50 protein-coding genes (2 of these 50 cut by a window edge) are annotated in these 57,671 nt (G+C 61.8%); 31 read left to right on the top strand and 19 right to left on the bottom strand.

The window, feature by feature from the left end:
* On the top strand, positions 1–76 hold the final stretch of the coding sequence (gene argB, locus ACA047_RS00770) for an acetylglutamate kinase (RefSeq protein WP_123426174.1). It extends 830 nt beyond the left edge of the window; only the last 76 of its 906 coding nucleotides appear in the window; its start codon lies beyond the left edge, outside the window; the stop codon is at positions 74–76.
* A gap of 113 nt (positions 77–189) precedes the next feature.
* Here the strand turns inward: argB and pyrE are convergent, their stop codons facing one another.
* Positions 190–834, bottom strand: a complete 645-nt coding sequence (gene pyrE / locus ACA047_RS00765) for an orotate phosphoribosyltransferase (RefSeq protein WP_497355792.1) — start codon at positions 832–834, stop codon at positions 190–192.
* A gap of 82 nt (positions 835–916) precedes the next feature.
* Here pyrE and crc point away from each other — a divergent pair, with 82 nt between their 5' ends.
* Positions 917–1,696 (top strand): catabolite repression control protein Crc, encoded by a 780-nt coding sequence (gene crc, locus ACA047_RS00760; protein ID WP_013694557.1) that lies wholly within the window; start codon positions 917–919, stop codon positions 1,694–1,696.
* A 115-nt stretch (positions 1,697–1,811) separates the two neighbouring features.
* Here the strand turns inward: crc and ACA047_RS00755 are convergent, their stop codons facing one another.
* Positions 1,812–2,180, bottom strand: a complete 369-nt coding sequence (locus ACA047_RS00755) for a DUF4870 domain-containing protein (protein WP_013694558.1) — start codon at positions 2,178–2,180, stop codon at positions 1,812–1,814.
* Between the two features lie 30 nt (positions 2,181–2,210).
* A complete protein-coding gene (gene rph, locus ACA047_RS00750) occupies positions 2,211–2,933 on the bottom strand; it encodes a ribonuclease PH (RefSeq protein ID WP_060740056.1) in 723 nt (240 codons plus the stop codon).
* A 265-nt stretch (positions 2,934–3,198) separates the two neighbouring features.
* Between rph and ACA047_RS00745 the strand changes: the two genes are divergently transcribed.
* The 6 genes from ACA047_RS00745 to ACA047_RS00720 all read left to right on the top strand — a co-directional run bounded on the left by ACA047_RS00745 (position 3,199) and on the right by ACA047_RS00720 (position 8,505).
* On the top strand, positions 3,199–4,062 hold the full coding sequence (locus tag ACA047_RS00745; protein WP_497355789.1) for a YicC/YloC family endoribonuclease: 864 nt from the start codon (positions 3,199–3,201) through the stop codon (positions 4,060–4,062).
* Between the two features lie 12 nt (positions 4,063–4,074).
* Positions 4,075–4,695 (top strand): guanylate kinase, encoded by a 621-nt coding sequence (gene gmk / locus ACA047_RS00740; RefSeq protein ID WP_497355787.1) that lies wholly within the window; start codon positions 4,075–4,077, stop codon positions 4,693–4,695.
* A 167-nt stretch (positions 4,696–4,862) separates the two neighbouring features.
* Entirely contained in the window at positions 4,863–5,126 is a 264-nt protein-coding gene (gene rpoZ, locus ACA047_RS00735; RefSeq protein ID WP_003177259.1) for a DNA-directed RNA polymerase subunit omega, read from the top strand.
* A 60-nt stretch (positions 5,127–5,186) separates the two neighbouring features.
* On the top strand, positions 5,187–7,292 hold the full coding sequence (spoT, locus tag ACA047_RS00730) for a bifunctional GTP diphosphokinase/guanosine-3',5'-bis pyrophosphate 3'-pyrophosphohydrolase (RefSeq protein ID WP_497355784.1): 2,106 nt from the start codon (positions 5,187–5,189) through the stop codon (positions 7,290–7,292).
* Between the two features lie 37 nt (positions 7,293–7,329).
* The gene (locus tag ACA047_RS00725) at positions 7,330–7,710 is read left to right on the top strand and encodes a RidA family protein (protein ID WP_003206880.1); all 381 of its coding nucleotides are present in this window, start codon (positions 7,330–7,332) and stop codon (positions 7,708–7,710) included.
* A gap of 54 nt (positions 7,711–7,764) precedes the next feature.
* Positions 7,765–8,505, top strand: coding sequence for a hypothetical protein (locus ACA047_RS00720; protein WP_497355782.1), 741 nt, complete (start codon positions 7,765–7,767; stop codon positions 8,503–8,505).
* A 205-nt stretch (positions 8,506–8,710) separates the two neighbouring features.
* On the opposite strand, the gene wecB is transcribed toward ACA047_RS00720, so the two are convergent.
* On the bottom strand, positions 8,711–9,847 hold the full coding sequence (gene wecB / locus ACA047_RS00715; protein WP_497355780.1) for a non-hydrolyzing UDP-N-acetylglucosamine 2-epimerase: 1,137 nt from the start codon (positions 9,845–9,847) through the stop codon (positions 8,711–8,713).
* A 222-nt stretch (positions 9,848–10,069) separates the two neighbouring features.
* On the opposite strand from wecB, the gene ACA047_RS00710 reads away from it, so the two are divergent.
* The 5 genes from ACA047_RS00710 to ACA047_RS00690 are packed head-to-tail and all read left to right on the top strand — an operon-like array spanning position 10,070 to position 18,667.
* Entirely contained in the window at positions 10,070–11,356 is a 1,287-nt protein-coding gene (locus ACA047_RS00710) for an ABC transporter ATP-binding protein (protein ID WP_497355778.1), read from the top strand.
* Positions 11,353–12,681 (top strand): polysaccharide pyruvyl transferase family protein, encoded by a 1,329-nt coding sequence (locus ACA047_RS00705; RefSeq protein ID WP_497355776.1) that lies wholly within the window; start codon positions 11,353–11,355, stop codon positions 12,679–12,681. The genes ACA047_RS00710 and ACA047_RS00705 overlap by 4 nt, the downstream gene beginning before the upstream one ends.
* Positions 12,668–13,354: a 2OG-Fe(II) oxygenase gene (locus ACA047_RS00700; protein WP_497355774.1), complete on the top strand. Its 687-nt coding sequence runs from the start codon at positions 12,668–12,670 to the stop codon at positions 13,352–13,354. The genes ACA047_RS00705 and ACA047_RS00700 overlap by 14 nt, the downstream gene beginning before the upstream one ends.
* Positions 13,347–17,528, top strand: a complete 4,182-nt coding sequence (locus ACA047_RS00695) for a glycosyltransferase (RefSeq protein WP_497355772.1) — start codon at positions 13,347–13,349, stop codon at positions 17,526–17,528. Before ACA047_RS00700 ends, ACA047_RS00695 begins: the two co-directional genes overlap by 8 nt.
* Positions 17,501–18,667, top strand: a complete 1,167-nt coding sequence (locus tag ACA047_RS00690; protein WP_497355770.1) for a glycosyltransferase family protein — start codon at positions 17,501–17,503, stop codon at positions 18,665–18,667. Before ACA047_RS00695 ends, ACA047_RS00690 begins: the two co-directional genes overlap by 28 nt.
* Positions 18,668–18,755: 88 nt before the next feature.
* Here the strand turns inward: ACA047_RS00690 and ACA047_RS00685 are convergent, their stop codons facing one another.
* Positions 18,756–19,613 carry an SDR family oxidoreductase gene (locus tag ACA047_RS00685; RefSeq protein ID WP_497355768.1) on the bottom strand — a complete coding sequence of 286 codons (858 nt, stop codon included), beginning with the start codon at positions 19,611–19,613 and terminating at the stop codon, positions 18,756–18,758.
* 187 nt (positions 19,614–19,800) lie between these two features.
* On the opposite strand from ACA047_RS00685, the gene exbB reads away from it, so the two are divergent.
* From exbB to ACA047_RS00655, 6 genes are all read left to right on the top strand, one after another.
* Entirely contained in the window at positions 19,801–20,772 is a 972-nt protein-coding gene (gene exbB / locus ACA047_RS00680; protein WP_497355766.1) for a tonB-system energizer ExbB, read from the top strand.
* 6 nt (positions 20,773–20,778) lie between these two features.
* Positions 20,779–21,207, top strand: a complete 429-nt coding sequence (gene exbD, locus ACA047_RS00675) for a TonB system transport protein ExbD (protein ID WP_497355764.1) — start codon at positions 20,779–20,781, stop codon at positions 21,205–21,207.
* Positions 21,204–21,953 carry an energy transducer TonB family protein gene (locus tag ACA047_RS00670; protein ID WP_497355762.1) on the top strand — a complete coding sequence of 250 codons (750 nt, stop codon included), beginning with the start codon at positions 21,204–21,206 and terminating at the stop codon, positions 21,951–21,953. Before exbD ends, ACA047_RS00670 begins: the two co-directional genes overlap by 4 nt.
* 314 nt (positions 21,954–22,267) lie before the next feature.
* Positions 22,268–23,188, top strand: a complete 921-nt coding sequence (locus ACA047_RS00665) for a hydrogen peroxide-inducible genes activator (protein WP_497355760.1) — start codon at positions 22,268–22,270, stop codon at positions 23,186–23,188.
* Positions 23,189–23,197: 9 nt separating this feature from the next.
* The gene (gene recG, locus ACA047_RS00660; protein WP_497355758.1) at positions 23,198–25,273 is read left to right on the top strand and encodes an ATP-dependent DNA helicase RecG; all 2,076 of its coding nucleotides are present in this window, start codon (positions 23,198–23,200) and stop codon (positions 25,271–25,273) included.
* A 78-nt stretch (positions 25,274–25,351) separates the two neighbouring features.
* Complete coding sequence (locus tag ACA047_RS00655; protein WP_497355756.1) at positions 25,352–26,752, top strand: aminoacyl-tRNA deacylase and HDOD domain-containing protein; 1,401 nt, start codon at positions 25,352–25,354, stop codon at positions 26,750–26,752.
* A 194-nt stretch (positions 26,753–26,946) separates the two neighbouring features.
* On the opposite strand, the gene ACA047_RS00650 is transcribed toward ACA047_RS00655, so the two are convergent.
* Positions 26,947–27,324, bottom strand: a complete 378-nt coding sequence (locus ACA047_RS00650) for a helicase (RefSeq protein WP_497355754.1) — start codon at positions 27,322–27,324, stop codon at positions 26,947–26,949.
* 473 nt (positions 27,325–27,797) lie between these two features.
* Here ACA047_RS00650 and ACA047_RS00645 point away from each other — a divergent pair, with 473 nt between their 5' ends.
* Positions 27,798–28,181: a DUF6124 family protein gene (locus ACA047_RS00645; RefSeq protein WP_497355752.1), complete on the top strand. Its 384-nt coding sequence runs from the start codon at positions 27,798–27,800 to the stop codon at positions 28,179–28,181.
* A 177-nt stretch (positions 28,182–28,358) separates the two neighbouring features.
* On the opposite strand, the gene ACA047_RS00640 is transcribed toward ACA047_RS00645, so the two are convergent.
* From ACA047_RS00640 to tagH, 13 genes are all read right to left on the bottom strand, one after another.
* Positions 28,359–28,523: a hypothetical protein gene (locus ACA047_RS00640; RefSeq protein ID WP_497360612.1), complete on the bottom strand. Its 165-nt coding sequence runs from the start codon at positions 28,521–28,523 to the stop codon at positions 28,359–28,361.
* Positions 28,524–28,762: 239 nt separating this feature from the next.
* Positions 28,763–29,698: a type VI secretion system-associated lipoprotein TagQ gene (gene tagQ / locus ACA047_RS00635; RefSeq protein ID WP_497355750.1), complete on the bottom strand. Its 936-nt coding sequence runs from the start codon at positions 29,696–29,698 to the stop codon at positions 28,763–28,765.
* Between the two features lie 85 nt (positions 29,699–29,783).
* Entirely contained in the window at positions 29,784–31,511 is a 1,728-nt protein-coding gene (locus ACA047_RS00630; protein ID WP_497355748.1) for a formylglycine-generating enzyme family protein, read from the bottom strand.
* Complete coding sequence (locus ACA047_RS00625) at positions 31,504–32,700, bottom strand: ABC transporter permease (protein WP_497355746.1); 1,197 nt, start codon at positions 32,698–32,700, stop codon at positions 31,504–31,506. Before ACA047_RS00625 ends, ACA047_RS00630 begins: the two co-directional genes overlap by 8 nt.
* Entirely contained in the window at positions 32,700–33,416 is a 717-nt protein-coding gene (locus ACA047_RS00620; RefSeq protein WP_497360600.1) for an ABC transporter ATP-binding protein, read from the bottom strand. Before ACA047_RS00620 ends, ACA047_RS00625 begins: the two co-directional genes overlap by 1 nt.
* Positions 33,416–36,508 carry a serine/threonine-protein kinase gene (locus ACA047_RS00615; RefSeq protein ID WP_497355744.1) on the bottom strand — a complete coding sequence of 1,031 codons (3,093 nt, stop codon included), beginning with the start codon at positions 36,506–36,508 and terminating at the stop codon, positions 33,416–33,418. The genes ACA047_RS00620 and ACA047_RS00615 overlap by 1 nt, the downstream gene beginning before the upstream one ends.
* Positions 36,505–37,236, bottom strand: a complete 732-nt coding sequence (locus ACA047_RS00610) for a PP2C family protein-serine/threonine phosphatase (protein ID WP_497355742.1) — start codon at positions 37,234–37,236, stop codon at positions 36,505–36,507. Before ACA047_RS00610 ends, ACA047_RS00615 begins: the two co-directional genes overlap by 4 nt.
* The gene (gene tagF, locus ACA047_RS00605) at positions 37,237–37,890 is read right to left on the bottom strand and encodes a type VI secretion system-associated protein TagF (protein ID WP_497355740.1); all 654 of its coding nucleotides are present in this window, start codon (positions 37,888–37,890) and stop codon (positions 37,237–37,239) included.
* On the bottom strand, positions 37,887–41,387 hold the full coding sequence (gene tssM, locus ACA047_RS00600) for a type VI secretion system membrane subunit TssM (RefSeq protein WP_497355738.1): 3,501 nt from the start codon (positions 41,385–41,387) through the stop codon (positions 37,887–37,889). The genes tagF and tssM overlap by 4 nt, the downstream gene beginning before the upstream one ends.
* Entirely contained in the window at positions 41,384–42,688 is a 1,305-nt protein-coding gene (locus tag ACA047_RS00595; protein ID WP_497355736.1) for a DotU family type VI secretion system protein, read from the bottom strand. The genes tssM and ACA047_RS00595 overlap by 4 nt, the downstream gene beginning before the upstream one ends.
* A gap of 6 nt (positions 42,689–42,694) precedes the next feature.
* Positions 42,695–44,029 (bottom strand): type VI secretion system baseplate subunit TssK, encoded by a 1,335-nt coding sequence (tssK, locus tag ACA047_RS00590; protein ID WP_497355734.1) that lies wholly within the window; start codon positions 44,027–44,029, stop codon positions 42,695–42,697.
* 15 nt (positions 44,030–44,044) lie between these two features.
* On the bottom strand, positions 44,045–44,551 hold the full coding sequence (gene tssJ / locus ACA047_RS00585; protein WP_497355732.1) for a type VI secretion system lipoprotein TssJ: 507 nt from the start codon (positions 44,549–44,551) through the stop codon (positions 44,045–44,047).
* 67 nt (positions 44,552–44,618) lie between these two features.
* Positions 44,619–46,064 carry a type VI secretion system-associated FHA domain protein TagH gene (gene tagH / locus ACA047_RS00580; RefSeq protein ID WP_497355730.1) on the bottom strand — a complete coding sequence of 482 codons (1,446 nt, stop codon included), beginning with the start codon at positions 46,062–46,064 and terminating at the stop codon, positions 44,619–44,621.
* A 414-nt stretch (positions 46,065–46,478) separates the two neighbouring features.
* On the opposite strand from tagH, the gene tssA reads away from it, so the two are divergent.
* From tssA to ACA047_RS00525, 11 genes are all read left to right on the top strand, one after another.
* The gene (tssA, locus tag ACA047_RS00575; protein WP_497355728.1) at positions 46,479–47,504 is read left to right on the top strand and encodes a type VI secretion system protein TssA; all 1,026 of its coding nucleotides are present in this window, start codon (positions 46,479–46,481) and stop codon (positions 47,502–47,504) included.
* Positions 47,505–47,583: 79 nt separating this feature from the next.
* Positions 47,584–48,099: a type VI secretion system contractile sheath small subunit gene (gene tssB, locus ACA047_RS00570; protein WP_025216163.1), complete on the top strand. Its 516-nt coding sequence runs from the start codon at positions 47,584–47,586 to the stop codon at positions 48,097–48,099.
* 14 nt (positions 48,100–48,113) lie between these two features.
* A complete protein-coding gene (gene tssC, locus ACA047_RS00565) occupies positions 48,114–49,610 on the top strand; it encodes a type VI secretion system contractile sheath large subunit (protein WP_497355726.1) in 1,497 nt (498 codons plus the stop codon).
* A 208-nt stretch (positions 49,611–49,818) separates the two neighbouring features.
* Positions 49,819–50,307: an Hcp family type VI secretion system effector gene (locus ACA047_RS00560; protein WP_497355724.1), complete on the top strand. Its 489-nt coding sequence runs from the start codon at positions 49,819–49,821 to the stop codon at positions 50,305–50,307.
* 81 nt (positions 50,308–50,388) lie between these two features.
* Positions 50,389–50,838: a type VI secretion system amidase effector protein Tae4 gene (locus ACA047_RS00555; RefSeq protein ID WP_497355722.1), complete on the top strand. Its 450-nt coding sequence runs from the start codon at positions 50,389–50,391 to the stop codon at positions 50,836–50,838.
* Positions 50,838–51,275, top strand: coding sequence for a hypothetical protein (locus ACA047_RS00550; protein WP_497355720.1), 438 nt, complete (start codon positions 50,838–50,840; stop codon positions 51,273–51,275). The genes ACA047_RS00555 and ACA047_RS00550 overlap by 1 nt, the downstream gene beginning before the upstream one ends.
* The gene (tssE, locus tag ACA047_RS00545; RefSeq protein WP_497355718.1) at positions 51,269–51,781 is read left to right on the top strand and encodes a type VI secretion system baseplate subunit TssE; all 513 of its coding nucleotides are present in this window, start codon (positions 51,269–51,271) and stop codon (positions 51,779–51,781) included. The genes ACA047_RS00550 and tssE overlap by 7 nt, the downstream gene beginning before the upstream one ends.
* A complete protein-coding gene (gene tssF / locus ACA047_RS00540; RefSeq protein ID WP_497355716.1) occupies positions 51,778–53,637 on the top strand; it encodes a type VI secretion system baseplate subunit TssF in 1,860 nt (619 codons plus the stop codon). The genes tssE and tssF overlap by 4 nt, the downstream gene beginning before the upstream one ends.
* Entirely contained in the window at positions 53,601–54,653 is a 1,053-nt protein-coding gene (gene tssG / locus ACA047_RS00535; protein ID WP_497355714.1) for a type VI secretion system baseplate subunit TssG, read from the top strand. Before tssF ends, tssG begins: the two co-directional genes overlap by 37 nt.
* On the top strand, positions 54,646–57,324 hold the full coding sequence (tssH, locus tag ACA047_RS00530) for a type VI secretion system ATPase TssH (RefSeq protein ID WP_497355712.1): 2,679 nt from the start codon (positions 54,646–54,648) through the stop codon (positions 57,322–57,324). Before tssG ends, tssH begins: the two co-directional genes overlap by 8 nt.
* A 97-nt stretch (positions 57,325–57,421) precedes the next feature.
* On the top strand, positions 57,422–57,671 hold the beginning of the coding sequence (locus ACA047_RS00525; RefSeq protein WP_497355710.1) for a type VI secretion system Vgr family protein. It continues 1,688 nt past the right edge of the window; only the first 250 of its 1,938 coding nucleotides appear in the window; it begins with the start codon at positions 57,422–57,424; its stop codon lies beyond the right edge, outside the window.

Below are 57,671 nucleotides of genomic sequence, written 5' to 3'. Positions count from 1 at the left end.
ACCCAACGCGATTCTGCTGGAGATCTTCACCGATACCGGCGTGGGTACCTTGATCAGTAATCGCAAGCGTCCTTAAGCGATACCCATAAAAAAGACCCCGCTCAGCCAGACTGAGCGGGGTCTTTTTTTATGCACCGATTACCTGTGGGAGCGAGCAGGCTCGCTCCCACAAGGGAATGTGCAAATCTTTCAGACACCAAACTGCGCGCGATAAGCCTCAACCGCCGGCAAATGTTGCTTGAGCTGTGGATCGTCGGCCAAAAACTCCAGGACCTGGGTCAGCGAGACAATGCTGACCACCGGAATGCCAAAGTCGCGCTCCACTTCCTGGATCGCCGACAACTCGCCGTTGCCGCGCTCCTGACGGTTCAGGGCGATCAGTACGCCAGCCGCCTTGGCGCCTTCCTGGGAACCGATGATCTGCATCACTTCGCGAATAGCGGTGCCAGCGGTGATCACGTCGTCGATGATCAGCACTTCACCGGTCAGCGGCGCGCCCACCAGGCTGCCGCCTTCGCCATGGGCCTTGGCTTCCTTGCGGTTGAAACACCAGGGCAGGTCGCGGCCATGGTGTTCGGCCAGGGCGACAGCGGTGGTGGCGGCCAGCGGAATGCCTTTGTAGGCCGGGCCGAACAGCACGTCGAACGGGATACCGCTCTCGACGATGGCCGCCGCATAGAAACGGCCCAGCTGTGCCAGCGCAGTACCGGTGTTAAACAGGCCGGCATTGAAGAAGTACGGACTGGTACGCCCGGACTTGAGAGTGAACTCACCGAAGCGCAAAACGCCGCGATCGATGGCAAAACGAATGAAATCGCGCTGATACGCCTGCATGAAAAAAGCCCCAAATACCGCGGATTTAGCTAAATAGGTACACGCCGTGTATCATACACGCACGTGATTTTTGGGGCCATTTATGCGGATCATCAGTGTGAACGTCAATGGTATTCAGGCTGCAGTCGAGCGTGGTTTGCTCAGTTGGCTGCAAGCACAGAATGCCGACGTCATCTGCCTGCAGGACACCCGCGCCTCCGCCTTTGAACTGGACGATGCAGCCTTCCAACTGGATGGTTACTTCCTTTATGCCTGCGATGCCGAAGTCCCCGCCCAGGGTGGCGTGGCTTTGTACTCGCGGCTGCAACCGAAGGCTGTCATCAACGGTCTCGGTTTCGAGACGGCGGACCGCTACGGGCGCTACCTGCAAGCCGATTTCGACAAGGTCAGCATCGCGACCTTACTGCTCCCTTCGGGGCAGAACGGCGATGAAGATTTGAATCAGAAATTCAAGTTAATGGACGACTTCGCCCGTTATCTGGATAAACAGCGACGAAAACGTCGCGAGTACATCTATTGTGGCTCGCTGTACGTGGCGCAACAGAAGCTGGATATCAAGAACTGGCGCGACAGCCAACAATCTCCGGGTTTCCTGGCGCCGGAACGCGCCTGGATGGACGAGATTATTGGCAACATGGGTTATGTCGACGCCCTGCGCGAAGTCAGTCGTGAAGGCGACCAGTACAGCTGGTGGCCAGACAACGAACAGGCCGAGATGCTCAACCTGGGCTGGCGTTTCGACTACCAGCTGCTGACGCCCGGCCTGCGCCGTTTCGTACGCAGCGCACGCCTGCCACGCCAGCCACGGTTCTCGCAGCACGCGCCGCTGATCGTGGATTACGACTGGACACTGACTATTTGAGTGTCGTTTCGCAGCCACAAAAAAACCGACAGCCATGTCGGTTTTTTTGTGGGCGTTGGAAAAACCAACTGTGGGGGCGAGCTTGCTCGCTCCCACAGGGGTTACTCATTGATCGTTATTTGACCAAGCGCCAGGTAAACGGATAACGATACGGCTGCCCTTCATTGGCCTTCACCCCACCGATGATGGTCAGCACCAGCGCGCCGATGGCCACCAGGCCGAACAGGAAGAAGCCAATCACCACAACCATCAGCAGCAAGCTGATCGCCGAGGCAATCGCCACGGTGATCTGAAAGTTCAGCGCTTCCTTGCCCTGGGCATCGATGAACGGATCGGATTCGCGCTTGAGCTGCCAGAGCACCAACGGCCCGATCAGCGTACCGAACGGAATCCAGATCCCCAGCAAGGCGGACAGGTGACAAAACATCGCCCATTGACGCGCCTCCTTGCTGGGTTGGGGCAGTAGGATTTGCTCATCACTCATGACGTTCTCCTTGCCTGAAGCGCGAAACAATCAGTCAGCCAGTGCGGCCTTTTGCAGTTCGAAAATCTCGTTCATGCCTTTCTTCGCCAGTTCCAGCATAGCGTTCAAATCTTCAGGCTGGAACGGTGCGCCTTCGGCGGTGCCCTGGACTTCGATGAAGCCGCCGGCGCTGGTCATGACCACGTTCAGGTCGGTCTCGGCGGCGGAGTCTTCCAGGTAGTCCAGGTCCAGCACCGGCTCGCCCTGGTACATGCCCACGGACACCGCGGCGATCATTTGCTTGAGCGGATCGCCGCCCTTGAGACCGCCACGCTTCTTGATCACTTTCAAGGCATCGACCAGCGCGACCATGGCACCCGTGATGGACGCGGTGCGGGTGCCGCCGTCGGCCTGGATCACATCGCAATCGACATACAGCGTGACGTCGCCCAACTTGGACATGTCCAGCGCGGCGCGCAGCGAACGGCCAATCAGACGCTGGATTTCCAGGGTACGACCGCCCTGCTTGCCTCGGCTGGCCTCGCGCTGGTTCCGCTCGCCCGTGGCACGCGGCAGCATGCCGTATTCGGCGGTCAGCCAACCCTGGCCCTGGCCTTTGAGGAACCGTGGCACGCCGTTTTCGACGCTGACGGTGCAGATGACCTTGGTATCACCGAATTCGACCAGTACAGATCCCTCGGCGTGTTTGGTGTAGTTGCGGGTAATGCGGATCGAGCGAAGCTGATCGGCAGCGCGACCACTTGGACGTTTCATAGGGAACACCTGTACTGAGGACGGAAAACTGCCGAGCATTATAGAGCCGTGGACCGTCAGAAGGCAGTTCTAAAAAACCGACGCGACGAGCGAAGCCCCTCAAGGGCCCGGCCGACGGGCTGCAGCGCTTTGTCACATGCACGGTTTGGGGCATGCGCTTCACTGCGCTACAATCCTGCGCCTTTGCTGCCCTTGGGCTTTTATTCACAGACACCAGGCCCCACGACCACCGGTTGTGGCGGGCCTGCATTGCGAGGAACCTCCCATGGTGCACAGCATGACCGCCTTTGCCCGCGTTGAAAAAGCCGGGGTCCAAGGCACGCTGAGCTGGGAACTGCGCTCGGTCAACAGCCGTTACCTGGAGCCGCACCTGCGCCTGCCTGAATCCTTTCGCGACCTTGAAGGCGGCGTGCGCGAAGCGCTGCGTCAGGGTCTGTCCCGGGGCAAGCTGGAATGCACCCTGCGCTTCACCGAAGAAAGCACCGGCAAGGCATTGCAAGTGGACCGCGAGCGCGCCGCGCAACTGGTGGCCGCCGCCGAAACCGTTGCCAGCCTGATCCAGAACCCCGCCGCCCTGAACCCACTGGAAGTCCTGGCCTGGCCCGGCGTACTGGTGGGGGATGCGAGCGACCCGCAAGCGCTGAACGCCGAGGCGCTGGCGCTGTTCAATCAGGGACTCAAGGAGCTCAAGGCTGGCCGCGAGCGTGAAGGCGCGGAGCTGGCCCGGCTGATCAACGAGCGCCTGACCTCCATTGAAGAAGACGTCACGACCCTGCGCGAGCTGGTCCCGCAAATGCTCGCCACCCAGCGCCAGAAAGTGCTCGACCGCTTCGCCGACATGAAGGCCGAACTGGACCCGCAGCGCCTGGAACAGGAGATGGTCATGCTCGCGCAAAAGAGCGACGTGGCCGAAGAACTGGATCGCCTGAGCACCCACATCATCGAAGTTCGCCGGGTGCTCAAGTCCGGCGGTGCGGCCGGTCGCCGCCTGGACTTCCTGATGCAGGAACTCAACCGCGAAGCCAATACACTGGGCTCCAAAGCCTTCGACCCGCGCAGCACCCAGGCTGCGGTCAACCTCAAAGTGTTGATCGAGCAGATGCGCGAACAAGTGCAGAACATTGAGTAAGGCTAACCCGACATGACCCACAGCACCGGCACTCTCTACATCATTTCCGCGCCCTCGGGCGCCGGCAAGACCAGCCTGGTCAAGGCACTGATCGACGCCGAGCCGCAGATCCGCGTCTCGGTCTCGCACACCACCCGCGCCATGCGCCCGGGCGAGGTGAACGGCGTGAACTATCACTTCGTCGACCGCGAAGAGTTCGTGAAAATGGCCGAACACGGCGACTTCCTGGAGCGTGCCGAAGTCTTCGGCAACCTTTATGGCACTTCGCAAAGCTACCTGCAGCAGACCCTGGACGAAGGCCACGACCTGATCCTGGAAATCGACTGGCAAGGCGCCGACCAAGTGCGCCAGTTGATGCCCCAGGCCCGTTCGATCTTCATTCTGCCGCCGAGCCAGCAGGCCTTGCGCCAGCGCCTGACCAACCGCGGCCAGGACAGCGACGAAATCATCGAAGGGCGGATGCGCGAAGCAGTCAGCGAAATGAGCCACTACGTCGACTACGATTACCTGATCATCAACGACGATTTCGCCCACGCGCTGGACGATCTGAAGGCGATTTTCCGCGCCAGTCAGCTGCAGCAGAAACGCCAGCAGCAACGTTTCGGTAAATTATTGGCCGAACTGTTGGGCTGAACAGCCCTTCCCAAAACCGCTGCGACGGCTTTACATTGGCACTTACAGCGCGCCGAGGGGCTTGGTCAAAAAATCAGCGCTTCCCTAAACGCTGGTGTTTTTTTAAACTGTTGAGTCCGCTCGCCCAACCGGGCAGCGCGCATATTGCATTCGCTCCGAGGAATACCATGGCCCGCGTAACCGTTGAAGACTGCCTAGAACACGTGGAAAACCGCTTTGAGCTGGTCATGCTCTCTACCAAGCGTGCCCGTCAACTGGCCACCGGCGGCAAAGAGCCATTGGTCCAGTGGGAAAACGACAAGCCTACCGTCGTAGCGCTGCGTGAAATCGCTGAGGGCCTGATGAGCTACGAGTTCATCGCCAACGCTGAAATCGTCGAAGACGAACCGCTGTTCGCAGCGTTCGAGGACGAGTCCAACGAGGCGGTCTAAGCCTATGCCTGGTCGACGTAGCACGGCGCGGGGTCACAGCAAACGGCAGGAGTCATTATCATGCCGAGCATAGACGCCCTCGCCGATCGCTTATCGACCTACCTCGGCACGGACCAGGTCAATCTGGTCCGCCGAGCCTATTTCTACGCCGAACAAGCCCACGACGGCCAGCGCCGCCGCAGCGGCGAGGCGTACGTCACGCACCCGCTTGCAGTGGCGAATATTCTTGCCGACATGCACATGGACCATCAGAGCCTGATGGCGGCAATGCTGCATGACGTGATCGAAGACACCGGCATTGCCAAGGAAGCGCTGCAAGCGCAATTCGGCGAAACCGTGGCCGAACTGGTCGACGGGGTCAGCAAGCTGACCCAGATGAACTTCGAGACCAAGGCCGAAGCCCAGGCCGAAAACTTCCAGAAAATGGCCATGGCCATGGCGCGCGACATTCGCGTGATCCTGGTCAAGCTCGCCGACCGCCTGCACAACATGCGCACCCTGGAAGTGCTGTCCGGTGAAAAGCGCCGGCGAATCGCCAAGGAAACCCTGGAAATCTACGCGCCCATCGCCAATCGCCTGGGCATGCACGCGATCCGCATCGAGTTCGAAGACCTGGGCTTCAAGGCCATGCACCCGATGCGTTCGGCGCGGATCAACCAGGCCGTCAAGCGCGCCCGGGGCAACCGCAAGGAAATCGTCAACAAGATCGAAGAGTCCCTGAGCCACTGCCTGGCCATCGACGGCATCGAAGGCGAAGTCAGCGGTCGACAGAAACACCTCTACGGCATCTACAAAAAAATGCGCGGCAAACGTCGGGCCTTCAACGAGATCATGGACGTCTACGCGTTCCGGATCATCGTCGACAAGGTCGATACCTGCTACCGCGTACTGGGTGCCGTGCATAATTTGTACAAACCGTTGCCAGGGCGCTTCAAGGATTACATCGCGATTCCCAAGGCCAACGGCTATCAATCGCTGCACACCACCTTGTTCGGCATGCACGGCGTACCGATCGAAATCCAGATCCGCACCCGTGAAATGGAAGAGATGGCCAACAACGGCATCGCCGCCCATTGGCTCTACAAATCCAGCGGTGACGAACAACCCAAGAGCACCCATGCCCGGGCCCGGCAGTGGGTCAAGGGCGTGCTGGAAATGCAGCAGCGGGCCGGCAACTCCCTGGAATTCATTGAAAGCGTGAAGATCGACCTGTTCCCGGACGAGGTCTACGTCTTCACGCCAAAAGGCCGGATCATGGAGCTGCCCAAAGGCTCCACGGCCGTGGACTTTGCCTACGCGGTGCACACCGACGTCGGCAACAGCTGCATCGCATGCCGGATCAACCGCCGCCTGGCGCCGTTGTCCGAACCCCTGCAAAGCGGCTCCACGGTGGAAATCGTCAGCGCCCCTGGCGCCCGGCCGAACCCGGCGTGGCTCAACTTCGTGGTCACCGGCAAAGCCCGCACTCACATCCGCCACGCCTTGAAGCTGCAACGCCGCTCCGAATCCATCAGCCTCGGCGAACGCCTGCTGAACAAAGTACTGAACGGTTTCGACAGCTCGCTGGACAAGATCCCGGCCGAGCGCGTGCAGCTCATGCTCCACGAATACCGCCTCGAACTGATCGAAGACCTGCTCGAAGACATCGGCCTGGGCAATCGCATGGCCTATGTCGTCGCACGTCGCCTGCTTGGCGAAGGCGAACAACTGCCGAGCCCCGAAGGCCCGCTGGCGATTCGCGGCACCGAAGGCTTGGTGCTCAGCTATGCCAAGTGCTGTACGCCGATCCCGGGCGACCCGATCGTCGGCCACCTGTCCGCCGGCAAAGGGATGGTGGTGCACCTGGACAACTGCCGCAATATCAGCGAAATCCGCCATAACCCGGAAAAATGCATCCAGCTCTCCTGGGCCAAGGATGTCACCGGCGAATTCAACGTCGAGCTGCGGGTCGAGCTGGAACACCAGCGCGGCCTGATCGCCCTGCTGGCCAGCAGCGTCAACGCCGCCGACGGCAATATCGAAAAAATCAGCATGGACGAACGCGATGGCCGCATCAGCGTCGTCCAACTGGTGGTCAGCGTGCACGACCGTGTGCACCTGGCCCGCGTGATCAAAAAACTGCGCGCCCTGACCGGCGTCATCCGCATCACCCGCATGCGCGCATAGCTCCCAATAGAGCCCAGCCCCTTACAAGGAGTCATCAATGACCAAAACCGTTATCACCAGCGACAAGGCCCCGGCCGCCATAGGTACTTATTCCCAGGCGATCAAGGCCGGCAACACCGTGTACATGTCGGGCCAGATCCCGCTGGACCCGAAAACCATGGAGCTGGTCGAAGGCTTCGAAGCCCAGACCGTGCAGGTGTTCGAGAATCTCAAGGCCGTGGCCGAAGCGGCTGGTGGTTCGTTCAAGGATATCGTCAAGCTCAACATCTTCCTCACCGACCTGAGCCACTTCGCCAAGGTCAACGAGGTCATGGGCAAGTATTTCGACCAGCCTTACCCTGCTCGCGCCGCCATTGGCGTGGCGGCCCTGCCAAAGGGTGCGCAGGTCGAGATGGATGCCATCCTGGTCATCGAGTAATAAGGCCGGCGCAGCCTCCCCGCTGCGCCGTTTTCGTTTCCAAAGGATTCCACCATGCGCAAAGCGCTTGTTCTCTCGCTGGTTGCCCTGCTTCTGGGTGGCTGCGCCAGCAACCCTGCCGACCGAGACATCAGCGGCACCTGGATCAACCAAGCGGCCATCGACGCCGCCGCCAAGGGCGGCCCGCTTCGCGAGGCGCTGCAGGCCTATGGCCCGAACCTGGAATGGGACGTCAACACCCGGGCCGGTCAGGCACGCTACACCAACGGCTTTGAAAACGTCGAAGGCAAGTTGCTGGGCGAAAAAGACGGCGCGTGGAAAGTCGATTTCTACGGCAGCTCCGCCAGCGAACTCAAGCGCGACGGCGACCAGTTGAGCCAAGCCGCCACCGAGAACGAGCCGGAGCAGATGTTCCACCGCGCGCAGGTCCAGGTACCGGAAGGCGCGCCGATTGGCGCCAGTTTCGAGCGAGCACTGTATGCCGCTTACCTGGGGGGCACCTGGAACATCGTCAACGGCCCCGGCCAAGGCGCCAGCGTGCAATTCCAGCCTGACGGCCAGGTCACCGGCCTGCCGGGTGCCGATCGTTACGCCTTGTGCCTGGCGGGCGACTGCGCCTCCATGAGCGGCGGCAACGACAACATCTGGCTGCAACAGAACGGCCAGGGCAGCACCTGGATCTTCGCCCGCGATGGCAAGAAGCTGGAAATCTTCCAGACCGTCAACGCGGCGCTGGCCGATGAAATGCCTTCGTTCACGCCGGGTAACCGGCAGTGGTTGCTGCAAAAGCAGTAGCCCTGACGCAGACCCTATGTGGGAGCGAGCCTGCTCGCGATAGCGGTGCAACAGTCAACGCTGATGTTGGATGTTATGGCCTCATCGCGAGCAGGCTCGCTTCCACAGTTATTTTAGGGCGCCTGACAAGTCAGCAGCACCCTTCCAGAATCGCTGCATACCCCTCGCGAAAACTTCAGCGCTGGCCTTACATAATATTAATCGCCTAGCGCGCCACTGCCTGAGCCGGTACCTGGTCCGTCCACAGGCTCTGCGCCAATACATCCACAATCCGTTGTGCGGAACGCCCGTCTCCATAGGGCGACCCCTTGCTCACCATCGCTTCGTACGTTCGGCGACAATCGAGTAATGCCTGGGCCGCATCGACGATCCCCGCGGTGTTGGTACCCACGAGCTTGACCGCGCCCGTGGCGACAGCTTCCGGCCGTTCCGTTTCAGCGCGCAATACCAGTACCGGTTTGCCCAGCGCCGGGGCCTCCTCCTGCACGCCCCCCGAGTCACTGATGATCAGATAAGCGCGCTGCATGGCGGCCACGAACGAGGCGTAATCCAGCGGTTCACAAAGCTCAATGTGCGGGGTGTTGCCCAGCATCGTGTAGACGACCTCTCGAACGTGCGGGTTCGGGTGCACCGAGTAGAGCACCTGTATGTCAGGATTGCGCGCAACCAAAGTCAGCAGCGCGCGGCAGATCGAGACCAAGGGTTCACCAAAATTCTCGCGCCGATGCGCTGTCACCAGAATCAAGCGTTTGCCCCCATAGCCATGGTCAAGGCGGGTGACCGGGCTTCGTTCACACGTCATCAACAGCGCATCGATTACGGTGTTCCCCGTCAACGTTATGCTCGCTGCATCGACCCCCTCGACAAGCAGTTGATCGACGGCCGTTTGCGTGGGAGCGAAATGCCAGCGCGCAAGACGGCTGGTGATCAAACGATTAGCCTCCTCCGGAAACGGGTTTTCCAAGTCGAATGTCCGTAATCCGGCCTCCACGTGCCCAAAGGGTATACGCAGATAGAAGCTGGCCAAAGCGGCACTCATGACCGTAGTGGTATCGCCCTGGGCCAGGACGACATCGGGGTTCTCGCTACGTAGAACACCGTCCAGGCCTGAAAGCAGGCGGCTGGTAAGGCCGGCCAGCGTCTGGTCGGGCTGCATCGTGTCGAGATCGATGTCGGGTTGAATATCGAACTGGGCCAAGGCCTGGTCGAGTAGCCCGCGGTGTTGGGCGGTGACCACCACCTGGCAATCAAAATAGGGGTGTACTTTTAACAACTTGACGATGGGCGCCATCTTTATGACTTCCGGTCGCGTGCCGATCACACAGACTACTTTGTGTTTCATCGATATATCCCTATATGGCTCACTTCAGGCGACAAGACTTGGGGCACATAAAGCCACAAAAATATTGCGCGCCAGCCAGACTTCAACACGTTCGCTATCGAGCCTAGCCCATCCAAGGCAAACTTCCGGACATTGGACTATGGTTGGGTGAGTTGCTGACCTGCACGCTGATAGCCTGGTCAGAATTTATAGGGCTCCAGAAAGCGCGCAAGGGATTTGCCGATGTCCTCTGATGTATTGATCGACGCCCAATCGCTTAGTAAGTGTTACCAAATCTACGACAGGCCCAGCCATCGCCTCTTGCAGATGCTGATGCGCAACAAAACACGTTTCTACCGCGAATTCTGGGCACTCAAGCCCGTCACACTGCAAATCCACCGGGGCGAAACGGTGGGCATCATCGGCCGCAACGGCAGCGGCAAGTCCACGCTCTTGCAACTGATCTGCGGTACATTGGACCCAACAGGCGGGGCTGTTCAACGCCAAGGCCGTATTGCCGCCTTGCTGGAACTGGGCTCAGGCTTCGACCCGGACTTTACCGGTCGCGACAACGTCTACATGAACGCGGCCATTCTTGGCCTGAGTCGCGAACAGATCGATGCCCGCTACGAAGAAATCTGCGCTTTCGCCAATATTGGCGATTTTATCGACCAACCCACCAAGACCTACTCCAGCGGCATGCTGGTGCGGCTGGCGTTCGCGGTTTCAGTCTGCGTGGAACCCGATGTACTGATTGTCGACGAGGCGCTGTCAGTCGGCGATGCCTCTTTCCAGTTCAAATGTCTGAATCGTCTCGAGAGCCTCACTAACAGCGGCTCGACCCTACTGTTCGTCTCCCATGACATGGCCATGGTCAGGCGTTTTTGCCAGCGCGTCCTGTATATGCGCGATGGCCAGGTACTGGCCAGCGGTCCGGCCGAGGAAATGGCTGAACTGTATCTGTTGGACATGCGCGACGAGCAACGCCGCTGGGCCAGTAACGGCGCAACGGCGGTCACCCGCAAGACGTTCCTGGACACGCGCTCCGGCATGGCCTTCGGCACCGATGAAGGGCACATCAGTGCTGCGCGTTTCGCCGTCACCGGCCAACTCTTCAGCAGCTACAGCCACGCAGACACCGTCGAGATCGAGATTGAAGCGCAACTGCACGAGAGTATCGCTCGCCCGAACCTTAGCCTGACCATTCAAGAGGCACGATTATTAGTCATCGGCGGCGCCAATTTCCCGTTGAAACCGGGCCTTGTCATAGACGGCTGGTATTCAACGTCCCTGGTCGTGAAGTTCCCGGCGCGACTGGCCCCAGGGCGCTACCACATCACCCTGAAATTGATGCATGGGCTGACCGAGGACACCTCGCAGTTGATTGAAAAGCAGGTGGCCCTATTGGCCTTCGATGTATTGCCCAATGATAAAAACTTCCTCGGGGTGGTCGATCTTGGTGTGGAAAGTCTGGGGCCAGTAGTCGCGGTGAGTGTGCCCGTAACCGTACCCCAGGCGAACGCCTCATGAGCACTCAATCCACGCGCCAGATCGGTATCGTCGGCACGTTCGACGTACAGAACTACGGCGACCTGTTGTTCCCGCTCCTGGCTGAAGCAGAACTCGGCAAGCGGCTGGGCCCGATCCACATGCACCGTTTCTCCTATCACGCACGTACCACCCCATCCTGGCCATACGCGGTGAGCTCCCTGACTGAACTGCCGGCGCTGGTCGATGATCTGGACGGGCTGCTGATCGGCGGTGGCTTTCTTATTCGTTTCGATAAAGTTATCGCACCGGGGTACGCACCGCCTACGCCCTACATTCATCACCCCACTGGGTATTGGCTGACGCCGGCCTTGATGGCTGCCCAACTCGGCATACCCGTGATCTGGAATGCCCCTGGCATGCATTGCAATGACATCCCGCCATGGGGCGTGACGCTACTTCGTCTGGCGCTGATGAGCAGCCCCTGCGTAAAAGTCCGCGATGAGTTGTCCCGCGATGCATTGCAGTCGATATGCCCGCTGGCGAAGATCGAGGTATTGCCCGACACGGCATTTGCCCTACCGCAGCTTCTAGACAGCCAGCAACCCTCCGCGCCGTTGATGCAGCTGCGTAATGCGGTCGGGCTAGGGCCCCGGTATATCGTTATTCACGCGCTGTCGTTGGCCGAGCCCTATATCCAGATGTTCGAAAACGACCCAGCAGCCTTTGCCGATCTGCAGATTGTGCTTATCCCTATCGGACCGGTGCTGGACGACGATTCGGCGTTACTGCGCGCCAGGTTGCCTCAAGCAATCTGTCTGCCCTACTGGCCGCAACCGCTATTACTGGCTGAAATCCTCAGCCACGCCCAAGCGTTGATTGGCTATAGCTACCACTTGGCGATCACTGGGCTGGCGTTTGGCGTACCGGTGTTCTGCCTTGCAGACCTGCACAAAGGCAAGTACACCGCATTGGCTGACTTTCCCGAAATATTCGCCTTGCCGACAGGCGAAGTCCCCAGCACCCAATGGTTTCGACAGCGCATTGGCAAATGCCAACCCAGCCCTCAGGCTCAGGCCGCATCAAAATCGGTGCAGGCCTACTGGGATACAGCGGCCGCCGCGATAAAAGGGGGCCGTACTCGCCCTCCCGTGGCCATAAATGCGTTCTGGCTTGACCTTCCAAACCTGCTGGAAGGGCCTTCGCCAACAACGTGGTTGGACCTTCGCGAACAACTGGCAGACAGCGAAGCGCGGGTCCAACAACTGCAGAACTCCAGATCACTACGGTTGACCGCGCCACTTCGTGCCATTGGTCGCGCGTTGAGACACTTCAAAAGGAGCCGGAGCGTCCATGCTGAACATTGATCGAATCAAAAACGCCGAGCTCGAATCGTTGCCCTACCCATGGGCACGCATTGATCAGCTGTTTTTGCCTCATGACCGGATTGCACTCGCGCAGACCTTCCCGCGCGACCACTTCAAGACTGTCAGTGGCTACGGTGGAGAGAAAGACTACGAGTACGAGGCGCGGGCCTTGAAGCCCATGGGCAGCGACGAAATCATATTCGTCGAGCATTTGAGCGATGCCTGGAGGCGCCTTGCGCAAGATCTCGGATCACCCGCCTATCGAGAAGCGCTCTCTTGCCTGACCGGCAAGGACCTTAGCGAAGCGCCCATGGAAGTGAATGTATTCCACTACGGCCCCGGCGCGTCGTTGGGCGCGCACCCGGACCTTAACGACAAGGTCGTGACCCACATTCTCTATTTCAACTCGACATGGAACAAGGCCGATGGCGGTTGCTTGAACATTCTCAGCGCCAACGATATCAACGCTGTGAGTGCAGTTGTCGAACCGCTGATAGGCAACTCCGCGGTATTGGTGCGCTCGGATAGTTCCTGGCATGCCGTATCGCCAGTCGTCAATGGCTGCACCTCTTCCCGGCGTAGCGTCACGGTGACCTTCTACCGCCCAGGCTCTGTCAGTTCGATGTGGCCGGACAATGATCCCAGCCCGCTGCACGAGTACCACCATGGATAAACAGTCTGCGGATATCGAGCGGGAAGTCTTGTCAGCCGAGCTGGCTCGCGCGCAACTGGAGCGTGACGCAGCCCGCGCGCAGCTCCAGCAACTGCACGGTAGTCGTTCCTGGCGCTGGAGTGCTGCGCTGCGTTACAGCGCAAATATCTGGCGACATGGCCGTCTTGCGTTCACACACCGGGATCTGGAAACCAATGCGGTACAACTCAGCGCCTTGAAAAACCTGGCGCAGACGACAACGCTCGAGCCGCAACGCACCCTGCTGTGCTTTGCCAATATTGCGTGGCAAGCACGCTTTCAACGCCCGCAACAGTTGATGAGCCAATTCGCCGAACAGGGCTGGACGATCTTTTATATCGTGCCCTCGAACGACGCCCTCGAGGGCCAGGCCTACAGCGCAGAGCCGGTGGCAACCAATGTTCAGCAAATCAGGCTGCCATGTCGGGTGCCTCACCATTACTACTCGCAGATGCCAGACGCAAACACAGCCGCGGCTTATCGCGCCGCACTGGATGCGCTGATAGCCGATCATGCCATTACCCACGCCTGGTCGGTGGTGCAACTGCCCTACTGGACGCCCTTGGCCCTCGGCCTGCCATTTCCCACACTCTATGACTGCATGGACGATTGGGATGGCTTCCCACACATCGGCAAGGCATTGTTGCAAGCCGAGCTTCAATTAGTTGAAGAAGCCGAGCTGGTGACCGTTTCTGCCGGCCTGCTCCACACCAAATGGGCCGATACAGCCAAGGTGTGCCAAGTCATCCGCAATGCGGTCGATTTCGATTTTTTTGTCGATAACCTCAAGCCCAGCCACATCCTGCGCGATTGCGAGGGGCCGATAATCGGCTATTACGGAGCCCTGGCATCCTGGTTCGATTTTGCCCTGCTGGCAGAGGCTGCCCGGTTGCGCCCTGACTGGACGTTCGTGCTGGTAGGCGACGTATTCGTCGATGATCTCGGCGGCCTGGATCGCCTGCCGAACGTTCGGCTTGAAGGCTACAAGCCCTATGCGCAGATGCCGCTCTACCTGCAGGCATTCGACGTCTGCCTGATACCTTTTCTTCTCAACAACGTCACCCACGCGGTCGACCCGGTCAAGCTCTACGAATACTTGAGCGCCGGTAAACCGGTGGTCTCGGTACCGCTGGAGGAAATCCTCCATTACCACGCGCTGATGTACTTCGCGACCAATGCGCAGACGTTCGTCGCTCAAATCAACCGCGCGCTGCAGGAACCACCCGCCAAGCGCGCGCCACGCATCGCCATGGCCCGTGACAACACCTGGCGCAACCGTTTTGAAGAAACTCAGCGAGCCATGGTAGCCGCGTCGAGCGTTTCCATCATCGTTGTCACCTACAACAATCTTGCGCTCACCGCGCAATGCCTCGAGAGCCTTGCACACAATACCTGCTGGCCGGAGTATCAGGTCATCGTGGTCGATAACGGTTCGCAGGATGCCACTGCCCTCTACCTTGCCGCGCTGCGGGATCGGATGCCTGGACTTGAAGTCATCCTCAATGCGCAGAACCTTGGCTTCGCCGCGGCAAACAACCAGGGCCTGCGCCAAGCGCGCGGCAACATCCTGGTATTGCTCAACAATGACACGGTCGTGCCTAAAGGCTGGCTCAAACCCTTGGTCCAAGCCCTGCAAGATACAACCGTGGGAATGGTCGGTCCGGTCACCAACAACGTGGGGAATGAAGCCCGAATCCAAGTCGACTACAGCGATATTGCCGATTTGCAGCCGTTTGCCGACCGCCATGGCGCCGCCCATGCCGGGCAAAGTTTCGATATCCCGATGCTGGCGATGTTCTGCGTTGCACTACGTCGCGATGTAATGAACACAGTGGGTGAACTGGACGAACAGTTCGGGATGGGTCTGTTCGAAGACGATGACTACAGTCGGCGGGTGCAGACCGCTGGACTACGGACAGTGTGTGTGGAAAGCGCTTATATCCATCACTATGGCCAGTCAGCCTTCAAGGCCTTGATCGATAACGGTCAATATCAAGCGTTATGGGACCGTAACCTGGCCTACTTTGAAAGCAAATGGGGAACATGGCAGGCCCACTCCCATCGAGGCGTTGCCACGCCTACTCCCCCGCCTACTGCCCCACCGCCTATGGCCGCAAAGCTGACCCTGGAACAGCGACTACGAAACGTCTATTACCGCTTGCCGCTGCACCCCGGCACGCGCCATCGCCTGGGACGCATGTATCGAGCACTCATAAAGCCGGCCATCCGCCCGGCCCGCCAAGCGGTGGCTGCCCTGTCAGCGCCCGTGGATCGACCGGCGCTGGCAACGCGCGAGAATGACTTGCCGGACTACTTTGTTTGGGGCGTTATCGATTGGCACTTTCGCCATCAACGGCCACAGCAACTGGCCAAGGTGCTCGCCAGCCAAGGGCATCGCGTGTTTTATATCTCCAGCAATCTGCTGGACCGCAATGATGCCGGGTTCAACGTGGAAGCACTCGATACAAGCGGCAGGCTCTTCCAAATACAATTGTTCAGCCGTAACCCGCCGACCATCTACCACGCCAAGGCCAGTGAACAAACGGTGCGCCAGCTACGCGCCAGCCTCGGGCTTTTGTTGCAGTGGGTCGATAGCCAGGCGAACGTTTCATTGGTCAACCACCCTTTCTGGACCCCCATTGCCCGCGCGTTGCCCAACCATTGCATGGTCTACGACTGCATGGACAACCACGAGGGATTCGGCAACGACAACGCCGACCTGCTGGCCATCGAACACGACTTGCTGGCTCGTGCCGATCTCACCGTATTCACCTCTACCTGGCTGGAAGAAACGCTCGCGGCGAAGGCTCGACGCAGCTGCGTGGTGCGCAATGCGGCCGATTATTCGCACTTCGCCAAACGACCAGAGACGTGTTACCGCGATCCCGAAGGCCGGCGGATCATCGGCTACTACGGCGCTATTGCCCAATGGTTCGATCTGGACGTAGTGGCTGCCATCGCCGAACGCTTCAAGGACTGCTGCATCCTGCTGGTGGGCGCGGATACCGTGCAGGCATCGCGGCAACTGAAACATTTCGACAACGTCCTGTTCACCGGCGAAGTCCCCTACGCACAGTTGCCCCACTATCTGTATGGCTTCGACGTTTGCTTGCTGCCGTTCCGGGTAATACCGCTGACCCAGGCCACTAACCCGGTCAAGGTCTACGAATACCTCAGCGCCGGCAAACCCGTGGTCTGCACCGCGCTGCCTGAAATGCAGCAATTTGGCCATCACGTGCAACTCGCTCGCGAGACGGTGGATTACCTGGACGCTATTGCTGCGTTGCTTCATGACGATGGCGGGCGGCAAACCGTAGAGGCACGGCAAGCTTTCGCGCGCGAGCAAACCTGGGAGCACCGTGCACAGAGCGTGATGGAAGCGGTGAATCACACCCTCGGCGACGCGCAGGTCAGTGTGATAGTAGTGACCTATAACAACCTGCCCCTGACCCGCCTGTGCCTCGCCAGTCTTGAAGGCGACGACTGCGTTAAGGAGGTCATTGTCGTCGACAACGCTTCCTCTGACGGTACACCGCAATTTTTGGAGCACTGGAGCCAGGAACGCCCCGGCCGGCGATGCCTGCTCAATGACCAGAACCGTGGCTTCTCCGCGGCAAATAACCAAGGGTTGGCAGTGGCCACGGGTGATTTCCTGATGCTGCTCAATAATGACGCCGTCGTCACACCCGGGGCGCTGAGGACGTTGCAGAACCATTTACAACACGACCCCACCATCGGGCTGATCGGCCCGGTCACCAACAACATTGGCAATGAAGCAAAAATAGAGATCGATTACACGCTCGGAGTCGATATGGAATCAACCGCGGCACGGTACACCCGCAGCCACTGCGGCCAGACCTTCAAAATCCCGACGCTGGCTTTCTTCGCTGCCATGATGCCGCGCTCGACCTACGATCGCTTGGGGCCGCTGGATGAAACATTCGGGATTGGCTTCTTCGAAGATGATGATTACTGCAGGCGCATTGCACAAACCGGCCTCAGATTAGTGTGCGCTGAAGATGCGTTTGTTCATCACCGCCTTTCTGCCAGCTTTGATGAAATGAACAGGGCGGCGCGCCAAGCGTTATTCGACCATAACAAGGCGCTGTACGAAGCGAAGTGGGGCCAATGGCAACCGCATACGTACCGGACCTGATTCAAACGGGCACCCGCCCAGAGAAAGTATTGCACGATCGGCTTATTTATCTGGCGCCGACCCCTTGGGCAAGCTTTTCCCAAAGGCCACATGAATTGGTCAGGTGCTTTCATGAGCAGACTGGCGGTGAGGTGCTTTGGGTAGACCCTTACCCTACCCGACTACCCAATCTGGGGGACCTGCTACATCGGCCGCGCAATACGCTGGCAACGGCGCCGCAGCCAGCGTGGCTGCGAGTCATTCGCCCAACGGCATTGCCGATCGAGCCTTTGCCTGGCTCGGCGTACGTCAATAGCTGGTTGTGGCGGGACGTGGTTAAAGGCGTGTTGGATTTCTCTGAGGAACCGACACTGTTGATTGTAGGCAAGCCATCCCAGTTGGCGTTGCAGCTAATGAGAGAGCCTACGCTATGGGATTCGCGTTATGACGCCATGGACGATGTTGCAATGTTTTATAGCGGCATATCGCGCTGGGCTATGGCGCGACGGGAGAAGGAAACAATATTGGCGGCCCGACATACTTTTTGTTCGGCCAGCGCTTTGCAGCAGAGGTTGAAGAAGTGGGCGAAAGATCCGACCTGGGTAGCGAATGCCTGTGCGGCTGAGCGCCTCCCCGAGGCGAGCATTTCCCGGCGGGCGCCAGGCGACGGGCCTTTGATATTCGGTTATGTGGGGGTTATGGCGAAGTGGTTCGACTGGGCACTGGTCATTGCCTTGGCGGCGGCGCGGCCCGAGGCGTTAGTGCGGCTGATCGGGCCGGTGTTCGGGCCGTTGCCGCCAGGGCTTCCCAGGAACATCGAAATACGGCCTGAGTGCGAACATGCACTAGCGATGGAGGCTATGCGAGAGTTTGATCTAGGACTGATTCCCTTCCAGATCACACCGCTGACTGCCGCAGTGGACCCCATCAAATATTACGAATACCGGGCATTGGGGATTCCGATTCTGAGCTCCAGGTTTGGGGAGATGGCTCATCGGGGGAGATTGGAAGGTGTTTTTATTGCCGATGACGTTTCGCGTCTCGAGGACCTGATCGGCCAGGCGATCGCTTATGGAGCCTCGGCTGAAAGCATCAGCAGATTTCGTGCTGAAAATGCTTGGTCGGTGCGTTTTGCTCAGGCGAATTTGTTTGTGCGTTAGCAGAAGTGGAAACCGTGCTTGGGATGGACACCCACAAACACCGAGGGAGCGAGCCCAGCTCCCACAGTTTTTTTGGGGAACCTGGAAGTCAGCAGCGCCCTTCCAGAATCGCCGCATACCCCTCGCGAAAACTCGCATAACGCGGCGTCCAGCCCAGGGCCTTCGCCCGGGCATTGCTGCAGCGCTTGCTACCGGCACGGCGCACGCTGGCGTCTTCGGCCCATTGGGTAACGCCCATGTATTCGCGCAGCCAGCCCACCACCTCGGCCAGCGGTGCGGGGGCATCGTCGACACCGATGTAGCAATCTTCCAGCACCTTGCCCTGGCGATCAGCCTCTAGCAGAAAGGCCAGCAGACCTGCTGCATCGTCGGCGTGGATGCGATTGGCGTACAGCGGCGGGTCGACCACCACACGGTAGCCCTGACGAACCTGGCTCAGCAGCCATTCACGGCCTGGGCCGTAGATGCCGGTCAGGCGCACGCGACTGGCCGGGATGCCGCTGTCCAGCGCCATTTGCTCGGCCTGGAGCATCAGCCGCCCCGAATAACCACCGGCCTCGGTGGGTGAAGTTTCGTCGACCCACTCGCCCTTCTGCTGCCCATAAACGCTGCTGCTGGACACAAATAGCAAACGTTTTGGCTGCTGACCATGCTGCTTCAACCAACCCAACACGTGCTGCAACCCTTCGATGTAAGCCGCGCGATAACCCGCTTCGTCATGCTCGGTGGCGGCGGCGCTGTACACCAGATAATCGAGCGGCTGCACTGGCCAATCGGCTGGGCATTGCTCGCTGAACAAATCACCAGCAACCCCGACAACCCCGGCTGGCAGGTGCGAAACCGTACGTCGCAGGCCATGGACCTGCCAATGCCTGACCAATAACTGGCTGGCCAGGCGACCGCCGATATCACCGCAGCCGGCGATCAAAACAGATGGCGCGGACATCAAAATCTCCTTTCGTAAAGCCGCAGACTAGCCCTCGAAAGGGATGAGCGGCTAGCAATGCAGGAAAAAAAGATACTCTATTACTTCTGTTAACAAGAATTACTTGCAATAATGCACGCCACTTTTGTTCTCGGCCCACGAGGCCTGGAAGAACATCAACCTTCTTTTCCTCTCAGGTCCGGCCAGCATGAAACGCTCTCTCTCCTCCGCTTCGCCAACCAACCGACCTCGCGCCTGGAGCGCCGTGGCAGCCCTGCTGCTCAGCCTGCTGCTGGCACCTACCGCCGCGTTCGCCGATGCACAAACACCGGCCACTGCCCCGGCTACCGCACCTGCTGCTGCCCAGGCACCTGCCGACCCGGCTGCCCCTGTTGCGACGCCCGTGGCCACCGATCCGGCCCAGGCTGTCGAGGCAGACGCACCTGAAGTGCTCGAGCCCGACAACAGCCTGGGCATGGCCCACGACCTGTCGCCATGGGGTATGTACCAGAACGCCGACATCATCGTGAAAATCGTGATGATTGGCCTGGCCATTGCTTCGATCATCACTTGGACCATCTGGATCGCCAAAGGCTTCGAGTTGTTGGGCGCCAAGCGTCGCTTGCGCGGTGAGATCGCCGCCCTGAAAAAGGCCGCCACCCTCAAAGAAGCCAGCGCCACCGCCGCGAAGGAAGGCACCCTCGCCAACCTACTGGTGCACGACGCCCTTGAAGAAATGCGCCTGTCGGCCAATAGCCGCGAGAAGGAAGGCATCAAGGAGCGCGTGAGCTTCCGCCTCGAGCGTCTGGTCGCCGCCTGCGGTCGTAACATGAGCAGCGGCACCGGCGTGCTCGCCACCATCGGCTCCACCGCGCCGTTCGTTGGCCTGTTCGGCACCGTGTGGGGGATCATGAACAGCTTCATCGGCATCGCCAAGACCCAGACCACCAACCTCGCTGTCGTGGCTCCCGGCATTGCCGAAGCCCTGCTGGCGACGGCACTGGGCCTGGTCGCGGCGATCCCGGCCGTGGTCATCTACAACGTCTTCGCCCGCTCCATTGCCGGCTACAAGGCCCAGGTCTCCGACGCTTCGGCCCAAGTCCTGCTGCTGGTCAGCCGCGACCTCGACCACCAGCCGACCGAGCGCAGCTCGCAACCGCACATGGTGAAAGTGGGGTAATCGGCCATGGGCCTGCATTTGAAAGAAGGCGCAGACGACGATCTGGCCGAGAACCACGAAATCAACGTCACGCCGTTCATCGACGTAATGCTGGTGCTGTTGATCATCTTCATGGTGGCCGCTCCGCTCGCCACCGTAGACATCAAGGTTGACCTCCCGGCCTCGACGGCCAAGCCAACGCCGCGACCGGAGAAACCGGTGTTCCTGAGCGTCAAGGCCGACCAGCGCCTGTTCCTGGGCGAAGACGAGGTCAAGGCCCAAAACCTTGGCGCGACCCTCGACGCCAAGACTCAGGGCAAGAAGGACACGACAATCTTCTTCCAGGCCGATAAAGGCGTGGACTACGGCGACCTGATGAACGTGATGGACGCTCTGCGCAGCGCCGGATACTTGAAGGTCGGCCTGGTCGGACTCGAGACGGCGCCCAAGAAATGATCACGACGCGCCAAAAGCTGACGCGTTACAGCGGTAGCCTGGCGGTGGTGCTGGGCGTGCATGCGCTTGCCATCGCGCTGGCGCTGAACTGGACGTCACACCCGCCCATCGAATTGCCACCCCAGGCAATGCTGGTCGAGCTGGCGCCGGTTCCGGCCCCGCCACCGCCTGCCCCGCCAAAAGTCGTCACACCGCCGCAGCCTCCGGCGCCGGTCGAAGAGCTACCGTTGCCTAAACTCGCCGAAGCGCCTAAACCGACGATTTCCGTGCCCAAACCGGTCAAGCCCAAGCCAAAGCCTCAACCGCCCAAGCCTGTGGAGAAAAAACCGGAGCCACCAAAGGAAGAACCGTCGGAGCACAAGCCCAGCGACGCCCAACCCACCCAGGCACCGACCGAGAAATCCGCGCAACCGGCCCCCGGTCCTTCGCCCGCACAACTGGCGGCCAAGGCCAGTTGGCAAGGCACGCTATTGGCGCACTTGGGCAAGTACAAGAAATACCCGGCCAGCGCCCAGGCACGGGGCAAGGAAGGCTTGAACCGTTTGCGGTTCGTGGTGGATGGCGAAGGCAACGTGCTGTCCTTCGAACTGGTGGGCAAGTCCGGCAACGCCGATCTGGACCGGGCGACCCTGGAAATGATTCGTCGCGCCCAGCCGGTGCCCAAGCCACCGGCCGACATGCTGACCAACGGCTCCATCGAAATCGTTGCGCCGTTTGTGTACTCCATCGAGAAGAGCCGGCGTTAACGTCCCGATTCAAACGATGGCCCCCGTGGCGAGGGAGCTTGTTCCCGCTGGGTCGCGAAGCGGCCCCAAAACCGGTGAATGCGCTGCATCAGGCAGATCGTATTCGCCGCCTTCCGGGTGCTGCGCAGCCCAGCGGGAACAAGCTCCCTCGCCACAATGGGTACAACCGATAGAAAGGCATCGAAAGATGTCTTTTTCATATTCGGCAACGACCAATGAACATTAGACGGTGTCGCTGTGCGCCTTCAGTCTGATAACGTGCGTCTATCGATTGCAGGCGGTATGCTTGGCTCGCAACTTCATGGACGCTTGCTATGACCCTCACAGAATTACGCTACATCGTTACCCTCGCCCAAGAGCAGCATTTCGGCCATGCCGCCGAACGTTGCCATGTCAGCCAGCCGACACTGTCGGTGGGTGTGAAAAAGCTTGAAGACGAGCTCGGTGTGCTGATTTTCGAGCGCAGCAAAAGCGCCGTGCGCCTGACGCCGGTCGGCGAAGGCATTGTTGCCCAGGCGCAAAAGGTACTGGAACAGGCCCAGGGCATCCGTGAACTGGCCCAGGCCGGCAAGAACCAGCTGACCGCCCCATTGAAAGTCGGCGCAATCTACACCGTCGGCCCGTACCTGTTTCCACACCTGATTCCGCAACTGCACCGGGTTGCCCCGCAGATGCCGTTGTACATCGAAGAAAACTTCACCCATGTGCTGCGCGATAAACTGCGCAACGGCGAACTGGACGCGATCATCATCGCCCTGCCGTTCAACGAAGCGGACGTCCTGACCCTGCCGCTCTACGATGAGCCGTTCTATGTCTTGATGCCGGCCCAGCACCCCTGGACCCAGAAAAAAACCATCGACGCGGCCCTGCTCAACGACAAGAGCCTGCTGCTGCTCGGCGAAGGCCACTGCTTCCGCGACCAGGTGCTCGAAGCCTGCCCGACCCTGACCAAGGGCAGCGAAGGCGCCAAGCACACCACGGTGGAATCCAGCTCCCTGGAAACCATCCGTCACATGGTCGCCTCGGGCCTGGGCATTTCGATCCTGCCGCTGTCGGCGGTGGACAGCCATCACTACGCCCCCGGCGTGATCGAAGTCCGCCCGCTGACGCCGCCCGTGCCGTTCCGTACCGTTGCCATCGCCTGGCGCGCCAGCTTCCCGCGGCCCAAGGCCATCGAGATCCTCGCTGACTCGGTCCGCCTGTGTTCCGTGGCCAAGCCGCCCACTGCCAAGTAAGCCGATACCATGACTGAGCTGTCGAAGGTGCCAGTCACAGCACTCAAAGGTGTCGGTGAAGCCATGGCCGAGAAACTGGCCAAGGTCGGCCTGGAAAACCTCCAGGACGTGCTATTCCACCTGCCGCTGCGTTACCAGGACCGCACCCGCGTGGTGCCCATCGGCCATTTGCGGCCGGGGCAGGACGCCGTGATCGAAGGCACCGTCAGCGGCGCCGACGTGGTCATGGGCCGCCGTCGTAGCCTGGTGGTCCGCCTGCAGGACGGCACCGGCGGGCTCAGCCTGCGCTTCTATCACTTCAGCAATGCGCAGAAGGAAGGCCTCAAGCGTGGCACCCGCGTGCGCTGCTATGGCGAGGCGCGGCCCGGTGCGTCGGGGCTGGAGATCTATCATCCGGAATACCGCGCCATCACCGGCGATGAACCGCCTCCGGTGGATGAAACCCTGACCCCGGTCTATCCGCTCACCGAAGGCCTGACCCAACAGCGCCTGCGCCAGCTCTGCCAGCAAACCCTCACCCTGCTGGGTCCCAGCAGCCTGCCCGACTGGCTGCCCAAAGAGCTGGCCCGGGATTACCAACTGGCGCCGCTGGCCGATGCGATCCGCTACCTGCACCATCCGCCGGCCGATGCCGATGTGGACGAACTCGCCCTCGGCCATCACTGGGCCCAGCACCGGTTGGCTTTCGAAGAACTGCTGACCCATCAGCTGTCCCAGGCGCGCCTGCGCGAAAGTCTGCGCTCGCTGCACGCCCCGGCCATGCCCAAAGCCAAGCAATTGCCGGCCCGATACCTGGCCAACCTTGGCTTCACGCCCACCGGTGCCCAGCAACGGGTTGGCAACGAAATCGCCTACGACTTGAGCCAGCCCGAGCCGATGCTGCGCCTGATCCAGGGCGACGTCGGTGCCGGCAAGACCGTGGTCGCCGCCCTCGCCGCGCTCCAGGCCCTGGAGGCGGGCTATCAGGTGGCGTTGATGGCACCCACCGAGATTCTCGCCGAACAACATTTCATCACCTTCCAGCGCTGGCTCGAACCGCTGGGCATCGAAGTCGCCTGGCTGGCCGGCAAGCTCAAGGGCAAGAACCGCGCAGCCGCCCTGGCGCAAATCGCCGGCGGCGCGCCGATGGTGGTCGGCACCCATGCCTTGTTCCAGGACGAAGTGCAGTTCAAGAACCTGGCGCTGGCAATCATCGACGAACAGCACCGCTTCGGCGTGCAGCAGCGTCTGGCGTTGCGGCAGAAAGGCGTCGGCGGGCGCATGTGCCCTCATCAGTTGATCATGACCGCCACACCGATTCCGCGGACCCTGGCCATGAGCGCCTATGCCGACCTCGACACCTCGATCCTCGACGAACTGCCCCCCGGCCGCACGCCGGTCAACACCGTGCTGGTCACCGACACCCGGCGGGTCGAAGTAATCGAGCGCGTGCGCAGCGCCTGTGCCGAAGGGCGACAGGCCTATTGGGTGTGCACCTTGATCGAAGAGTCGGAAGAACTGACCTGCCAAGCCGCCGAAACCACCTATGAAGACCTTACCGCCGCCCTCGGCGAGCTGAAGGTCGGGCTGATCCACGGCCGCATGAAGCCCGCCGAGAAAGCCGCCGTCATGGCTGAATTCAAGGCCGGCGCGCTGCAACTGCTGGTCGCCACCACGGTGATCGAGGTCGGGGTCGACGTGCCCAACGCCAGCTTGATGATCATCGAAAACCCCGAGCGCCTGGGCCTGGCGCAATTGCACCAACTGCGCGGGCGTGTCGGTCGGGGCAGCGCCGCCAGCCATTGCGTCTTGCTGTATCACCCACCGCTGTCCCAGATCGGCCGTCAACGCCTGGGCATCATGCGCGAAACCAACGACGGTTTCGTCATCGCCGAAAAAGACCTCGAACTGCGCGGCCCCGGTGAAATGCTCGGCACTCGCCAGACCGGTCTGCTTCAATTCAAGGTAGCCGACCTGATGCGCGACGCCGATTTACTCCCCGCCGTACGCGATGCCGCCCAGGCGCTGCTGGAACGCTGGCCGGACCACGTCAGCCCGCTGTTGGATCGCTGGTTGCGTCATGGGCAGCAATACGGTCAAGTGTGAGCACGTTCTCAGTTTCCGGACACGCCTGCCGGGCAAGCTGGGTATACTGATAAAATTGTAAGAAAACGGATACAGACCATGACTGAAGCTGCCCTCGTTCCCGAAGCCCCGCACGCTCCGTCTGTTATTCGGCTGTTGCTCGAGAAACTGGGCATCAGCTACGGCGAAGTGCTCGAGCGAGCGGGCCTGAACCCTGCCCGCAAAGTGCAGGCCGTTCTGCTGCACGATGCCGTTGGCGCACTCATGGTGCTGTTCCCGCAAAGCCAGCTGCTGGACCTCAACCGCCTGGCCGAACTCACGGGTCGAAAACTCACGGCGGTGCCTACCGAACGCCTGGAGCGCATGCTCGGCAAACACAGCCTGAGCCTGCTACCCGGCCTGCCGGCGCTGACCAGCTCGCCTTGCCTGTATGAAGCAAGCCTGTTGCGCGAGCCGAAGCTGCTGATCAACTCGGGCGAACCGGGGCTGCTGCTGGAAGTGACCAGCGAGGCCTTCAAGACCATGCTCACCAAGGCCAGCGCTGCGACGTTCGGCGAAGCCGTGAGCAACATCACCCCCAACCTCGACCGCCCGCACGACGACCGCGCGGAAATCACCCAGGCCGTGCAGGCGTTCACCGCGCGGCGTATCCAGCAACGGCTGGAAGAGACCATCGAGATTCCACCGCTGGCCGAAACCGCGCAAAAAATCATCAAGCTGCGGGTCGACCCTGACGCCACCATCGATGACATCACCGGCGTCGTGGAAACCGACCCGGCCCTGGCCGCGCAAGTGGTGAGCTGGGCGGCCTCGCCGTACTACGCTTCGCCGGGCAAGATTCGCTCGGTGGAAGACGCGATCGTGCGGGTATTGGGCTTCGACCTGGTGATCAACCTGGCGCTGGGCCTGGCCTTGGGCAAAACCCTGAGCCTGCCCAAGGACCACCCGCAACACACCACGCCGTACTGGCATCAGTCGATCTACACCGCCGCCGTCATTGAAGGCCTGACCCGCGCCATGCCGCGCGCCCAGCGCCCCGAAGGCGGCCTGACGTACCTGTCCGGCCTGCTGCATAACTTCGGTTATCTGCTGCTGGCCCATGTGTTTCCGCCACACTTCTCATTGATCTGCCGGCACCTGGAGGTCAACCCGCACCTGTGCCACAGCTACGTGGAACAGCACCTGCTGGGCATCAGCCGCGAGCAGATCGGCGCCTGGCTGATGCGCTACTGGGACATGCCCGACGAACTGGCCACTGCCCTGCGCTTTCAGCACGACCCGCACTACGACGGCGAATACGCCGCCTACCCTAACCTGGTGTGCCTGGCGGTACGACTGCTGCGTGCACGTGGCATTGGCTCCGGTCCCGATGAGGAAATCCCCGACACACTGCTTGAACGCGTCGGCCTGACCCGCGAAAAAGCCAATGAAGTGGTCAGCAAAGTGCTTGAGGCTGAAGTGCTGCTGCGTGAACTGGCTTCGCAGTTCAGCCAGGGCTGAGTACGGCGCTTGATAAAGCCAACCTGATTATTAGCGGTTGGCGCTGAAGCTCTTGTGGCGAGGGAGCTTGCTCCCGCTCGACTGCGCAGCAGTCGCAAAACCAGCTGACGCAATCCATCTGCATAATAGCATTAGCCCATTTGGGGCCGCTTCGCAGCCCAGCGGGAGCAAGCTCCCTCGCCACAGGTGAGTCGCTAGACTTTCGGCTTCTTCGGCTTCAAATACTTGGTCAGCCCCTGGAACCAGATCACCAGCGCCGGGTTGCCCTTGATCTGGATCGACTTGTCCTGAATCCCCGTCATGAACGCCAACTGCTTGTTCTTGGCCTGCATCGTGGCAAAGCCATAGGCGGCGTCCTTGAAGGCGATGGCGAACGCAGGTTCAGGGTAGGTGCCGGACTTGCTGGTGATGCGCTGGTTTTTCACGGTGAAATGCCGCGCGACTTTGCCGTCCAGGGTTTGCAGTTGAAACACCAGTTCCTTATCGCCCAACTGCTGCTGGAACGCCGGATTGGTCCGACTGGCCTTGCCCATCAACAACCCCAGCATCCACAACAGAAAACGAAATTTCATGGGCAACGCCTCGTGAGAAAAGATGAATGGCGGGCAGTTTAGCGATTCTTCGGCGGAACGCCATCATCGGACCGCTTTTAAGGAAGATGAGCGAGTTTTTTTGCATGATGACTGCCAAGTCACGCTTCATGAACGACTAAATACGGCTTTCGTTGCCCTTCAGGTGCGTCGGAGATTTCCTTCAAAACATCGGGCTGTCCATGAACTAGGCAGCGCTCCCGAGCACCGTTAACCTCTGTTCGTCATCGCAAAAAACGGTGGCACGGACGTGCAAGTCCGACGGAGGACACAATTGTCGATGGCTATTCATCGGGCATTTTTTTATGCTCGCGAATCGTTATGGCAGCTGTGTATGGGAGATCTTCGGGTCTGCCGGGTACTCCGACCGGTCTTGCACACCTATGCATAGCTGCCACCTCTCTCGACTGTGCAAGCGAAGCGGTGTTGGCTCCTGAAAATCTCGGAGTACAACTATGTTCAAGCCATCACCTAATCCGCCGAAAAACGGCCACAAATCCCGCGTCGAAGTCCTCGAAGAAAAAAAGCTCGAAGACGCCGCCACCCGCGCCCTCGACTACTACCTCAACCCCAAGCCCGCCTCACCGCCCGAACCCGATAAAAACCAGCTCTTCATCGTCGCCCCTAACATCGACACCGAAACCCTGCTGGCCAACGCCTCCGAAGACCTGCTGTCCATCAGTACCATCGCCGCCGACCTGGCTGACGACGTCGATGACTCACGCCGCTGCGTAGCCCTGGCAATCAGCCGCATGGCCGACGGGGTTCAGTTGTTGGTTGAACGGGCGTTGGATCATTTGGAGACAAAGGAGGCGGTGGCGCCTGGCGCCAAGGTGTAGAGCTTTGCATTGACGCAGGCTGAGCCGACGCCATAGCGAGCAAACTCCTACAATTGGATCGGGGTACAGCCGGGAGAGACAGGCCGGCTATAAGGCCGCCTCGCGAGCAAGCTTTGCTCCCACAGGTCTGCTCAACAGGTCTGATTGGTGTACACCCACCAAGAGACAGGCCGGCTGTCAGGCCGCCTCGCGTCGGACGTTGATCTCGGCCGCCCCGTTAACCACGATGGCCGAACGCAGGTATTGCGCAGTGGGCATCCCGGCATGGATGCCGGGATAGCCGCGCTGGGCCATGGATGGCCCTTCGCGGCGGCCCACGGAGCAATGTCTGCGTTCGGGCATGCCGAGCCTAAGCGAGGCACCGAGTGGTGGGGCAAGAGCGTTTTGCTTACTTTTGCGCTTCTCAAAAGTGAGCCGCCGTAAGGGCGGAACCCTAAGCGGCCGTTACCGCAACAATGGATATGTACCCGGTCAAAAAAATCCTGGCCGGCTGTCAGGTCGCCATCGCGAGCGGGCTCGCTCCCACAGGTTTTTGTGCGCTGATCATTCCTTCGGGGGAATGATCAGCAGCAGTCACTCAATCAAACATTCGGGCAAGGCACCGGTGCCCAGTCGCCCAGGTCCGGGTTTTTGCACATGCTGTTGACCTGAGTGGTACCAGCGCTGGCCACTTGTTTGCTTTCAGCCTGCTTGGCCTTGGCGTCCTGGAGGGTTTTCTCGGTGGCGACCGCTTCTTTCGGCACGGCTGGCAGGTCTTTTTTCTTCGCCGGTTTCACGATTTTCTTAGTCTTGGTCTTGGTCGGAGTCACGACCGGTGTGTCGTCGGCGGTTGCCACGGTCACCACGTCGGTGCGCTGCACACCCACTTGCTGCAGGTCTTTTTCGTAGGCCTGGGTGTAGTTGCTCAGGTCTTCGGAGGCTTTGCCGTTGACCGCGACGATCAGGTCGTTCGACTCTTTCAGGCCAGCGACGATTTCTGCCAGGCGCTTGCGGCCTTCAGTGTCGTTGACAGTCTTGGCCTTGCGGTCGGCAACCAGTTTGCTGAACGCGTTCTGGTAGCACTGCTGCGAAGTCTTGGCGTAGGCGGTGCTGCGGTCGATGTCAGAGACGCTTTTGTTGACGTCGGCGGCGTAGGACGCGATGCGCTGGTTGTCGTCGGCGATCTGCTTCTGACGCTCGGTGTAGTAACCGGCTGCACCACCGGCCAGGGCGCCGCCCGCGGCACCGATGGCGGCGTTGCGGCCACGGTTTTCCTTGTCGGTCAGGGCGCCCAGCAGTGCACCACCGACCGCGCCAACGGCCGCGCCGGTGACTACGGACTTGGTCATGTTCCCCTCGGTGGAGCGCAGGTGCTGCACCGGCTCGTAGCAGTTAGGGTAGTACTCGACCTTGGTGCTCGACGCGACTTTGGAAGTCGGCGACGAGGCGCAGCCGGTCAGTACGGTACTGAAGCCGACAGCCACCATCAGCAAGTGACGCTTGGAAACCGAAGCAAAAGGTTTACGGGAGAAAAGCATAGTTGTGTTCTCGTTTAAGTTTTGACCAGCTCAGCGCGGCCCTATCGCCGCCTGAGTCCCTTCCAAGCTCGCTGACAACGAACGATCAAGACCGCTGACCGCTCGATGCGAGCAATTCCTTCAATATCGCCGCCGGGTCGGCTCGTTTTTGTTGACGGTAGTCACCGACATGGCGAACGAATAACGTTGCGCGCGCCACCAGGCTCTTGCCCAGCACCGGCTTGCGCTCCAACTCTTCCTTGATGCGCTGAAACTGCGCCTGAATCACGGCATCGGTGTAGCGCGTGCCCGTGGCCAGGTTGTCGATGTAGATCGCCACCGCGCCATCCAGCGCGCTGCGGCCGTTGTCGATGGCCGTGGCAAACAGCTGGGCGCTGGCCTCGTCCTTGGCGTCCACGGCCTGCTGGCGACTCTTCTGCAAATTGGTCAGGCGAATGTTGTAGTTGTTGACGGTTTCGGCCACCAAGGCCGCCGACTGGATCAGGTTGCCGGCTGCCTCCTCGCGCTGCTGGGCGATGAGCGAGACGTTGCGCTTGAGCTCTTCATTGACCAGCCCCAGCTCGGCTTGCAGGCGCGGGTCGACACTGGCAGCGATGATGCTGTCCAGGCGCTTGGTCGGATCCTCGGCGTCGTCGATGGCATCGGTCAGCGAAGCCAGACGACCTTCTTTCTGCCATTGGGCGAACAGTTCTTTGTAGCGCGAACGCGGTGCCGACAACGCGCCGACGGCCACCCGGAACCCAGTGGTTTCGTTGCTTTGCTCGGTGCCATCGGCGGCGAACAACGGGTACTCACGGCGCATCCCGGTGAACAGGGTGCCCTCGCCTTCCAGGTAGTTGCCGCCCTTGACCACGAAGCCACCGTAGGCGCCCTGTCGGCGTCCGGCATGCACCAATTGGAAGGACTCCTGGACCATCTCGGCCGCGTTGCCGACCACGTCGAACAGGCCGATGGGGTTCGGCAGTTTGGTGCCGATAGGCATCAGCCGCGCCGCCTGGCCGGTGCCGCCGGCGACCTGGTTGAACACCGCCCAATCGGCCAGCGGCCCATCGCTCTCACTGCCTTCCAGCCGCCGGGGAAACAGGCGCCCTTCCAGGTCCTGGCGGCTGACGGCTTGCCCGCCACGGGCGGCGAATTCCCACTCGACCTCGGTGGGCAGGCGCACAAAGCCCAACCCACCGTCCTCGGCGGAGGTGCCGCGACCGCTCACCGGCAGCAGGTCCTTGTGGTATTTCATCAACCAGGCGCTGTACACCGCCGAGAAGCGCTCAGCCTCGAACTTCGACAGTTTCACCTTGGGCAAACGCCCGGCCATGCCTTGGGGAAGGTCGGCTTGCAGGGTCTCGCAGGCCGGTGCCGGCTCGCCGCTGGCGAGCGATTGTGCCTGGGCCATGACCTGGGCGTATTGGCGAGCGGTGACTTCGTATTTGCCGATGAAGTACAGCATCGGTTTGAGCGGCGTCTTGGCGTCGGTCTTGGGCATCAACGGCGTGATGGTTTTGTTCCAGTCCTTGGGCAGGTCCTTGAGGGTGAACTGGCCGTTGATGAAGTCCCGGCGATAACCGGAGATGAACGACTGCTGATAACCGGCCTCGCCTTCGCTGAACGGGTAGCCGAGGCTGATCTCGCGGTCGTCCAGGGTGCCCTGGGCGAGGATGTAGACGTAACGGAACACCATCTGCCCTTCGCACGGCAGCGGCAGGCTGACGTCATCGGGCAACGGTTTGGGGTTGTCCAGTTTGTCGCTGCCTTCATCCGCCCAGACCAAACCGGCCAGGCTCAGCGCCACGGCGGCGCCCAATAACTTATACATCGCGAATTCCTTCACACGCCTGGATGCGCGCCACCCGCCAGCCGCCACAAGCCGCTGCCACGGCGCTGACGCCGAGCACCGCCACCAGGGCCAACGTGTAGTGACGCACCAGCAGATGGCTGGCGTACTCGCCCGGCATCTGCGCAAATAAATGGTTCAGGCCCGACTGCGCCAGGCCATACAGCCCGGCGCTCAACAGGGCCGCAAAAGTGGCGCTGTAGAGCGCCTGCAACACCACAAACAACAACAGCGCCGCGGTGGAAACCCCCAGCAGGCGCAACACCGACAGCTCCCGGCGCTTACGCTCGACCGCCGCCAATGCACCGGCAAAAATCGCCGCGAACGCCCCGGCCAATGCCAACCCGGCGATGATCCAGAACACGATCGACAAGTTGCGGCTCAGCGATTGCACCTGCGCGATGGTCTGGGCCTGGGTGGACACCAGCAGGTTCTGCCCAGCGAAATACTGGCGCAGCGGCTCGACATCGCCGAGGCTGCGGGCGTACAAACGAAACGCTGGATACACTCGCTGCCCGCTCGCGCCCACCCCATCACCCGGCCAGCCGAACGCGGGCACGGCGCGACCGTCGCGGTAATCCTCAGCCGCCTCCAGCAAAGCCAGCGGCGCGAACAGTCCGTCCCGGGCAAAGGCTTCCAGCGGCAGCACCTGCAACACCTGGACTCGGGTGCGTTGCGCCTCGCTGCGACCGGCCACCTGCCGGCCGAAACTGGCCTGCAACCAATCGCCGGCCTTGGCGCCGAGCTTTTCGGCGGCGGTCTGGCTGAGCACCACCTGGTCCAGCCCCTGCGGCACCGGCAAGCGGTCGAGCAACGGGTCATTGGCGGCGGTGGGGATCATTTCCACGGTGACCATCGAAGCATCGCTGCTCAAATCGGCCGTCGCGGCAATCTGCCGGGTGCGCGCCAGGACGAACGCCACGTCACGGCGCAGGCCCAATTGTTCGATGAATGGGGCGCTGAACCGACCGCCGCCCAAGGGGATGATTTCCCGGGTGGCCGGGTCGTTCTGCAGGCGTTCGGTGAGGCTGCTGACCAAACCGAATTTCAGGCCAAACAGCACCAGCAACGGCGCCACCACCGCCACCAGCGCCAGCACCGAGCAGGCCGACAGCCAGGCATCGTTGCGGTAATCCTGCCAGGCCAGGGAAGCCACCAGCGCGCCGCGCATCAGCAAGCCTCCCCAAGGGTGGCGGTGACGCCGCCATCGATGTCGCGACGACAACTGATGCGCCGCACCTGCAAACCACTGGCGCGAGCCAGTGCCTCATCGTGGGTGGCGACCACACAGCAAACGCCGTGCTCGCGGGCCTGGGCCACCAGCAACTGCATGACGCGCTCGGCGTTCAGTGGGTCGAGGGCGGCGGTCGGTTCATCGGCCAGCAGCAACCGTGGACCATGGGCCAGCGCGCGGGCGCAACTGACCCGCTGGCGTTGACCAACGGATAAGTCCGCCGGTTTCTTGTCCAGTTGATCAGCAATGTCCAGTTGCCCGGCCAGGCGCATCACGCTGCCGTCATCCTTCAAGCCGAGCAGCTTGCGCGACAAAGCGATGTTGCCGCGCACGTCCAGAAAGCCCAGTAGGCCGCCGGTTTGCAGCACATAACCCAAGTGGCGACTGCGCAAATCCGCCAAGGTGCTCTGCTGCGACCCGCGCCACAGTTTGGCGATGTCCAGCGGCGTGTTGGCGGGCGTGAAGTCGAATTGCCCAGCCTGGTCCGGCGCCAACACCAGCGCCAGCAGGTCCAGCAACGTGCTCTTGCCGCAGCCACTGGGCCCGACTACCGCCAGTTGTTCGCCGGCACGCAGTTGCAGCCGTGGAATCACCAGGCTGTAGCGCTGGCTGCCGGCGCCCCGGCTTTTGTGCACTGCGCTCATGGTCAGCATCACGGCAGCGTCGACAGCGGAACGCGGTACAAGGCATCACCGGGCTCGGCATCGCCGAAACGCACCCAGTTGGCCAAGTCGTTGTGGAAGGTTTCGTAGAGGCGGATTTTCGAATCCAGCTCGTCGATGAAGTCTTCCTGCTCGGCCACGCTCAAGGACAGCCACAAGTCTTGGGTCATGTTCAGCGACTTGCTGCGGTACGGCAGCCCTTCCAGGTACTCGCCGAGAATCCCGCCGTCGGCCAGGTTGCCGCCCTTGCGCAAGGCCGAAGGGTCGCGGCTCATGTAGGCACTGGCACTGGCGATTTCCTGGAAGAAATCCTTGGGCGACGTCTGGGTCTTGCGGGCCGAGTCGACGATCAGTTTCAGCGATTGCTGCAAGTCGTTGAGTTGCAGTTTGGTCAGCATCACGCAGACCTGGAACGCCGGCAGCGCCGGGTTGGTCAGGTCACGGTCGGCGGTCCAGGCGCTGACCAGTTGCGGTGCCTGGCTGGCCGATTTGCGCCCCAAAAAGTCCATGTGCATCGCGTAGCCGACTGCCGCCGATTTATCGGTCAGGCTCGGTGCGGCGCCCAGCAGCGGCACGGTTTGCGGTTTGTTGCTACGCACTTGATGCACCAGATCGGCAAACACCGAACCGATCTCATCAACACGCTGCCCAAGCTTGCGCACATCCGCGCCCGGCACGGGAATGTACAGGTCACCGATCTGCGGGTTGGCGTCGGCGGTCAGGATGCGATATTGGCTCTGCGCACCGGCGTGGGTTTTCTTGCCGGCGTCGCTGAGCAAGTGCAAGGCGTAGATCTTGATCTGTTTGCCCAGCGCCGCCTGGCGCACTTCGGCCTCGTTCATTTGCGTGGCCGCAAACGGATCGTTCTTGCGCAAGGCGCCGGCGTCGGTGACCAACAGGATCAAGCGCCCGCCATAGCCGGACCAGTCCATACCCTCCACCGCTTCCATGACGCCGGCAAACGCATCCTCGTTGAACGAGTGGCTCGACACCGTGGACGCCTTGACCTGCCGCGCCATCTCCATGAAGCGTTGCGGGTCGCGGCCCTGCTCCAGGGTGATCAAGGTCTTGGCGACGTATTCCAGGCCCGGGGTTTTCTGGATGCTGCTGCGAAAACCCACCATGCCGAAGCTGACACTGTCCAACTCGCCACGCTCAGCGATACGGGTTTGCAGCGCGTGCACCACGTCGCGAACCTGGTCGATGTAAGGCTGCATGGACACCGTGGTGTCCACCACCAACACCACGGCCGTGCGGAACGCGTCGGCGTTGGCGGTGGTGATGGGCGTGTTATTAGTCGAAGCCCTGGGGGCATTGCCCGGGTCGATGGACGCCACGTTCAGCAACTGCACCGGCTGGCCGTTCTCATCGAAACTCTCGCGGGAATCGAAGATCGGCAACAGGTAAAACTGGTTCTGCGGCACCGCGCTGGCGGCCGGTTCCAGGGCCAACACTTGCTGGTTATCTTCGTGGTTCTGCTGGGCTTTGAGCAGCACATTCTTGGCAGATGATGGGTCGGCCAGCAGCTTTTCCACTTCACCGGGCTGACGCAGGAACATCACCGGCGCACGGCCGGAACGTTCGGTGAATTTGAGCACCAGGCTTTGCTTCCAGTCGCTGACTTGCGCGCCAGGCAACCAGCCGTCGCTACGCCCGTCCGTGGCTGCACCGACCCGCAGCCACGGGCTGCCATCGACGTCTTTGCGCTGGTAAACGTACAGCACGGAAAACGCCGGCAGCGCCTTGCCCGGTGCAGCGCCCGGTTCGTCGGCGAGTTTCGCCCCCGGTTTGCTGAGCACTCGCTGGAACAAGGTTTTCTTGCCGGCCATCAACAGCGGACGTTGGCCGCCATCGGCCTGCGTCGCCACCGGTGGTTGAACCGGAGGTGCGACGGGAGGTTTGACCGCTGGTACTTCCGGAGTCTTGGGCGGCGAAACTTCAGGGGGTTTCACCGTCGAAGTCGAGGCAGTCGGCGGCTTCGCGGGCTTTTCAGCATCACCAGACAACCACCAATAGCCCGCGCCGCCCAACGCCAGCGCCACGGCCACTGCGACGGTGGCCAGTGCGAACACCGGCCCCTTGCGTTGTTCCGACACCGAGGACTGAGGCGTTGGTTTTACGGGTGGCGGAACTGGCTTGGGCTGTGGTTGGGGTTGGGGTTGCACCGGACCGGTTGGAATGTCGATGGACATCGGCGTCAATCCGGCCAGATCATCACCTGTCGATTTCGTCGAGACAGGCATCGGCAACGGCCGGATCAACGTCTCTTGCGCCGATTCCGGGGGCAGGTTATCCAGTGCCCGCAGCAACGCCGCCGCATCCGGGAAGCGCTCCGCCGGATCCTTGGCCAACAGCTTGCGCAGCACGTCTTGATAACGGCCGTGATGCACCGGCAATTCCGGCAGCGGCTCGGTCAGGTGCGCCAGCGCCGTGGACAGCGCGTCGTTGCCGGTATACGGCAGTTTGCCGACGAGGATTTCATAGAGCACCACACCCAGGGCATACAGATCGGCGCGGCCATCGATGTCCTGCCCACGGGCCTGTTCCGGGCTCATGTAGCTGGGCGTGCCGACCGCGAAACCGGCCTGGGTGAATTGGGTGCGGTCGTCCAGGGACTTGGCGATGCCGAAGTCCGAGAGCACAGCCGTGCCGTCGGCACGGAACAGAATGTTCGCCGGCTTGACGTCGCGGTGCACCAGGCCCAACCCGTGGGCATACCCCAGGGCCGAGGCGATCTGGCGGATGTAGGTCAGGCCCTGCTCCGGCGAAAGGCCGGCGGCGATGCGCTCCTTGAGCGTGCCGTTGGGCAGGTATTCCATGGCCATGTAATACAGCTCACCGACATTGCCGATGTCATGGATGGTGACCGTGTGCGGGTGCGACAAGCGCGCCAGGGTCTTGCCTTCGCGCAGAAAGCGTTCGCAAAACGTCGGGTCGGCCGCCAGCGCCGCCGCCATGACTTTCAACGCCACCTTGCGCTCCAGCGAACGCTGGGTCGCCAGGTAAACGTTGGCCATCGCCCCTTCGCCGATCTCACCGTCGATGTCGTAGCCAGGGATCTGAATGTTCTGGGCGGGGTTCATGACGGCACCTTCACGACAACCACGGTGATGTTGTCCGGCGCCCCGCGCATCAGGCCCAGAGACACCAGGCTGCTGGCGATTTCGCCAGGCTCGTCGTGGCTCAGTACTTCGCGGATTTCATCGTCCTCGACGGTCTTGGTCAGCCCGTCGCTGCACAGCAGGTAACTGTCGCCGGGCACCAGCAGCAGCTCGACCATCGCCAGGTTCAGTTGCGCCTCGACCCCGATGGCCCGGGTGACGATGTTGGCCCGCGGATGCACCCGGGCTTCGGCTTCACTCAGAAGACCGCTGTCCTGTAAATCCTGGACGTAGCTGTGATCGCGCGAGATGCCTTCGAGCACACCGTCGCGCAGGCGATACAAGCGGCTGTCACCGGCCCACAGGCACATCCCGCGCAAGTCACGGGTAGCCAGTACCACCACGGTGCTGCCCATCATGGTCACGCCGCGATGGGCGGTTTCTTCACGCACGGCGGCGTTGACCCGCAGCAGGTCGCTTTGCAGCGCCGCGACGTATTCATCCAGCGAACGGCCCACGCAAATATTGCGCAGGCTGTCGACAATCAGGCTACTGACGTAGTCGCCCGCCGCGTGGCCACCCATGCCGTCGGCGACCACCCACAGGCCGTTTTCCGGCAGGTCCAGGCAAGCGTCTTCGTTGACCTGGCGGACCATGCCGACATGGCTCTTGCTTGCGGACTTGAATGCTTTCCCAGCACTTGGACGCATCTACACAACACCTTCTTGGCCAAGCAAAAATTGCGCAAAATCAGCGGCAGCCGGCAGGCCCTGGCACCGCATCAAACCGGGCGCGATGCGCTCCGAACCCTGGCCCCACCACAGGCTCACGCCTTCGCAGGCTGACTCGGCAAGGGCAGCCATTCGCCGCTGCGGGTCGGTGGCATCGAAGCGATGCAGGCTGGCGAAACGGCTGCTCGGGGTCCGTGGCAGGTACGCCGGGCTGCCGAGGGTCTCAAGCGTCGCGCCGAAGGCCTCGAAACTGGCCTGCACGTTCAATGTGCTTAACAGCAGGTTCTCCACCTGCTCAAACCACTCGTCCGCACCGCCCACCACTGAGGCGGGGTCCGCGTCGGGCTCCAGCAGCACCGCAACGGTCAGCGGAAAATAGCGGCCGACCCGGTCGATACTCGGCATCACCACGCCAACGGCGGCCTCTGGCCCACATACGCCGGGCGCGACCATGAAGCGCCACAGCGGGCTGACCAGATAGGCATCCAGCCAACGCTCGCCGAGGTTGGTCTGACTGGCGAGCAAACCTGCCGCCAGCCACGAATCCCACGGACCGATGAAGCTCTGGGGCAAGCCACGGCTGACGAAGTCTCCACGGCTGGCCAACTTTCCATAGAAGCCCGGCGTACTCATAGGCGCTCCGGGAGGCTGAAGCCGCTGAGTACCCGACTCTTGAACGGGTTGAAGGCACTGTTGGCCCGCAGTTCGTAGGAGGCGCTGGCACCGTCGACCCGCAGCCGCAGATTGAAGCGGTCCGGCGAGTTGCCGGCGGTCAGGTCCGATTGCTCCAGCAACCGGAACCAGGCCCACGGCCCATCCAAAGTGATACCGGAACGACCGCTGGCCGACGGCGGCATGATCGAGATCCGTACCACGCCGATGCTGCCGGGGTTGGGCCATTGCATGGCGGTCGGGCGGCTCGGGCCGTGGTCGTAGCTCAGTTGCTGGCCATCGAGGTCCAGCAGAAATTGGGTGATGGTCGAGTCCATCGCCACTGGCTTGAGCTCGAAGCGCACCATCGGCTGAGTACCGCCGGAACGGAAAAACGCATCCCGGATGGTCGCCGCCCGCTGGAAGGTTTGCAGTACGCCAGGAGCGATGCCGAGCTTCTGCGCGGCGCCCGGCTGCCAGCGCCAGGTCGGCGTCGAGGTGTCGACGTACGGTTGCAGGTACTTGCGGAAGTAGTTGTCCATCACCCCGCCGACGCCGAAGAACTGGCCGAAATCGTCGAGCGTTGCGTCCCGCGCACTGCCCGGCGACATGGGATAACGCCCGGCCAGGGACTGGCGGTAGATATTCACCACTTCGCTGGTCCAGGCGGCGTTCAGTTGATTGCGCACCCCGCCCATCATGCTGTTGGTGGTGGAATTGACCACCGACTTGACCAGGCCCTGCACCAGCGGCGGCTGGCGTTCGGCGTTGAGGCTGACCCGGGTAGCGGCCGCCGTCGCTTGGTTCTTGGCTTCGCCGAGCAAGGCATCGCCGCTGGCGCCGACCATGGCGCTGACTTGCACGTATAAGGCATTCATGTCGGCCAGCAGGCCATCGATGGCCGCCGGTTCGCCTTCGTTTTTACTGACGATGCTGTTGAGCTCGGCGAAGTGCGCGGTGACCGGATCATCGCTGGCCGCCGGTGCGTTTGGCGTCGCCTGTTCCTGGCCGAGCAAGGCACCCAGGTGCTCCTTGAGCTTGTCGACCCCGCCTGGCGCCGGCACGCCTTGAGCGGCCAGCAAGCGATCTTCCTGTTGCAAGTCGGTTTCCTTCGCCACGGCCACCAGCAGTTTTTTCAACGGCGAGGTCGGGCCGGAAATCACCCGCAGTACATCGGCGGCCTGGGCCACGCTGGTGATCGGCACGAAGTCGATATCGGCCAGCAAGGCGTCCCATTGGCGTTGATAGTCCTGGAAGTACAGGCGCCGCACGTCGGCGGCCAGGCTGGCGACGTTCTGCTGATCGGCCTCTTCGTGGCCCAGCACCCATTGCTCTTCGGCCAGGGTTCCGGTCTGGCTCAGGCTGGTGAGCAAGAAGCCCTGGCGGTAACCCTTGACGGTGAAGAACCCGCTCAGCGGCTCGCCCAATGGCTTGCCGCTCTTGCGGCTGAACACCAGCGCGGCGTCGCGCCCGGCGGCTTCGTTGATGCGAAAGTCCGGTATGCCCTCGGGCAGTTTCTGGCGCTTGATCCGGTCATAGACCCGCTGGGCCACGGGCAGTTGTTGCAACTGGCGGCGCAGGTCCTCGACCAGCCGCGGGTCCAGGCGCGCAGTCGGCGGACGGCGCTCGAACAGCGCCTGCAGATGCTCGCTCAAGGCCAGGCGATGTTCGGCCGGCAGGTCCCGCGGCAGGCTGCGGTCCCAATCCAGGGCGATCCAGGCCTTGATGAAGTCGGCGTCGTAGTGCTCGTTATCGGCGAGCATCAGGTAGGCCTTCAAGCCCTCGTAGAGGAAGTCCGAATGGCCGCCGCTGTGCAGTTGCTCTTCGATGCGCGTCAGCAGACGAGGCGCGAACACGGCGATCAGCAACTTGCGGTAGACGCTGCCCGACTCGGCTTCCAGCATGTCACCCTGGTACAGGCCCAGGCCTTCGGCCCAGCTGGGCGAATCATCGGCCAGGTGTTTTACGGCGTTGAGCAACGGCAATACGGCGAGTACATCACGTTGTGCCGGGCTGAGGCTCTGCACGGCCTGGCCCAGTGGCGCGACCTTCTGGTCAACCTGGGTGATATACGCCTGGTTGGCGCGGTAGCTGACCCACCACAACGTTCCGACCACCAGCACCAGCACCACGGTCGAGGCCAATACGCCTCGGGCGATCCACTTGCGCCGACGCTCGACCTTGGGGTCCACGCCCACCAGCCCACGCTCGGCAAAGGCCACGGCGGTGAAGAGTTTTTCGATGAAGTAACTGCGCCCGGTGCCGGTCTGGCGCGCCAGGTGCTGACGGTCCAGGTTCATGCTCTGGGCCATGGAGCCGATCAAGCGGTCGATCGGGCTGCCTTCCTGGGTGCCGCTGGTGAAATACACCCCGCGCAGCAACACTCGCTCTTCGAAGGCGTTGGGTTTGAACACGCCTTCGAGGAAGCTTTGCAGACAGTCCTTCAATGCGCCGAATTGTTGCGGGAAACCGTAAATCAAATCACGCCGCGCCGGGTCGCGTTCTTGCTGCAAGCGCTCCACCAAGCGGTCGTTGAGGCGCTGCTCAAGGCCGGCGAATTCACTCTGCAAATGCGCCAGCGGGCTGTCATTGCTTTTGACATCGTCCAGGGCGAAGGTCATGCCCCAGACCTGGGCGCGCTCTTCCTTGCTCAGGGTATCGAAATACTCCATGAACCCCGGCACCAGATCGAGCTTGGTCAGCATCAGGTAAATCGGGAAGCGCACACCCAACTGGGTGTACAGCTCCTGGATCCGCAGGCGTATCGCCGCGGCATGGGCGGCGCGCTCGGCGTCGCTGCCCAGCAGCAAGTCCGAAAGGCTAATGGCAATGAACGCACCATCAATCGGGCGACGGGCGCGCTGTTTCTTCAACAGGCCGAGAAAGCCCAGCCACGCGGCCTTGTCGATGGTCGCGTCGCTGTCCTGGGTGGTGTAGCGGCCGGCGGTGTCGAGCAACACCGCCTGGTCGGTAAACCACCAATCGCAATTGCGCGTGCCGCCGACGCCGCGCACCGCACCAGCGCCCAACTGCGCGGCCAATGGAAAATGCAGCCCGGAATTGACCAGCGCAGTGGTCTTGCCCGAACCCGGCGGGCCGATGATTACGTACCACGGCAACTCGTAGAGGTTGCGGCGCTCGTCACCGCCCAGCTTGGCTTTCTTCAACAGCGCCAAGGCTTCGTCCATGCGCTGGCGCAGGGTTTCGAGTTCCTCAAAAGTGGCGACGCTGCTCGGGTCGGGCGGGGTTTGCGCGGCCAGGCTGCGCATGACTTCGGCGGCCTGACGGCGAGCCTGGATGATGCGCCACACTCGGTAGGCGAGCCACGCCGCGAACACCAGAATGATCAACGTCCAGCGCCGGCCTTCGGGCACCAGCCACTCCAGCAGCGGGCCGACGAACCAGATGATCAGGCTCAGGGCGATCAGCCCCAGCAGCGGGATGACCCAGCGGATGATAAAACTGAAAAACGCCTTCACTCGACCCCCTCCGCCAACACTGTGATTTCAACCCGACGATTGCGCGCACGTCCCTCTGCCGTGGCGTTCGAGGCCAGCGGTTCGGTGTCGCTGCGGCCTTCGGCGCTGAAGCGCTCGGACTGGCCGGTCTTGGCCGAGAGAATTTGCAGCACCGACTGGGCCCGCGCCTCGGACAACGCCCAGTTGGACGGAAACCTGAGGGTGGCAATCGGGCGATTGTCGCTATGGCCGGTCACCAGGACCTGGCCCTTGACCCGGCGAATGGCATCGGCGATGCGCAGCATCAATGGCTCGAAATCATCCTTGATGCTGGCACTGCCCGAAGCGAACAGCTCATCGCCACGGATGGTCACGACCGAGCGGTCAACGGCGTCTTCCACCGCCACTCGACCAGCCTTGATTTCATCGGCCAGGAAACCGGCCAGGCGCGGCCGTTCGATCAGCTTCGGTTGCACCACCGGGCGGTCGATGGCCTGCACCGGGATTTCTCCCAGGGCATGAATGTTCTTGAACACCGGCTCGGCATCGGAGGCCAGTTTCATCCGTAGACCAAACAGCAGCGCCAGCAACAGGGCTGCACCGATGGCCACGGCGATCCACGGCGGCATGAATTGCGCCAGTCGATCACGGGCCACGGTGACACCGCGCCAGTGCGGCGACAGCTCACGCTCATACTCGCCACGGGCGCTGCGGATCACGGCACTGGTGCGCTCACGCAACGCTTCCAGTTGACTGCGACCATCGTTCATCACCCGGTAGCGCCCTTCAAAACCCAGGCACATGCACAGGTACAACAGCTCCAGCAGGTACAAACGTTCACGCGGGCTTTGCAGGCAATGCTCCAGAAGCTGGAACACCTTCTCGCCGCCCCAGGCTTCGTTGTGCACGGTGATCAACAGGCTCTGCTTGCCCCAGTCGCTGGTGCCGCCCCACGGGGTGCTGAGCACCGCTTCATCCAGGGCGGTGCACAAGGCGTAGCGGGCCAGCAATACGTCGTTGCGCACCACGCCGGCGGCCTCGGCGCGCTCTTCGAACTGGCGCAGGTAGGCCAGCAGTTGCGCGCGCAAACTGGCTGGAGCCGGGTGGGCAATGGTGTTGCGCAGGCGCGTCAGCAGGGCCAGCAACGGGCCGGCTGCGCTCTCCAGCGGGTTGAGGCCCTGGGCTTTGCCGGTCAGCACCGGTGCGGCAGGCATCGACAGAGGTGCAGGCGCAGACTCCTGGCGGCCGGGGTCCGGGCGGAACGGATCCGCGCCACGGCCACCGGGCGTTGGCATGAACTGGGTACGATCGTCATTGCTCATCGCGGTTTATCCTCGGATCGCCCAGAACGCCAGGTTCAGCCCTGGGAACTGGCCGGCGATGTGGAACGCAAAACCGCCGGAGTTGCCCAGTTGCTGCCAGTGCTCACTGCCCCGGTCGAGTTCGTAATAGGTGGAACCGGCGTGGTACGGAAGCTGCCGCGGTGCCACCGGCAACGGCAGCAGGCCGATGCCCGGCAACTGCAGGTTGACCAGGTCGCGGATGTGCTCCACCGAGCCGACCTTGCTCTGCTGGCCGAAGCGGCTGCGCAGGGTTTCGGCGGGGACATCGGCGCGCACCACCAGGATGAAACTGGCGCTTTCGAGCAGGGTTTTGTCGGCCAGCATGGCCACGTGGACGCCGTAGGCCTTTTCCACAATCGGAATCGGCGTGGCCTTGCTGTCGATCAGCATCGACAGGGCTTCACGCAGGGCCTGCATCACCGGCGCGAAACTCAGCACCAGGTCATCGTGCTGGTACTGCGGGTATTCCTGCGGCCGTCGCCCGGAAGCGGTAAAGGTCGAGAACTCTCCAGCCAGGCTTACCAGTTCGCTGTAGAACCGTTCCGGGTGCAAAGGGCTCAGTTGGCTCAGGTGCTGGATCAGCGGCTGGGCGCGGTTGACCAGTTGCAGCAGCATGAAATCGGCGATCTCCGAGGCGCCGCCGGCACCGGAAGCCACCACCCGCCCGGCGAGCGCTTCGCCACGTTGATGGAGCAGGCCCAGCAGCTCGCTGCGAAACGCCGTCAACGGTTTGGAGGCGATCACATCCAGCAGCGGCGGGATGTACGCGTCGTCGAGCACCAGGGCGCGGTCGGCGCGTTTTTCCTTGATGCGCACCAGGCCGATGGCGGCGTAATCACTGATGCCGTCCTGGGCGGTCAACAGGCGCAGCGCCCGGGAACCCAGGGCCACCGGCGCGCGGTTTTCGAACGGCGCGTTGTCGTCGCGCACTTCAGACACCTGGCTCACGTAGCGCGCAGCGCCCAGGGCTTCGCCTTCATCCACGGTGTCACGGGCGCCGGCGCGCTTGAGCGGCAGGGCCAGGTACACCAAGCCATCGCGCAGGTTGTCGTCGACGTTCAGCGGGGTCGGTGCCAGGTCATCTTGAGGAATGTTGAAGGGCGTGCCGTCCGGCAACAGGCCCCGCGCCGAAATGATCGCAAGCTTGCCTTGAGCCAGCAGGCCCTGGTCGATCAGCAATTCGGAAAACCCCCAGGCGCCGGCCGACAACGGGCGGCTGCGCGCGTCGATGAGGTTTTCCAGGTAACGGTCATGCTGCTGGAAGTGCTGCGTTCCAATGAACATGCCTTCCGACCAGACCACGCGATTATTCCAGGACATGGGGGCTCCGATTGCTTATTGGGCAGGGCTGGATGGGGGAACGACGACGGCGCTGCGCACGGCGCGCACATCGAGGCTGATCTGGTATTCGGTGTATTGGCGCGCCGGGACATTCATCACCGTGCGCCACAGCGATTGATCCAGCTCGCGATAGCCCACCAGTACGCCGATATGACGAGTGGCCGGGTCGAGGTCGCGTTGCAGGCTCAACTGCTGACCGGGCTGGATCAGCACTTCATCCTGGTCGATCAGGTCGGCACCGAGCGTCGCCTGGGCCCGTTCGGCCAAGGCGAAATAATCGGCGCGGCCGAAGGTGGCGGCATTTTTCAGTTCGAAAATACGCACCCGGACCGGGGCCGGCTGGCCAGTGGCGCCGGGGTTGAGGCCGGCAATGGCGTGCAAGTGCAACTCGACGGCGGCGGTGTCGGCCTCAGCTTCTTCGGGCTGGGGTTTGTCCGCATCCTTGGCGCACGCCGTCAACAGAAGCGCGGTGGCGACTGCGAGTAAAAACCTGGGAATCATCCTGCGTCCTCAATGACGTTTGAGCTATCCGTTGTGTGCTTATGAATTTGTTAGGGGACGGCGGCGCTCAGCGGCGTCGCTGTCGTGTGCTGTGTTCTTCGTAGGCGCGGCTGAATTCACGACCGAACAGGTCCTGGAAATCTTCCTGGGCCTCCCGGGAAATGTTGCTGTAGAGCTCGGTGAATTGCTGCCAGTACTGGGCCTGTCGCGAGCCATTAAAAATACTCGACAGCCCGCCGGGCTTGCCCATGCGTTCTTCCAGTTGCGCCGGCTCGAAGCGCGCCAGCAAATGCTTGATCGCCGCTTCCACGCCGGCCATCACCGCCAGTTGGTGGGCGCGCAGGTCATCGAAGCTGTCACGCACCGCCACGTCCGGGGCCATGAACGCCTGATTGCCGTGGCGCAGCAGCAACAGCATGGCTTCGTCGACATTGGGCGCGAATTTCAGCGGATTGTTTTCCACCGGCTGGATCATCGTCTGCTGAATGCGGAACTCACCCTTGAGGCTGCTGCGAGCGCGCAAGACGTCGATCAGCCCTTCGACCATCAGCCGGTAACTGCGACCGATGCTTTCCATCTGCGCCTCGGCCTGGGCTTTGTCCAGGCGCAATTGATCCAACCCGGCGCCGCGCAGGAAGGCTTGCAGCAGGTCGGGTTGCGACGCATCACCCGGGCTGGCCGGAGCCACGGGGGGTTCAACGCGGGTCACTGGTGGCTCGCGCAGCGGCGCAGGTTCGTCAATCGGTACGCTCATCTGAGGAACGGGTGTCGGCACCGGCTCGATCACCGGCAGCGGCGCCACAGGCGGCGCTGCGACAGGCACGGGGGCGACCGCCACGGGCGCAGGCTTGTCGCTGAACAGGTCCCAATCCTCGGGAATCACCGGGGCAGACGTCAGCGCTACAGGCTCGGCCACAGGCGGCGGGCTGGGTTTAGGAATCGGGGTCGGCGGACGGAAATCATGCTGCTCGGCCGGAACATGGTCAGGCTGGGTGGCCGGCGGGGTGCTGCTCGGGGCCAGAAAGTCGAACAGGTCCGGCAGGGTGTCCATGGCCGACACGCCTTGGAAATGCGCCGGTGAAGCCACTTGCATCGGCAATGGCGTATTCACCGAGGCGCCTTGGCGACCCATTAACGCCTCGAAGCTGCTGGGCGATTCGGCAAACGGATTGCTGTCAGTGACTGGCAGGCTGAAATCAACGCGCACCTGGATTTCATAATCACCGATGCGGATAACTTCGCCATCTTGCAGCGGCTCGCTATTGCCCTTGCGCAAGCGGATGCCAGCCTTGACCAACTCCACACCGTTAGTACTGTTATCGGTTAAGTAATAGCGCCCGTCTTTGTATTGAATAACGCAATGTTTGCCGGAAACCAGGCGTTCGGGGTCTGGCAATACCCAGTCATTATCGGAGTTACGGCCAATAGCCATCATCCCTTGATCCATGGACTTTTCAGAACACTGACCGGGGGTAATCTTGTGATAACTAGTGATAGTCAAACACAGCGGCATCTCGCCTCCTTGCTGAGTACTTCGCGCGCGGGCGAGTGAAAGGGTTCTACGCCCCGGCTACTCGCCAACCACCTTGCAAACCACCTCAAACCGGCTTTTTACCGGCACGATGGCTGATCTTAACCGTCTTGCGTGACAAAAAACCTGCATCTGTCTCTGCTTGGACCTACTAGTCGCGCAGGCTGTTAAGCGCATCACAACTGTTACACAGGGGATACAGGGAGGAAATAGCTTACCTTGACAAGCCATAAGTACTACACCAAAAATGTACAACTTCTTGAATATAGATGATGGCACTTTAAGATCATAGCGCATCTAAAGGGCCATTATCGCCAAGGAACATGTGAAGTTTCATCTGGAACTTGCGTGTGAACTGCCCGACTTCGTCTGCGGGTGATAGGGAGATCGATTCAAGTGGATGTGCTTTTGCTGCTCGCCGCCGTATCTGCGACTTCACCGTGTGGTGAAGATTTGGAATATGACGCAGATTTCTTGCGCCTGGAACGCGATTCCCGAGGCCAGCCCGAGCGCAGCATGGGCGATTCGATATTGCCTGCCGAACCCCCTGAGTGGCGCAGCATCCAGCAGCAAAGTCTGGACTTGCTGCAACGCAGCAAAGACCTGCGCATCACCCATTTCCTGTTGCAAAGCTCCCTGGCCCTGGAAGGCATTCCCGGCCTTGCCCGTGTGTTGACGCTGATCAGCGAATTGCTCAAGCAATACTGGGCTGACCTGCACCCGCGCCTAGACGCCGATGACGACAACGACCCCACCGTACGCATCAATGCCCTTGCCGGCCTGACGTCCGACGTCACCATTCGCCTGCTGCGCGAAAGCATTCTGGCCCGTTCACGCACCTTCGGTGCCGTCAGCCTGCGCGCCGCCGCCAACGCCAGCGGCCTGCAAAGTTTCCCGGATGAAAACCTGGGCTCCGAACAGCTCGCCGGGGCCTTGCTCGACAGCGATCCCGAGCAGTTGGAAATCACCCGTGCGGCCCTGCTGCAGGCTCGCAGCGCCGCCGAAGCCATCGAGCAGCAGGTCAGTGATCAAGTCGGTTCCGCCCAGGGCGTGGACCTTGGCCCGTTGAAGCAACCGCTCAAGCTGGCCTTGCAGATTCTCGGTCAGTTCGCCCCGCAGAGCGGCGACAGCGCCCTGCCCGACGCCATTAGCGATGACAGCGCCGCGCCGGCTGAACACACCACCGCGCCGAGCGCGCCCCGCAACAGCGGCACGGGTGAAATCACCAACCGCGACGATGTGTTGCGCAGCCTGGACCGGATTCTCGCTTACTACGCCCGTCACGAGCCCTCCAGCCCCCTGCCGGTGCTGTTGAATCGGGCCAAGAATCTGGTGCACGCCGACTTTGCGGCCATCGTGCGCAACCTGATTCCCGACGGCATGAGTCAATTTGAAAACCTGCGCGGCCCAGACAGCGAATAAAGCGCACGGATCACGCAGTCACGTCACCGGCACCCCCGATGACGCCAACACCGTCGCTTGAGCGACCAGGAGCAGCAACGTGGCGAAGCAAAGTTCTCAGAAATTCATCGCGCGCAACCGCGCGCCTCGAGTGCAGATCGAGTACGACGTCGAGCTCTACGGCGCCGAGAAAAAGGTCCAGTTGCCCTTCGTCATGGGGGTGATGGCCGACCTCGCCGGCAAGCCCGCCGAGCCTCTGGCACCGGTGGCCGATCGCAAGTTCCTCGAGATCGATGTCGATAATTTCGACTCTCGCCTCAAGGCCATGCAGCCTCGCGTGGCGTTCCATGTGCCCAACGAACTGACCGGCGAAGGCAACCTGAGCCTGGACCTGACCTTCGAAAGCATGGACGACTTCAGCCCGGCAGCCGTGGCCCGCAAGGTCGACTCGCTGAACAAGTTGCTCGAAGCGCGCACCCAACTGGCCAACCTGCTGACCTACATGGACGGCAAGACCGGCGCCGAAGAAATTATCATGAAGGCGATCAAGGACCCTGCCCTGTTGCAGGCCCTGGCCAGCGCGCCAAAGCCCGCCGATGCAGAGCCTAAGGCTTAACAGGACCCACGATCATGACCGAATCAGTACGTGAAAATCAGTCCCAGCCCCTGGGCACCACTGAAGTCCCCAGCGAGTTCGCCTCGCTGTTGATGCAAGAATTCAAACCCAAGACCGAACGCGCCCGCGAAGCCGTCGAGACCGCCGTGCGCACGCTGGCCGAACAGGCCCTGGCGCAGACTGACCTGGTGTCCAACGACGCCATCAAGTCGATCGAATCGATCATCGCCGCCATTGACGCCAAGCTCACCGCCCAGGTCAATCAGGTCATCCACCACCCCGACTTCCAGCAACTGGAAAGCGCTTGGCGTGGCCTGCACTACCTGGTCAACAACACCGAGAGCGACGAGCAGCTCAAGATCCGCGTGCTCAGCATCTCCAAGACCGACCTGCACAAGACCCTGAAGAAATTCAAGGGCACCGCGTGGGACCAGAGCCCGATCTTCAAGAAGATGTACGAAGAAGAATACGGCCAGTTCGGCGGCGAACCTTACGGCTGCCTGGTAGGCGACTACTACTTCGACCAGTCGCCACCGGATGTGGAACTGTTGGGCGAGCTGTCGAAAGTCTGCGCCGCCATGCACTCCCCGTTCATTGCCGCGGCATCGCCAACCGTGATGGGCATGGGCTCGTGGCAGGAACTGTCGAACCCACGGGACCTGACCAAAATCTTCACCACACCGGAATACGCCGGCTGGCGTTCGCTGCGTGAATCGGAAGACTCGCGCTACATCGGCTTGACCATGCCGCGCTTCCTGGCACGCCTGCCCTACGGCGCCAAGACTGACCCGGTAGAAGCCTTCGCCTTCGAAGAAAACACCGACGGCGCCGACAGCTCCAAGTACACCTGGGCCAACGCCGCTTACGCGATGGCGGTGAACATCAACCGTTCGTTCAAACACTTCGGCTGGTGCTCGCGCATCCGTGGCGTGGAGTCTGGCGGTGAAGTGGAAAACCTGCCGGCGCACACGTTCCCGACCGACGACGGTGGCGTGGACATGAAGTGCCCAACCGAAATCGCCATTTCGGACCGCCGTGAAGCGGAACTGGCGAAAAACGGGTTCATGCCGCTGCTGCACAAGAAAAACACCGACTTCGCCGCGTTCATCGGCGCCCAGTCGTTGCAGAAACCGGCCGAATACGACGACCCGGACGCCACCGCTAACGCCAACCTGGCCGCGCGCCTGCCGTACCTGTTCGCCACCTGCCGTTTCGCTCACTACTTGAAGTGCATCGTGCGCGACAAGATCGGCTCCTTCAAAGAGAAGGACGAGATGCAGCGCTGGTTGCAGGACTGGATCCTCAACTACGTCGACGGTGACCCGGCGCACTCCACCGAGACCACCAAGGCCCAGCATCCACTGGCAGCGGCCGAAGTGATTGTCGAAGAAGTCGAAGGCAACCCGGGGTACTACAACTCCAAGTTCTACCTGCGCCCGCACTATCAGCTCGAAGGGCTGACCGTGTCGCTGCGCCTGGTATCGAAACTGCCTTCGGCCAAGGGCGCGTAAAAGAGGTTTTGTTGGAAAGGACTCGCCCCTTTGTGGGAGCGGGCTTGCTCGCGAATGCGGTTGATCATTCAACGTTGATGTCGGCTGACCCGACGCATTCGCGAGCAAGCCCGCTCCCACAGGTTCCGTGTCCTGACTGACATCCAACGATATTTCGCAAGGTCGGCGTCAATCAAACAATGTGGTAGAGACCACACAGGGAGAAAACATGGCTGTTGATATTTTCATCAAGATCGGCGACATCAAGGGCGAGTCCATGGACAAGGCCCACAAGGACGAGATCGACGTCCTGAACTGGAGCTGGGGCATGTCCCAGTCCGGCAACATGCACGTGGGCGGCGGCGGTGGCGCGGGCAAGGTCAACGTCCAGGACCTGTCGCTGACCAAGTACGTCGACAAGGCTTCGCCGAACCTGATGATGCACTGCGCAAGCGGCAAGCACATCGACAAGGTCAAGCTGACCGTGCGCAAGGCCGGCGGTGAAAGCCAGGTCGAGTACATGATCATCAACCTGGAAGAAGTGTTGGTCACGTCCCTGAGCACCGGCGGCTCGGGCAGCGATGATCGCCTGACCGAAAACGTCACCCTGAACTTCGCCAAGGTGCTGGTGGACTACCAGCCACAAAAAGCCGACGGCACCAAGGAAGGCGGGCCGGTCAAGTTCGGCTGGAACATCCGTCAGAACGTCAAGGTGTGATCGAACACGCCCCCGGTGCCGCGCGCCGGGGGTGTTTGGTGCTTGCTCGAATCCATTCCTTTCCCACCCGGTATCTGAGTCATGGCCAAGCCTTCGTTTATCAATTTGTGGAACAGCTATCCTCCCTACCCGTCCGCCACTCCGGCTTGCGATGGTCCTTATATCAACCAGTGCGCCATCCGGATGAGCATCGCCTTGTGCGGGGAAAAGACCTTACCGGTCAACTCATCGACTTATACGCTGGATCCTCTATGCGCCCATGGACATGCCCGCGGCGCGGAGTCATTGGCCAATTGGCTATGGAAGAAGAACCGCCTCGGCCCGCCGAAGATCTACACCAACAGCGTGGTAGACCACACGACGCTGATGGGCAAGACTGGAATCATCTTCTTCAAAGACTGCTATCAGCAAAGTAGCGACACTGCCGGCAGACCTACCGGAGACCATATCGACCTGTGGAACCGTGGCTTGACCAAAAGTGGTGACCTGTTCTCGCGTTCGAAAGCCATTTGGTTCTGGGAGCTTGCGTGATGCGTAGTCTCTTGTTCTTTTCAGCACTGACGGCAAGCCTCGTCAGCCTGAGCGCATGCGCCGAGCAAAAAGCAGACACTCCAGCAGCATTCACACAGGCGGTTTTTGTCGGGCAGCCCGTGAGTTTGATCAACGACCAAGGTCGCTGCACGATCGTCAAACCCGATAAGAGCCACCTGTCGCTCGACATAGAGTGGCCTTGCCAGTTTAGCCTGAACCAGGATCGACAATTGCGCGTCGAGACTTTTAACCAGGTGCCGATCTTTATGGTTGAGCGCAGTGAACATATGCCAGCTCCCAGCCGCGATTGCCTGACTAAGCTCCAGGCAGTGCGCCAGGTCAAGGGAACGTTTGAGCTCTCGGATGTTAACCAATTCGCCTCCTGCGGCCCTGGCCAGTGGGATCAAAAAATGTATACGGGTTTCTTTCGGTGGTAACCGAAATCGCCACCCGCGATCGCCTGCAACCGTCCCTGCTGGACCGGTTGACCGACGACGATCCGACCAATCCCAAGGAAAGCGCCGACAAGCGCGTGTTGTCGCTCACCCAGTTGAAAGCCTCGGTGCTGCGCGACCTGGCGTGGTTACTCAACACCACTTCGTTACTCGATGCCGACGCAACGCTGCACACCCCGGCGGGTACTTCGGTGGTCAATTTCGGGCTGCCGGCACTGGCCGGCAACAGCGCGTCGAACGTCGACATCCCAGCCTTGGAAGCGCTGATTCACCAGGCCATTGCCACGTTCGAACCGCGCATCCTGCGTCACACTTTGCGGGTGCGAGCCCGGGCGACGGCCGAGATGAACCACAACGCGTTGAGTTTCGAAATCGAAGGCGATCTTTGGGCTCAACCCGTGCCATTGCGCCTGATGCTGCAAACCGACCTGGACCTGGAGTCCGGGCATGTGCGTGTGGTCAACGCCGACCAGCGGAGGCGCCCATGAACCCGCGCCTGCTGGAGCTGTACAACCAGGAACTGCACCACGTGCGCGAAAGCGCGGCGGAGTTCGCCAAGGAATACCCCAAGATCGCCAGTCGGCTGACGTTGTCCGGCATGGACTGCGCCGACCCGTATGTCGAACGTTTGCTGGAAGGGTTCGCCTATCTGACAGCGCGGGTGCAGCTCAAACTCGACGCTGAGTACCCGACCTTCACCCACAACCTGCTGGAAATCGCCTACCCTCATTACCTGGCGCCAACGCCGTCGATGACCGTGGTGCAACTGCAGGCCGACCCGGATGAAGGCTCGTTGAGCAGCGGTTTTGCGCTGCCACGGGACACCGTCATGCGCGCCGCCCTGGGGCGCGAAACCCAGACCTGCTGCGAGTACCGCATCGCCCACGCGGTGACGTTGTGGCCACTGCAGGTCAGCCAGGCCGAGTACTTCGGCAACCCGTCCGCCGTGCTCGGGCGCTTGGCCGCCAGCGAGCCGAAGGCCAAGGCCGGCCTGCGCCTGACCCTGCGCACCGGCGCCGAACTGCCGTTCAAAAGCCTGACCCTGGACAACCTACCGCTGTACCTCAGCGGCGCCGACGAACAGCCCTTCCGCCTCTACGAGCAACTGCTGGGCAACGCCTGCGCGGTGTTCGCCCGCCAGCCCGGTGGAGATTGGGTGGAACGCCTGCCGCAAGACGCGCTGCGCTCACGCGGCTTCGATGACGCCGACGCCGCGCTGCCGGTGGTGTCACGGGCCTTCCAGGGCTACCGCCTGTTGCAGGAATACTTCGCCCTGCCCCACCGTTTTCTGTTTGTCGACTTCACCCAACTGAGCCGGGCGGTCAAGCGCTGCGACGGCCAGGAACTGGAGCTGATCGTGTTGTTCGACCGTCACGACCCGAGCCTGGAAGGCAGTGTCGGTGCCGCGCAGTTCCTGCCGTTCTGCACCCCGGCCATCAACCTGTTTCCCAAGCGCCTGGACCGCATCCACCTGTCGGAACGGGTCAACGAACACCACGTGATCGCCGACCGCACCCGGCCGATGGATTTCGAAGTTCATTCGCTGACCGGCCTCACCGGCCACGGTACCGGGCCGGAGCAACCGTTCCTGCCGTTCTATGCCGTACGCGATCCGTCTCGATACGGTCGCGACCTGGCCTATTACACGGTGCGCCGTGAGCCGCGGGTATTGTCCAGCGACCAACGACGCAACGGGCCGCGCTCGACCTACATCGGCAGCGAAACCTTCGTCAGCCTGGTGGACAGCCAGCAGGCGCCCTATCGCCACGACCTGCGCCAACTGGGCGTGACGGCGTTGTGCACCAACCGCGACCTGCCGCTGTTCATGAGCGTGGGCAACGGCAAGACCGATTTCACCCTGGCCGACAGCGCGCCCGTTGCGGCGGTGCGCTGCGTGGCCGGGCCGAGTCGTCCGCGGGCCAGCCACGCCCACGATGCCAAGGCCTGGCGCTTGATCAGCCAGCTATCGCTGAACTACTTGTCCCTGAGCGAACAAGGCCAGGGCGCAGCCGCCCTGCGCGAGCTGCTGCGCCTGTACGGCGACAGCAACGATGCGGCCTTGCAGTTGCAGATCGAAGGCCTGCGCGAAGTCAGCAGCAAAGCCTGCACCCGACGCTTGCCGATGCCCGGCCCGATTGTGTTTGGTCGTGGCCTGGAAATCACTTTGGAGTTCGATGAAAACGCGTTTCGCGGCACCGGGGTGTTCCTGCTCGGCGCGGTGTTCGAGCGCTTCCTGGCACGCTACGTGTCGATCAACAGTTTTACCGAGACGGTGATCCGTACCACCGAACGCGGCGAGATCATGCGATGGAAAGCCAAGCCCGGACGTCGTCCGACCCTGTGAGTACCCTGGACGCGATGCACCAGGAACCCTGGGAATACGACTTCTTCCAGGCGTTGCGGCGCATCGAGTGCGAATCCCCTGAGCTGCCGCGCCTGGGCCATTCGTTGCGCCTGGCCGATGACCCGCTGCGTCTGGGGCAACAGGCCGAGTGCACCTTCGCCCCGGCCACCCTGGCCTCGGTGCAACCGGGCATCGACGGCGCGCCGGCACGCCTGGAGCAGTTCTTCTTCGGCCTCGGCGGCCCCAACGGCCCGATGCCGCTGCACATCACCGAGTACGTGCGCGAACGTCAGCGCAACAACGCCGACAGCACTAGCAAACGCTTTCTGGATGTGTTCCACCATCGCCTGCTCAGCCTGTTCTACCGGGCCTGGGCCGAAGCGCGGCCGACGGTCAGCCACGACCGCCCGGACGACGACTACTGGTCGGCGCGCCTGGCTGCACTCAGCGGCCGAGGCATGCCGAGCCTGCTCAAGCAAGGGCTGATCCCCGACACGGCGAAGCTGCACTACAGCGGCCACCTGTCGGCGCAAACCCGCTACCCGGACGGCTTGAAGGCCATCCTCAGCGAGTACTTCGGCCTGCCGGTGGAGATCGAAGAATACGTCGGCCAATGGCTGGAGCTGCCAGAGCGCAGCCGCGTGGGCGTCAGTGCCCATCAGCTGGGCGTGGACTTCTGCCTGGGCCGCTACGTGTGGGATCGCCAGCACAAGTTCCGCGTTCGCTTGGGACCGCTCAAGCTGGATGACTACATGGGCATGTTGCCCGGCAGCCAACCGTTCAATGAGCTGGTGGCATGGGTCGCCGAATACCTGGGCCATGAACTGGACTGGGACCTGAACCTGGTCCTGGAACAGCCCGAAGTCCCGGCGCTACAACTCAACGGCCGTTTCCGCCTGGGGTTCAACACCTGGCTGGGGCGCCCCGAAACAGATACCAACGATTTAATACTGGCCAGGCATTACGCCGAACAGGCCAACACCTCACAGACCTCAAGGAGCCATGAGCATGGGTGAAATCAGTCGCGCCGCGTTGTTCGGCAAACTCAACAGCGTGGCCTACAAAGCCATCGAAGCCGCCACCGTGTTCTGCAAGCTGCGCGGTAACCCCTATGTGGAACTGGCCCACTGGTTTCACCAATTACTGCAACTGCAGGACTCGGACCTGCACCGCATCATCCGCCAGTTCAATATCGAGCCGGCGCGCCTGGCCCGCGACCTGACCGAAGCCCTGGACCGTCTGCCACGGGGCTCGACTTCCATCACCGACCTGTCTTCCCACGTGGAGGAAGCCGTGGAGCGCGGCTGGGTCTATGGCAGCCTGATGTTCGGCGAAAGCCAGGTGCGCACCGGTTATCTGGTGCTGGGCATTCTCAAGACCCCAAGCCTGCGCCATGCGCTGCTGGGCTTGTCGTCGGAGTTCGACAAGGTCAAGGTCGAAGCCCTGAGCGAGCGCTTTGACGAATACGTCGGCGACTCCCCGGAAAACGCCCTGACCGCCAGCGATGGTTTCAACGCCGGTGCCGTGCCTGGCGAGGCCAGCGGCGCCATGGCCCCCAGCGCCATGGGCAAACAGGAAGCCCTCAAGCGCTTTACCGTCGACCTCACCGAGCAGGCCCGCAGCGGCAAGCTTGACCCCATCGTCGGTCGCGACGAAGAGATCCGCCAACTGGTGGACATCCTCATGCGTCGCCGGCAGAACAACCCGATTCTCACCGGCGAAGCTGGCGTGGGTAAAACCGCCGTGGTCGAAGGCTTTGCCCTGCGCATCGTCGCCGGTGACGTGCCGCCGTCCCTCAAGGACGTGGAACTGCGCAGCCTCGACGTCGGCCTGTTGCAGGCCGGGGCGAGCATGAAAGGTGAATTCGAACAACGCCTGCGCCAGGTCATCGAAGACGTCCAAGCCTCGCCAAAACCGATCATCCTGTTCATCGACGAAGCCCATACCCTGGTGGGTGCCGGTGGCGCCGCCGGTACGGGTGACGCAGCCAACCTGCTGAAACCGGCCCTGGCCCGCGGAACCTTGCGCACCGTGGCCGCCACGACCTGGGCCGAGTACAAGAAGCACATCGAAAAAGACCCGGCCCTGACCCGTCGTTTCCAAGTGGTGCAGGTGGCCGAGCCGTCGGAAGACAAAGCGCTGCTGATGATGCGCGGCGTGGCCTCGACCATGGAAAAACACCACCAGGTGCAGATCCTCGACGAAGCCCTGGAAGCCTCGGTCAAACTGTCCCATCGCTACATTCCCGCGCGCCAGCTGCCGGACAAATCCGTGAGCCTGCTGGACACCGCCTGCGCCCGCGTCGCCATCAGCCTGCACGCTGTGCCGGCCGAAGTGGACGACAGCCGTCGGCGCATCGAAGCGCTGGAAACCGAGCTGCAAATCATCGCCCGTGAACACGCCATCGGCATCGCCATCGGCACCCGCCAGACCCAGAGCGAAAACCTGCTGAGCGCCGAGCGTGAACGCCTGACCGAGCTGGAGAACCGCTGGGCCGAAGAGAAAACCCTGGTGGACGAACTGCTCGCCACCCGCGCCACCCTGCGCGAACGCGTTGGCGTGGTGGACAGCGAGGACGGCAGCGAAACCAGCCACGCCCTGCGAGAGAAATTGGTGGATCTGCAACAGCGCCTCACGGCCCTGCAAGGCGAAACCCCATTGATTCTGCCGACCGTGGATTACCAGGCCGTGGCCTCGGTGGTGGCTGACTGGACCGGTATCCCGGTGGGCCGCATGGCCCGCAATGAACTGGAAACCGTGCTCAACCTCGACCAGCACCTGAAGAAACGCATCATCGGCCAGGACCATGCCTTGCAGATGATCGCCAAACGCATCCAGACCTCCCGCGCCGGCCTGGACAACCCGAGCAAGCCGATTGGCGTGTTCATGCTCGCCGGCACCTCCGGCGTGGGCAAGACCGAAACCGCCCTGGCCCTGGCCGAAGCCATGTACGGTGGCGAACAGAACGTCATCACCATCAACATGAGCGAGTTCCAGGAAGCCCACACCGTGTCTACCCTCAAGGGTGCGCCACCGGGCTACATCGGCTATGGCGAAGGCGGCGTGTTGACCGAGGCCGTGCGGCGCAAACCGTACAGCGTGGTGCTGCTGGACGAGGTGGAAAAAGCCCACCCGGACGTGCATGAAATCTTCTTCCAAGTGTTCGACAAAGGCGTGATGGAGGACGGTGAAGGCCGCGTGATCGACTTCAAGAACACCTTGATCCTGCTGACCACCAACGCCGGCACCGAGCTGATTGCCCAGGTCTGCAAGGACCCGCAGAACGTGCCCGAGCCCGAAGAAATCGCCAAGGCCCTACGCCAGCCGCTGCTGGAAATTTTCCCGCCGGCACTGCTGGGCCGCCTGGTGACCATTCCGTACTACCCGCTCAGCGACGAGATGCTCAAGGCCATCACCCGCCTGCAACTCAACCGCATCAAGAAGCGCGTGGAAAACACCCACAAAGTGGCTTTCGACTACGACGACGCGGTGATCGACCTGATCGTCTCGCGCTGCACCGAAACCGAAAGCGGCGGACGCATGATCGACACCATCCTGACCAACAGCCTGCTGCCGGACATGAGCCGCGAGTTCCTGACCCGCATGCTCGAAGGCAAGGCGCTGGCCGGCGTGCGGATCAGCGCCCGGGATAACGAACTGCAGTACGACTTCAGCGACGCGGCCTGATCTGACGGAACACAGATAACCCTGTGGGAGCGAGCAAGCTCGCTCCCACAGTGGAGATTCGGTTCCTTCAGCTATTACAACTTGCACGGGACACTCGATGTTATTCAACCAAGCCTCACGCCTGGCAAAGATCACCAGCCCCCTGGGGCCGGAGGTGCTGCTGCTCAAGGACATGGGCGGTGGCGAAGAGCTGGGGCGGCTGTTCAACTATGAGTTGCAGCTGCACTCGCTGGACAACGCCATCGACCTCAACCAGTTGCTCGGCAAACCCATGTGCGTGAGCCTGCAGCTGGACGGCGGTGGCGAGCGTCATTTCCATGGCATCGTTGCCCGTTGCAGCCAGAACA

Source organism: Pseudomonas sp. LBUM1664 (assembly GCF_059695895.1).
Note: the sequence above shows the minus strand (reverse complement) of the source record. Positions and strands in the feature narration are given on the sequence as shown.

Bases quoted from the DNA above. Each gene is read 5' to 3' on its own strand.
- pyrE (WP_497355792.1), bottom strand. From the start codon at position 834: ATGCAGGCGTATCAGCGCGATTTCATTCGTTTTGCCATCGATCGCGGC.
- crc (WP_013694557.1), top strand. From the start codon at position 917: ATGCGGATCATCAGTGTGAACGTCAATGGTATTCAGGCTGCAGTCGAG.
- ACA047_RS00755 (WP_013694558.1), bottom strand. From the start codon at position 2,180: ATGAGTGATGAGCAAATCCTACTGCCCCAACCCAGCAAGGAGGCGCGT.
- rph (WP_060740056.1), bottom strand. From the start codon at position 2,933: ATGAAACGTCCAAGTGGTCGCGCTGCCGATCAGCTTCGCTCGATCCGC.
- ACA047_RS00745 (WP_497355789.1), top strand. From the start codon at position 3,199: ATGGTGCACAGCATGACCGCCTTTGCCCGCGTTGAAAAAGCCGGGGTC.
- gmk (WP_497355787.1), top strand. From the start codon at position 4,075: ATGACCCACAGCACCGGCACTCTCTACATCATTTCCGCGCCCTCGGGC.
- rpoZ (WP_003177259.1), top strand. From the start codon at position 4,863: ATGGCCCGCGTAACCGTTGAAGACTGCCTAGAACACGTGGAAAACCGC.
- spoT (WP_497355784.1), top strand. From the start codon at position 5,187: ATGCCGAGCATAGACGCCCTCGCCGATCGCTTATCGACCTACCTCGGC.
- ACA047_RS00725 (WP_003206880.1), top strand. From the start codon at position 7,330: ATGACCAAAACCGTTATCACCAGCGACAAGGCCCCGGCCGCCATAGGT.
- ACA047_RS00720 (WP_497355782.1), top strand. From the start codon at position 7,765: ATGCGCAAAGCGCTTGTTCTCTCGCTGGTTGCCCTGCTTCTGGGTGGC.
- wecB (WP_497355780.1), bottom strand. From the start codon at position 9,847: ATGAAACACAAAGTAGTCTGTGTGATCGGCACGCGACCGGAAGTCATA.
- ACA047_RS00710 (WP_497355778.1), top strand. From the start codon at position 10,070: ATGTCCTCTGATGTATTGATCGACGCCCAATCGCTTAGTAAGTGTTAC.
- ACA047_RS00705 (WP_497355776.1), top strand. From the start codon at position 11,353: ATGAGCACTCAATCCACGCGCCAGATCGGTATCGTCGGCACGTTCGAC.
- ACA047_RS00700 (WP_497355774.1), top strand. From the start codon at position 12,668: ATGCTGAACATTGATCGAATCAAAAACGCCGAGCTCGAATCGTTGCCC.
- ACA047_RS00695 (WP_497355772.1), top strand. From the start codon at position 13,347: ATGGATAAACAGTCTGCGGATATCGAGCGGGAAGTCTTGTCAGCCGAG.
- ACA047_RS00690 (WP_497355770.1), top strand. From the start codon at position 17,501: ATGGCAACCGCATACGTACCGGACCTGATTCAAACGGGCACCCGCCCA.
- ACA047_RS00685 (WP_497355768.1), bottom strand. From the start codon at position 19,613: ATGTCCGCGCCATCTGTTTTGATCGCCGGCTGCGGTGATATCGGCGGT.
- exbB (WP_497355766.1), top strand. From the start codon at position 19,801: ATGAAACGCTCTCTCTCCTCCGCTTCGCCAACCAACCGACCTCGCGCC.
- exbD (WP_497355764.1), top strand. From the start codon at position 20,779: ATGGGCCTGCATTTGAAAGAAGGCGCAGACGACGATCTGGCCGAGAAC.
- ACA047_RS00670 (WP_497355762.1), top strand. From the start codon at position 21,204: ATGATCACGACGCGCCAAAAGCTGACGCGTTACAGCGGTAGCCTGGCG.
- ACA047_RS00665 (WP_497355760.1), top strand. From the start codon at position 22,268: ATGACCCTCACAGAATTACGCTACATCGTTACCCTCGCCCAAGAGCAG.
- recG (WP_497355758.1), top strand. From the start codon at position 23,198: ATGACTGAGCTGTCGAAGGTGCCAGTCACAGCACTCAAAGGTGTCGGT.
- ACA047_RS00655 (WP_497355756.1), top strand. From the start codon at position 25,352: ATGACTGAAGCTGCCCTCGTTCCCGAAGCCCCGCACGCTCCGTCTGTT.
- ACA047_RS00650 (WP_497355754.1), bottom strand. From the start codon at position 27,324: ATGAAATTTCGTTTTCTGTTGTGGATGCTGGGGTTGTTGATGGGCAAG.
- ACA047_RS00645 (WP_497355752.1), top strand. From the start codon at position 27,798: ATGTTCAAGCCATCACCTAATCCGCCGAAAAACGGCCACAAATCCCGC.
- ACA047_RS00640 (WP_497360612.1), bottom strand. From the start codon at position 28,523: ATGCCCGAACGCAGACATTGCTCCGTGGGCCGCCGCGAAGGGCCATCC.
- tagQ (WP_497355750.1), bottom strand. From the start codon at position 29,698: ATGCTTTTCTCCCGTAAACCTTTTGCTTCGGTTTCCAAGCGTCACTTG.
- ACA047_RS00630 (WP_497355748.1), bottom strand. From the start codon at position 31,511: ATGTATAAGTTATTGGGCGCCGCCGTGGCGCTGAGCCTGGCCGGTTTG.
- ACA047_RS00625 (WP_497355746.1), bottom strand. From the start codon at position 32,700: ATGCGCGGCGCGCTGGTGGCTTCCCTGGCCTGGCAGGATTACCGCAAC.
- ACA047_RS00620 (WP_497360600.1), bottom strand. From the start codon at position 33,416: ATGCTGACCATGAGCGCAGTGCACAAAAGCCGGGGCGCCGGCAGCCAG.
- ACA047_RS00615 (WP_497355744.1), bottom strand. From the start codon at position 36,508: ATGAACCCCGCCCAGAACATTCAGATCCCTGGCTACGACATCGACGGT.
- ACA047_RS00610 (WP_497355742.1), bottom strand. From the start codon at position 37,236: ATGCGTCCAAGTGCTGGGAAAGCATTCAAGTCCGCAAGCAAGAGCCAT.
- tagF (WP_497355740.1), bottom strand. From the start codon at position 37,890: ATGAGTACGCCGGGCTTCTATGGAAAGTTGGCCAGCCGTGGAGACTTC.
- ACA047_RS00595 (WP_497355736.1), bottom strand. From the start codon at position 42,688: ATGAGCAATGACGATCGTACCCAGTTCATGCCAACGCCCGGTGGCCGT.
- tssK (WP_497355734.1), bottom strand. From the start codon at position 44,029: ATGTCCTGGAATAATCGCGTGGTCTGGTCGGAAGGCATGTTCATTGGA.
- tssJ (WP_497355732.1), bottom strand. From the start codon at position 44,551: ATGATTCCCAGGTTTTTACTCGCAGTCGCCACCGCGCTTCTGTTGACG.
- tagH (WP_497355730.1), bottom strand. From the start codon at position 46,064: ATGCCGCTGTGTTTGACTATCACTAGTTATCACAAGATTACCCCCGGT.
- tssC (WP_497355726.1), top strand. From the start codon at position 48,114: ATGACCGAATCAGTACGTGAAAATCAGTCCCAGCCCCTGGGCACCACT.
- ACA047_RS00560 (WP_497355724.1), top strand. From the start codon at position 49,819: ATGGCTGTTGATATTTTCATCAAGATCGGCGACATCAAGGGCGAGTCC.
- ACA047_RS00555 (WP_497355722.1), top strand. From the start codon at position 50,389: ATGGCCAAGCCTTCGTTTATCAATTTGTGGAACAGCTATCCTCCCTAC.
- ACA047_RS00550 (WP_497355720.1), top strand. From the start codon at position 50,838: ATGCGTAGTCTCTTGTTCTTTTCAGCACTGACGGCAAGCCTCGTCAGC.
- tssF (WP_497355716.1), top strand. From the start codon at position 51,778: ATGAACCCGCGCCTGCTGGAGCTGTACAACCAGGAACTGCACCACGTG.
- tssG (WP_497355714.1), top strand. From the start codon at position 53,601: ATGGAAAGCCAAGCCCGGACGTCGTCCGACCCTGTGAGTACCCTGGAC.
- tssH (WP_497355712.1), top strand. From the start codon at position 54,646: ATGGGTGAAATCAGTCGCGCCGCGTTGTTCGGCAAACTCAACAGCGTG.